Origin of the sequence: Flavobacterium sp. J27, assembly GCF_004303025.1 — a bacterium.
Lineage (GTDB): Bacteria > Bacteroidota > Bacteroidia > Flavobacteriales > Flavobacteriaceae > Flavobacterium.
This window is the reverse complement of record NZ_PJQW01000008.1, coordinates 1-55,238: the sequence shown is the minus strand read 5'-3', so window position 1 is coordinate 55,238 and position 55,238 is coordinate 1. Positions and strand designations below refer to the sequence as shown.

At 30.7% G+C, this 55,238-nt stretch carries 71 protein-coding genes and 4 tRNA genes (1 of these 75 running past the window's edge); 30 read left to right on the top strand and 45 right to left on the bottom strand.

The genetic code is table 11. The features are described from left to right. The 11 genes from CX675_RS12155 to CX675_RS12105 all read right to left on the bottom strand — a co-directional run. Positions 1–62: the 5' end (the start) of a glycoside hydrolase family 108 protein gene (locus CX675_RS12155; protein WP_130735513.1), read on the bottom strand. Its footprint begins 478 nt before the window's first position; the window shows 62 of its 540 coding nt (coding positions 1–62); its start codon is at positions 60–62; its stop codon lies beyond the left edge, outside the window. Between the two features lie 94 nt (positions 63–156). Beyond that, positions 157–522, bottom strand: a complete 366-nt coding sequence (locus CX675_RS12150; protein ID WP_130735512.1) for a carboxypeptidase-like regulatory domain-containing protein — start codon at positions 520–522, stop codon at positions 157–159. After that, positions 522–1,268: a hypothetical protein gene (locus CX675_RS12145; RefSeq protein ID WP_130735511.1), complete on the bottom strand. Its 747-nt coding sequence runs from the start codon at positions 1,266–1,268 to the stop codon at positions 522–524. The genes CX675_RS12150 and CX675_RS12145 overlap by 1 nt, the downstream gene beginning before the upstream one ends. 2 nt (positions 1,269–1,270) lie before the next feature. Beyond that, entirely contained in the window at positions 1,271–1,456 is a 186-nt protein-coding gene (locus CX675_RS12140; protein WP_130735510.1) for a hypothetical protein, read from the bottom strand. A 1-nt stretch (position 1,457) separates the two neighbouring features. Beyond that, entirely contained in the window at positions 1,458–2,333 is an 876-nt protein-coding gene (locus CX675_RS12135) for a hypothetical protein (RefSeq protein ID WP_130735509.1), read from the bottom strand. 10 nt (positions 2,334–2,343) lie between these two features. Further along, positions 2,344–2,613, bottom strand: a complete 270-nt coding sequence (locus CX675_RS12130; RefSeq protein ID WP_130735508.1) for a hypothetical protein — start codon at positions 2,611–2,613, stop codon at positions 2,344–2,346. Positions 2,614–2,615: 2 nt separating this feature from the next. Beyond that, positions 2,616–2,990, bottom strand: coding sequence for a hypothetical protein (locus tag CX675_RS12125; protein WP_130735507.1), 375 nt, complete (start codon positions 2,988–2,990; stop codon positions 2,616–2,618). Between the two features lie 79 nt (positions 2,991–3,069). Next, complete coding sequence (locus CX675_RS12120; RefSeq protein WP_130735506.1) at positions 3,070–3,657, bottom strand: hypothetical protein; 588 nt, start codon at positions 3,655–3,657, stop codon at positions 3,070–3,072. 67 nt (positions 3,658–3,724) lie between these two features. Then, positions 3,725–3,985: a hypothetical protein gene (locus CX675_RS12115; RefSeq protein ID WP_130735505.1), complete on the bottom strand. Its 261-nt coding sequence runs from the start codon at positions 3,983–3,985 to the stop codon at positions 3,725–3,727. Positions 3,986–4,231: 246 nt separating this feature from the next. Beyond that, positions 4,232–5,089, bottom strand: a complete 858-nt coding sequence (locus CX675_RS12110; RefSeq protein ID WP_130735504.1) for a hypothetical protein — start codon at positions 5,087–5,089, stop codon at positions 4,232–4,234. Continuing rightward, on the bottom strand, positions 5,082–6,554 hold the full coding sequence (locus tag CX675_RS12105) for a transglutaminase-like domain-containing protein (protein ID WP_130735503.1): 1,473 nt from the start codon (positions 6,552–6,554) through the stop codon (positions 5,082–5,084). The genes CX675_RS12110 and CX675_RS12105 overlap by 8 nt, the downstream gene beginning before the upstream one ends. Positions 6,555–6,817: 263 nt before the next feature. Here CX675_RS12105 and CX675_RS12100 point away from each other — a divergent pair, with 263 nt between their 5' ends. The 3 genes from CX675_RS12100 to CX675_RS12090 are packed head-to-tail and all read left to right on the top strand — an operon-like array spanning position 6,818 to position 8,797. Continuing rightward, entirely contained in the window at positions 6,818–7,009 is a 192-nt protein-coding gene (locus tag CX675_RS12100) for a hypothetical protein (RefSeq protein ID WP_130735502.1), read from the top strand. 56 nt (positions 7,010–7,065) lie between these two features. After that, entirely contained in the window at positions 7,066–8,130 is a 1,065-nt protein-coding gene (locus CX675_RS12095; RefSeq protein ID WP_130735501.1) for an AAA family ATPase, read from the top strand. 1 nt (position 8,131) lies between these two features. Further along, on the top strand, positions 8,132–8,797 hold the full coding sequence (locus CX675_RS12090; protein ID WP_130735500.1) for a DUF4276 family protein: 666 nt from the start codon (positions 8,132–8,134) through the stop codon (positions 8,795–8,797). 437 nt (positions 8,798–9,234) lie between these two features. Here CX675_RS12090 and CX675_RS12085 read toward each other — a convergent pair whose 3' ends face one another. The 14 genes from CX675_RS12085 to CX675_RS12020 all read right to left on the bottom strand — a co-directional run bounded on the left by CX675_RS12085 (position 9,235) and on the right by CX675_RS12020 (position 15,426). Then, positions 9,235–9,486 (bottom strand): hypothetical protein, encoded by a 252-nt coding sequence (locus CX675_RS12085; protein ID WP_130735499.1) that lies wholly within the window; start codon positions 9,484–9,486, stop codon positions 9,235–9,237. A 140-nt stretch (positions 9,487–9,626) separates the two neighbouring features. Further along, positions 9,627–10,013: a hypothetical protein gene (locus tag CX675_RS12080; protein ID WP_130735498.1), complete on the bottom strand. Its 387-nt coding sequence runs from the start codon at positions 10,011–10,013 to the stop codon at positions 9,627–9,629. Continuing rightward, positions 10,010–10,357: a hypothetical protein gene (locus tag CX675_RS12075; protein WP_130735497.1), complete on the bottom strand. Its 348-nt coding sequence runs from the start codon at positions 10,355–10,357 to the stop codon at positions 10,010–10,012. The genes CX675_RS12080 and CX675_RS12075 overlap by 4 nt, the downstream gene beginning before the upstream one ends. Then, entirely contained in the window at positions 10,354–10,575 is a 222-nt protein-coding gene (locus CX675_RS12070) for a hypothetical protein (protein ID WP_130735496.1), read from the bottom strand. The genes CX675_RS12075 and CX675_RS12070 overlap by 4 nt, the downstream gene beginning before the upstream one ends. 319 nt (positions 10,576–10,894) lie before the next feature. Continuing rightward, positions 10,895–11,221: a hypothetical protein gene (locus CX675_RS12065; protein WP_130735495.1), complete on the bottom strand. Its 327-nt coding sequence runs from the start codon at positions 11,219–11,221 to the stop codon at positions 10,895–10,897. Positions 11,222–11,223: 2 nt separating this feature from the next. Continuing rightward, a complete protein-coding gene (locus CX675_RS12060; RefSeq protein ID WP_130735494.1) occupies positions 11,224–12,723 on the bottom strand; it encodes a hypothetical protein in 1,500 nt (499 codons plus the stop codon). A 253-nt stretch (positions 12,724–12,976) separates the two neighbouring features. After that, complete coding sequence (locus CX675_RS12055; protein ID WP_130735493.1) at positions 12,977–13,174, bottom strand: hypothetical protein; 198 nt, start codon at positions 13,172–13,174, stop codon at positions 12,977–12,979. A 44-nt stretch (positions 13,175–13,218) separates the two neighbouring features. Further along, positions 13,219–13,410 carry a hypothetical protein gene (locus CX675_RS12050; protein ID WP_130735492.1) on the bottom strand — a complete coding sequence of 64 codons (192 nt, stop codon included), beginning with the start codon at positions 13,408–13,410 and terminating at the stop codon, positions 13,219–13,221. 13 nt (positions 13,411–13,423) lie between these two features. After that, positions 13,424–13,636 (bottom strand): hypothetical protein, encoded by a 213-nt coding sequence (locus CX675_RS12045; protein ID WP_130735491.1) that lies wholly within the window; start codon positions 13,634–13,636, stop codon positions 13,424–13,426. A 6-nt stretch (positions 13,637–13,642) separates the two neighbouring features. Further along, on the bottom strand, positions 13,643–13,888 hold the full coding sequence (locus tag CX675_RS12040; RefSeq protein WP_130735490.1) for a hypothetical protein: 246 nt from the start codon (positions 13,886–13,888) through the stop codon (positions 13,643–13,645). A gap of 99 nt (positions 13,889–13,987) precedes the next feature. Next, on the bottom strand, positions 13,988–14,203 hold the full coding sequence (locus CX675_RS12035; RefSeq protein WP_130735489.1) for a hypothetical protein: 216 nt from the start codon (positions 14,201–14,203) through the stop codon (positions 13,988–13,990). Between the two features lie 104 nt (positions 14,204–14,307). Further along, positions 14,308–14,562, bottom strand: coding sequence for a helix-turn-helix domain-containing protein (locus CX675_RS12030; RefSeq protein WP_130735488.1), 255 nt, complete (start codon positions 14,560–14,562; stop codon positions 14,308–14,310). A 226-nt stretch (positions 14,563–14,788) separates the two neighbouring features. Beyond that, the gene (locus CX675_RS12025) at positions 14,789–15,046 is read right to left on the bottom strand and encodes a hypothetical protein (protein ID WP_130735487.1); all 258 of its coding nucleotides are present in this window, start codon (positions 15,044–15,046) and stop codon (positions 14,789–14,791) included. Positions 15,047–15,204: 158 nt separating this feature from the next. After that, the gene (locus tag CX675_RS12020) at positions 15,205–15,426 is read right to left on the bottom strand and encodes a hypothetical protein (RefSeq protein WP_130735486.1); all 222 of its coding nucleotides are present in this window, start codon (positions 15,424–15,426) and stop codon (positions 15,205–15,207) included. Between the two features lie 139 nt (positions 15,427–15,565). On the opposite strand from CX675_RS12020, the gene CX675_RS12015 reads away from it, so the two are divergent. Together CX675_RS12015 and CX675_RS12010 are read left to right on the top strand one after the other, a co-directional pair. Continuing rightward, entirely contained in the window at positions 15,566–16,057 is a 492-nt protein-coding gene (locus tag CX675_RS12015; protein WP_130735485.1) for a helix-turn-helix domain-containing protein, read from the top strand. Between the two features lie 30 nt (positions 16,058–16,087). Beyond that, positions 16,088–17,257, top strand: coding sequence for a hypothetical protein (locus CX675_RS12010; protein WP_130735484.1), 1,170 nt, complete (start codon positions 16,088–16,090; stop codon positions 17,255–17,257). 34 nt (positions 17,258–17,291) lie between these two features. On the opposite strand, the gene CX675_RS12005 is transcribed toward CX675_RS12010, so the two are convergent. Genes CX675_RS12005 through CX675_RS11995 form a run of 3 tightly spaced genes read right to left on the bottom strand, consistent with a single transcriptional unit; the run spans position 17,292 to position 18,108 of the window. Next, positions 17,292–17,498, bottom strand: a complete 207-nt coding sequence (locus CX675_RS12005; RefSeq protein WP_130735483.1) for a hypothetical protein — start codon at positions 17,496–17,498, stop codon at positions 17,292–17,294. 10 nt (positions 17,499–17,508) lie between these two features. Next, on the bottom strand, positions 17,509–17,955 hold the full coding sequence (locus CX675_RS12000; RefSeq protein WP_130735482.1) for a hypothetical protein: 447 nt from the start codon (positions 17,953–17,955) through the stop codon (positions 17,509–17,511). A 3-nt stretch (positions 17,956–17,958) separates the two neighbouring features. Next, the gene (locus tag CX675_RS11995) at positions 17,959–18,108 is read right to left on the bottom strand and encodes a ComC/BlpC family leader-containing pheromone/bacteriocin (protein ID WP_130735481.1); all 150 of its coding nucleotides are present in this window, start codon (positions 18,106–18,108) and stop codon (positions 17,959–17,961) included. Positions 18,109–18,424: 316 nt separating this feature from the next. Between CX675_RS11995 and CX675_RS11990 the strand changes: the two genes are divergently transcribed. The 11 genes from CX675_RS11990 (at position 18,425) to CX675_RS11945 (ending at position 27,717) form a co-directional block, all read left to right on the top strand. Then, positions 18,425–18,910 (top strand): hypothetical protein, encoded by a 486-nt coding sequence (locus CX675_RS11990; RefSeq protein ID WP_130735480.1) that lies wholly within the window; start codon positions 18,425–18,427, stop codon positions 18,908–18,910. Between the two features lie 157 nt (positions 18,911–19,067). Next, complete coding sequence (locus CX675_RS11985) at positions 19,068–19,925, top strand: DUF4238 domain-containing protein (protein ID WP_130735479.1); 858 nt, start codon at positions 19,068–19,070, stop codon at positions 19,923–19,925. A 158-nt stretch (positions 19,926–20,083) separates the two neighbouring features. Beyond that, the gene (locus tag CX675_RS20260) at positions 20,084–20,215 is read left to right on the top strand and encodes a hypothetical protein (RefSeq protein WP_255509226.1); all 132 of its coding nucleotides are present in this window, start codon (positions 20,084–20,086) and stop codon (positions 20,213–20,215) included. Between the two features lie 22 nt (positions 20,216–20,237). Next, positions 20,238–20,987: a hypothetical protein gene (locus CX675_RS11980; protein WP_130735478.1), complete on the top strand. Its 750-nt coding sequence runs from the start codon at positions 20,238–20,240 to the stop codon at positions 20,985–20,987. Positions 20,988–21,012: 25 nt separating this feature from the next. Continuing rightward, a complete protein-coding gene (locus tag CX675_RS11975; protein WP_130735477.1) occupies positions 21,013–21,507 on the top strand; it encodes a dual specificity protein phosphatase in 495 nt (164 codons plus the stop codon). A 63-nt stretch (positions 21,508–21,570) separates the two neighbouring features. Next, positions 21,571–21,942, top strand: a complete 372-nt coding sequence (locus CX675_RS11970; protein WP_130735476.1) for a hypothetical protein — start codon at positions 21,571–21,573, stop codon at positions 21,940–21,942. Positions 21,943–22,092: 150 nt separating this feature from the next. Further along, positions 22,093–22,722: a hypothetical protein gene (locus CX675_RS11965; protein ID WP_130735475.1), complete on the top strand. Its 630-nt coding sequence runs from the start codon at positions 22,093–22,095 to the stop codon at positions 22,720–22,722. A 15-nt stretch (positions 22,723–22,737) separates the two neighbouring features. Continuing rightward, on the top strand, positions 22,738–23,244 hold the full coding sequence (locus tag CX675_RS11960) for a hypothetical protein (protein WP_130735474.1): 507 nt from the start codon (positions 22,738–22,740) through the stop codon (positions 23,242–23,244). 168 nt (positions 23,245–23,412) lie between these two features. Further along, entirely contained in the window at positions 23,413–25,545 is a 2,133-nt protein-coding gene (locus tag CX675_RS11955) for an AAA family ATPase (protein ID WP_130735473.1), read from the top strand. 499 nt (positions 25,546–26,044) lie between these two features. Then, positions 26,045–26,842, top strand: a complete 798-nt coding sequence (locus CX675_RS11950; protein ID WP_130735472.1) for a HipA family kinase — start codon at positions 26,045–26,047, stop codon at positions 26,840–26,842. Continuing rightward, entirely contained in the window at positions 26,839–27,717 is an 879-nt protein-coding gene (locus tag CX675_RS11945; RefSeq protein ID WP_130735471.1) for a DUF3037 domain-containing protein, read from the top strand. The genes CX675_RS11950 and CX675_RS11945 overlap by 4 nt, the downstream gene beginning before the upstream one ends. 51 nt (positions 27,718–27,768) lie before the next feature. Here CX675_RS11945 and CX675_RS11940 read toward each other — a convergent pair whose 3' ends face one another. Continuing rightward, positions 27,769–28,965 carry a phage integrase SAM-like domain-containing protein gene (locus tag CX675_RS11940; RefSeq protein WP_130735470.1) on the bottom strand — a complete coding sequence of 399 codons (1,197 nt, stop codon included), beginning with the start codon at positions 28,963–28,965 and terminating at the stop codon, positions 27,769–27,771. A gap of 619 nt (positions 28,966–29,584) precedes the next feature. On the opposite strand from CX675_RS11940, the gene CX675_RS11935 reads away from it, so the two are divergent. The 6 genes from CX675_RS11935 (at position 29,585) to CX675_RS11910 (ending at position 33,975) form a co-directional block, all read left to right on the top strand. Beyond that, on the top strand, positions 29,585–30,052 hold the full coding sequence (locus CX675_RS11935; protein ID WP_130735469.1) for a DinB family protein: 468 nt from the start codon (positions 29,585–29,587) through the stop codon (positions 30,050–30,052). 172 nt (positions 30,053–30,224) lie between these two features. After that, on the top strand, positions 30,225–30,821 hold the full coding sequence (locus tag CX675_RS11930) for a hypothetical protein (RefSeq protein WP_130735468.1): 597 nt from the start codon (positions 30,225–30,227) through the stop codon (positions 30,819–30,821). A 99-nt stretch (positions 30,822–30,920) separates the two neighbouring features. Then, complete coding sequence (locus tag CX675_RS11925) at positions 30,921–31,397, top strand: hypothetical protein (RefSeq protein ID WP_130735467.1); 477 nt, start codon at positions 30,921–30,923, stop codon at positions 31,395–31,397. A gap of 353 nt (positions 31,398–31,750) precedes the next feature. Continuing rightward, complete coding sequence (locus CX675_RS11920) at positions 31,751–33,091, top strand: serine hydrolase (RefSeq protein WP_130735466.1); 1,341 nt, start codon at positions 31,751–31,753, stop codon at positions 33,089–33,091. 210 nt (positions 33,092–33,301) lie between these two features. Continuing rightward, a complete protein-coding gene (locus tag CX675_RS11915) occupies positions 33,302–33,484 on the top strand; it encodes a hypothetical protein (RefSeq protein WP_240723638.1) in 183 nt (60 codons plus the stop codon). Between the two features lie 101 nt (positions 33,485–33,585). Then, on the top strand, positions 33,586–33,975 hold the full coding sequence (locus tag CX675_RS11910; RefSeq protein WP_130735464.1) for a VOC family protein: 390 nt from the start codon (positions 33,586–33,588) through the stop codon (positions 33,973–33,975). A 310-nt stretch (positions 33,976–34,285) separates the two neighbouring features. Here CX675_RS11910 and CX675_RS11905 read toward each other — a convergent pair whose 3' ends face one another. Continuing rightward, positions 34,286–34,642 carry a helix-turn-helix domain-containing protein gene (locus tag CX675_RS11905; protein ID WP_130735463.1) on the bottom strand — a complete coding sequence of 119 codons (357 nt, stop codon included), beginning with the start codon at positions 34,640–34,642 and terminating at the stop codon, positions 34,286–34,288. A 106-nt stretch (positions 34,643–34,748) separates the two neighbouring features. Between CX675_RS11905 and CX675_RS11900 the strand changes: the two genes are divergently transcribed. Further along, positions 34,749–35,492, top strand: coding sequence for an SDR family oxidoreductase (locus tag CX675_RS11900; protein ID WP_130735462.1), 744 nt, complete (start codon positions 34,749–34,751; stop codon positions 35,490–35,492). A gap of 411 nt (positions 35,493–35,903) precedes the next feature. Here CX675_RS11900 and CX675_RS11895 read toward each other — a convergent pair whose 3' ends face one another. The 12 genes from CX675_RS11895 to CX675_RS11850 form a co-directional block, all read right to left on the bottom strand. Next, entirely contained in the window at positions 35,904–36,908 is a 1,005-nt protein-coding gene (locus CX675_RS11895) for a hypothetical protein (protein ID WP_130735461.1), read from the bottom strand. Positions 36,909–37,008: 100 nt separating this feature from the next. After that, complete coding sequence (locus CX675_RS11890; protein ID WP_130735460.1) at positions 37,009–38,106, bottom strand: slipin family protein; 1,098 nt, start codon at positions 38,104–38,106, stop codon at positions 37,009–37,011. Positions 38,107–38,688: 582 nt separating this feature from the next. Continuing rightward, a complete protein-coding gene (locus CX675_RS11885; RefSeq protein ID WP_130735459.1) occupies positions 38,689–39,093 on the bottom strand; it encodes a hypothetical protein in 405 nt (134 codons plus the stop codon). Positions 39,094–39,163: 70 nt separating this feature from the next. After that, on the bottom strand, positions 39,164–39,481 hold the full coding sequence (locus CX675_RS11880; protein ID WP_130735458.1) for a hypothetical protein: 318 nt from the start codon (positions 39,479–39,481) through the stop codon (positions 39,164–39,166). Positions 39,482–39,644: 163 nt separating this feature from the next. Continuing rightward, positions 39,645–39,718, bottom strand: a tRNA-Leu gene (locus CX675_RS11875). A gap of 40 nt (positions 39,719–39,758) precedes the next feature. Further along, a tRNA-Pro gene (locus CX675_RS19840) sits at positions 39,759–39,831 on the bottom strand. Positions 39,832–39,904: 73 nt separating this feature from the next. Further along, positions 39,905–39,978: transfer RNA gene (locus CX675_RS11870), tRNA-Lys, on the bottom strand. A 5-nt stretch (positions 39,979–39,983) separates the two neighbouring features. Further along, positions 39,984–40,057: transfer RNA gene (locus CX675_RS11865), tRNA-Arg, on the bottom strand. Between the two features lie 1,006 nt (positions 40,058–41,063). Further along, positions 41,064–41,213: a hypothetical protein gene (locus tag CX675_RS19835; RefSeq protein ID WP_157504203.1), complete on the bottom strand. Its 150-nt coding sequence runs from the start codon at positions 41,211–41,213 to the stop codon at positions 41,064–41,066. A 707-nt stretch (positions 41,214–41,920) separates the two neighbouring features. After that, the gene (locus CX675_RS11860) at positions 41,921–42,979 is read right to left on the bottom strand and encodes a DNA polymerase beta superfamily protein (RefSeq protein ID WP_130735457.1); all 1,059 of its coding nucleotides are present in this window, start codon (positions 42,977–42,979) and stop codon (positions 41,921–41,923) included. A gap of 1 nt (position 42,980) precedes the next feature. Next, complete coding sequence (locus CX675_RS11855) at positions 42,981–43,736, bottom strand: DNA polymerase beta superfamily protein (protein ID WP_370277725.1); 756 nt, start codon at positions 43,734–43,736, stop codon at positions 42,981–42,983. Between the two features lie 25 nt (positions 43,737–43,761). Then, positions 43,762–45,183 (bottom strand): RtcB family protein, encoded by a 1,422-nt coding sequence (locus tag CX675_RS11850; protein WP_130735456.1) that lies wholly within the window; start codon positions 45,181–45,183, stop codon positions 43,762–43,764. Positions 45,184–45,336: 153 nt separating this feature from the next. Here CX675_RS11850 and CX675_RS11845 point away from each other — a divergent pair, with 153 nt between their 5' ends. The 4 genes from CX675_RS11845 to CX675_RS11830 all read left to right on the top strand — a co-directional run bounded on the left by CX675_RS11845 (position 45,337) and on the right by CX675_RS11830 (position 50,832). Next, positions 45,337–47,004 carry a tetratricopeptide repeat protein gene (locus CX675_RS11845; RefSeq protein ID WP_165396036.1) on the top strand — a complete coding sequence of 556 codons (1,668 nt, stop codon included), beginning with the start codon at positions 45,337–45,339 and terminating at the stop codon, positions 47,002–47,004. Between the two features lie 130 nt (positions 47,005–47,134). Continuing rightward, positions 47,135–49,387, top strand: a complete 2,253-nt coding sequence (locus CX675_RS11840; protein WP_130735454.1) for an immunoglobulin-like domain-containing protein — start codon at positions 47,135–47,137, stop codon at positions 49,385–49,387. A gap of 121 nt (positions 49,388–49,508) precedes the next feature. After that, the gene (locus CX675_RS11835) at positions 49,509–50,078 is read left to right on the top strand and encodes a hypothetical protein (protein ID WP_130735453.1); all 570 of its coding nucleotides are present in this window, start codon (positions 49,509–49,511) and stop codon (positions 50,076–50,078) included. Further along, complete coding sequence (locus tag CX675_RS11830; RefSeq protein ID WP_130735452.1) at positions 50,038–50,832, top strand: hypothetical protein; 795 nt, start codon at positions 50,038–50,040, stop codon at positions 50,830–50,832. The genes CX675_RS11835 and CX675_RS11830 overlap by 41 nt, the downstream gene beginning before the upstream one ends. Positions 50,833–50,883: 51 nt before the next feature. On the opposite strand, the gene CX675_RS11825 is transcribed toward CX675_RS11830, so the two are convergent. Next, positions 50,884–51,618 (bottom strand): SDR family oxidoreductase, encoded by a 735-nt coding sequence (locus CX675_RS11825; RefSeq protein ID WP_130735451.1) that lies wholly within the window; start codon positions 51,616–51,618, stop codon positions 50,884–50,886. A gap of 102 nt (positions 51,619–51,720) precedes the next feature. On the opposite strand from CX675_RS11825, the gene CX675_RS11820 reads away from it, so the two are divergent. Further along, the gene (locus CX675_RS11820) at positions 51,721–52,065 is read left to right on the top strand and encodes a helix-turn-helix domain-containing protein (RefSeq protein ID WP_130735450.1); all 345 of its coding nucleotides are present in this window, start codon (positions 51,721–51,723) and stop codon (positions 52,063–52,065) included. A 5-nt stretch (positions 52,066–52,070) separates the two neighbouring features. Here CX675_RS11820 and CX675_RS11815 read toward each other — a convergent pair whose 3' ends face one another. Then, positions 52,071–52,328: a hypothetical protein gene (locus tag CX675_RS11815; protein WP_130735449.1), complete on the bottom strand. Its 258-nt coding sequence runs from the start codon at positions 52,326–52,328 to the stop codon at positions 52,071–52,073. Between the two features lie 31 nt (positions 52,329–52,359). Then, positions 52,360–52,695 carry a hypothetical protein gene (locus tag CX675_RS11810; protein WP_130735448.1) on the bottom strand — a complete coding sequence of 112 codons (336 nt, stop codon included), beginning with the start codon at positions 52,693–52,695 and terminating at the stop codon, positions 52,360–52,362. A gap of 281 nt (positions 52,696–52,976) precedes the next feature. On the opposite strand from CX675_RS11810, the gene CX675_RS11805 reads away from it, so the two are divergent. Next, complete coding sequence (locus CX675_RS11805; protein ID WP_130735447.1) at positions 52,977–53,468, top strand: hypothetical protein; 492 nt, start codon at positions 52,977–52,979, stop codon at positions 53,466–53,468. Between the two features lie 89 nt (positions 53,469–53,557). After that, on the top strand, positions 53,558–55,117 hold the full coding sequence (locus CX675_RS11800) for a VWA domain-containing protein (protein WP_240723637.1): 1,560 nt from the start codon (positions 53,558–53,560) through the stop codon (positions 55,115–55,117). The last annotated feature ends 121 nt before the right edge of the window (positions 55,118–55,238 follow it).

The following is a 55,238-nucleotide window of genomic DNA, read 5'->3' as shown; positions in this document are numbered from 1 at the left end:
TGATTCTGATAACCACCTTCTACATTCTGAAGTATTTTTAAAAATTCATTAAAGCTTGCCATAATTGTTTTTCATTTTAATAATTGAAGCCAAGGGCATTGCTGCCCTAGCCTTCAACCTGCTACAAATACATACTAATCAATAAAAGAAGTACTATTATTTTTGAGGTTGGTTTTGCCTAACACTAATTGCAAAAACGGTTGCAACGGTAAGCAGGCATAACCAACAAGGTTTCTTTTTATAGATTCCAGTATATCCTGGTAAGTATTGCATTTCAAGGACAATACTTTTATAGTTCAAATTCGCTACAGTGTCTTTTAATATCTCTTTGCCAGTGTAACTGATCTCTACTGATGTGTTACTTTGGATAATGTCGTTAGAAATACTAAAATCACCATTGGCATTGGTGGTGGTTCCTAAGGGTACACCATTAAAAGTGAGCTTGGGAAAGTAAACGTGTGCCCCTTCAAGTGGTTCTCCCCAATCATCGACTACTCTACCTTGAAATGTGTTTTTTTCCATTATTCTGCTCTTTTAACTTCTTTGTGTGCCACCCAACCATGACCGTAAATAAAATCAGCAGAATAGGCTACATCCACCACATAATAATACTGTCCTGAGGTAACACCTTTGTACACTTTTAGAATTTCACCGATAACTTCGGAATACTTCATAAAGTCACGCTTCTCGCCACTATTTTGATACTCTCCATTTTTTTCAATGGCTTTGTAAATGGTGGTTCCATTGGTATTTAGAACCTGAATGGTGGTTCCAATTGAAAAAGGTGTTTGTGGTTTGATACTCCCATCAGGATTAAACTGCGAATCATACTCGGATTTGGCTCCCAATGAATCAAAGAATTTTTGTAATTCGGTATTATCTAGTTCGCTTAAAATATCGCTCATTAGATTACTATCAAATAGCACTTTATAGGCTTTAATTACGTTTTCTAAAGAAGATACTTTTAAGGCCAAACTATTGAGCTGCGCCTCGTCGGTTCCATCAGGAATGGTAATCGAACCAAAAGGCCAGGCATCAATCTTATCAATGGAAAACATGGATTTGTACATCACCATCGCAGCCTGAACATCGGGCATGTGGGCGTATTTCTCAACAAACTTCTGTTTTTGCCATTCCTTGTATTTCTTCCAACCATAATACCCAGCCACAACAATACCTCCGCCAATTACTAGTGTTTTGGTAGTCCGTAACACATCTTTATTGGTCGCTACTGCTGCAACGGCTAAAGGATTTGATAGCTTTGACATGATTATAAGAAGTTTTTAAGGATTGCAAATTTGGTTGGGGAGCTCAGATACTCTCTTGCCTTTTTATTATCGGACAAAGAAGTAAGTCTCTCGAGTTCGTCTGTGCTGAGTATGTTTAGTTTTTCAATACTCTTTACACGTTTTATTTCATCTATGGAATTCTTTCCCTTTACGGTTACTTGTGCCATCTTAAATATTGTATTTGGTTATTAATTGCTGTAGGTCTAGTTTGAATTGCGGATTATCCATAAAATTCAAAGTCGCTCCTACAAAGTTGACATCCTCATCTTGGACTTGCTCGCCTGAGATATAATCCACAAAATCACGTTTGACTTCAGACAAATTACTTTGCGGACTGTTTAATCCTGTAATCGGTGCTTGTCCGGTTTTCATCGCGGCCATATTAGCAAATACTTCCGGTGCTTTTTCAATGAGTTTTTCAAAGGCTGGAGAATCTAAAAAGGATTTGTTTTCCATCTTAGCCAGAGTAATAGCCATCGTTTTTTCTTGTTCAGAAATAGCCAGTTTACTTTTGAGTTCTCGGTTTTCTATTTCCTGCAAATCAAAATCCTTTTTTATCTTTCGAAGCTCTTCCGACTTTTCCTCAAGGGTTTCTTTCATGGCTTCGTATTTATCAGCCTTACGAACCATTTCTTTAGTCTCAGGTGCGGATAATCCAAAGGGATTGCCTAGTGATCCAAAATCTACAGCTGTAGGATAAGGATACGGATTTACTTGGGGATGTCCTTGTGCTACAGGCATATTACTTATGGGTTGTGTTACCATGGGAAGGGGTTGCGGCTCTGTCTCTTTTTTAAAGTTAATGGTGTAACTCATTCCTGGTACTTTCACATTGGTATTGCCTTGGCGTTTGCGGTGTTCTACCCAAGCACGGGTGTTTTCATCTGGATTTAGACTCAGAATGTATTTCTCTAAATCTTCTCCAGGAATGTCTTTATAATAAATGTTGTGACCAATGCGACTGTCATTTGCCAAATTGGTAATCCAAATAAAATTCTCTGGATTTTCTTTTAAGAATTGTATGGTATTAGGAATGGTACTCATTGTAGCTATATTAATCACATTGGTTTTTAGAGATTTTCACACATCTAAACAAAAGGTTTTTGCCTTGCTCCTCTTTAAAAACAATCTGAAGGTTATTATTAGGGCCAAAGGGTAAGCCTGCGGTATCAATAGGAAAACTCTCTCCTGTTTCTAATTCAGTGCCATCAATGGAAACCGTAGCCTCTCCAAAATTTTGGAAAACAGCATTGATGCATCCTTCTAAAGAAAAGGATTCATTGGTTTCATTAATGGTGGTTCTATAGAAGTTTACCTTTGACATGGTTAGCAGTTTTTAGTAAAGTCGTTTTTTGGAACTACGGCAAAAAGTACTTGCACGGTAACATCGGTTGGTCTAGCAGCTGTGTAAGCGCTTAATCGAACGGTGTACTCATAACCGCCATCAAAATCAACAGGACGCAATGAGTTTAAAAAACCGCCTCCTGGTTGTTGTTTGGAAAAAGAGAGATCAGAAGGGCTTAACACCTCGTTTCCATTATTTAAAATAGAAAGATTAATCAGCTCTTGGGTACTATTCCCAGAAACGACAACACCAATACCAATGACTTTGCCATCTGGCATTTTAATAGAACTCGAATCGATGGTTCCATTGGCAGCTGGCAAGGTGACTTTAATTATTTTTGTTTCAAACTTTTTCATGGATTTTTGAAATTAAAAAGCCTTACCTTACAATAAGGCAAGGCTTTTGGTTTATGGTTGTGGATAAATGGTTTATAGATTAAGCATCAGACTTTTTGGTAGTCTGAACCCCGTTGATGCGTAGATAAACGTAGTGTTTCACCCCTGCATCTAAAGTTACCCCTGGAGGGAATTTAATTTTTGCAGTCACTTCTCTATCATCCGCTAAATAATGTAAGGTTCTTAACTCTTTGTAGGCATCCGAAATTTTAAATCCGTCTTTGTTATTCAAATCCTTTACTGGCATTCGTAAGACTTCTCTACCCTCTTGTTCTAAAATAAAGATGGCATTTTTCAATTCTTTAGGAGCATCAGTCACATAATCGACACTTCCGGCTAAGCCCGAATTGGCATTAGTAGCATAACCAATGGCAATTTCATCAAAGACAAAGGCTCTACCTGTTTTCAAACGGTTTTTATCAAACGAGTTGATTCCGTCAATTCTATCGTCTGTGGCATCTAATAAATCCAAGGTTTGTCCTCCTGAAATTTCTTTTTTCAGTTCTAAAACTTGATCGTTTAACGCAACGTTATTCAATTCTAAATCAGATTGCAATTGCTTTGACAATCTCCCTTTGATGGCAATTAAGAATCCGATGGCTATTACAAAAAATTGTTTGTTATTCATGGTATTGTGGTATTAAATGGTTTTACTTTTTACTTTTTTTGTTTTGTGTTTTTAATTGATTTAAAGATTATACGCCTAGTGGCGCTTTGTTAGCTAATACTGGGGTTACTCGCTCCACGGGAGTATTACCTCCATTCCAAGTGTACGGACTATTCAGCGAGCGATTTAATCTACTGGTTGCTGTAGAAGTATCTGCTGGAGTGCTTGCTGTGGTATTATGTCCTACTACTGCATTAATAAATTTTCCTGAAGTCTTGCTGTTGTCCTGTGGATCAATAGCCGGCACTAACAAATCGGTAACGGCATCTGTGCCTTGTTTGACAGCCATACCGACAAGAGCTGCTTGAGCTACTTCTCCAGCTGTGGTTTTCGCATCAATGCAGGCAGCGCCAACTAAAGCCGCTGCGGCAATCGCTCCTTTCTTGTACGACTTAGTGCTTTCAGGCATAATAGCCGCCACACCGTCTGAAAGCTTTGCGCCTGCAATTCCTGCACCTATTTTAGTAGCGCTATTCACTACTGTTTTTTGTGATGGTTTTTTAAACATGGTTTTGTGGTTTAAATGGTTTTTAAATTATTTTAAGAGTTTGGATAATAATAGGCCAACTCCAAAGCCTATAGCTATTTTTTTAATACTAAACCCTTTGGTCTCTGTGGGTGTCGTATTATTCCCTGTGTTGTTACTTGCTGAAGTATCACTTGGATTGGTATTGTTTGCTGTGTCTAAATCGGTATCATTTCCTATGGTTATTATGGGTTTTAAATTGAAAATTTGGAATTGGGTCGAAAAAGCAACATACACGCGTTTTAATAACGGTTGTAATTCCGTTACGATGGTTCCTGAATTAATCGCAATGGTTACCCCTACTTTTTCATAACTAGCTTGACTTTGCATTTGGGTATCGATGGCTTTTAAAATCGGAACGACCATGATTTCAATCAAAAGATTTCTCAAATCGATAGCCGCTTCAGATAAGCCTTTTACTTCGTTTACTTGATGATAGGTCTTTAATAAAGCCACGCGTTGCAGAATATCATTTAACCCTTCTACTTTCATTTCGCTAAAGGCTTGTCCTTCAAAGAAAATTACTTGCTGGGTGATGTTTTCAATTAAAACCGATAAGTCATTGGCAAACGCATCTAGGATAATAGTTTCGCTTTCCGTGGGTTCGTATTGTCCTCTAGGATCATTTTGTAAATTATTTAAAATAACATCGTAATCATTGGTAGTGCCTTTGTTCCAAAAAGAGCCACCTCCAGAACCAATCTGATCGGCCCAAGCGGCAAAACTGCCTATATCGGTGGAAATACCACCCGAAGCTGTACTTAACGAACTATCTACTAAAGTGGCTACTTTGGTAATTAAGCGTTTTAATTGTCTACCAAACCAACCGTTTAATTGTTCTTGGGGATACCTACTATAATTATACATTGGCCGTGGTTTTTTTACGGTTGTTTAAATAATAGAGAATACCGCCTACTAAGAGCGTACCGCCTACCACTACGCCAGTATTTACTCCTGAGCCTTCAGGTTCATTTGCGCCATTTCCATTATTAGAAAAGTCTTCTGATCCGGAATCGGAATAGTTTCCAGTAGTTCCACCACCACCAACGGTGTTTTGATAGGTTGTTAAAACCGTGTTTAGAGAATTTAGAAATTCGGGTAAATTAAAGCTACTCGGATTGGTAACCGCTTGCACTATATAAGGCGTGAATTCAAATTGTGTAATCTCGGTAACTCCTTCTTTAATGGTGAAACTTCTCACTGGAATGTCTAACTCGCAACCGCTATCGGTATACGCAAAATATAAATAGTAGGGATTGCCCTCAATGTTTCGGTTGTTGTATCGCTTGGTCGATACATTTTCAATAGTGTAATATTGGTTTAACCAGGCTTCATATCCTTTTAAAACGATATCGCGATAAAACTTTAAAAAGTTCACCACCGCATGAATGGATGCATCAGTGCAATCGTTCCAATCTTTTTCCCAAATTTTCTTATCGTAACCGCATAAACCGGCTTTGACAATTCCATAAAACTCTGTATCTAATTGAGAAAGTACATTTACCTCGTTATTGGCAACGGCTGTATTTATTTTTTGAATTAAACCTTTAAAAAAGACAGCGGAATGATCTATGGCAAATTGGGCTTGACCCGAATCAAAGCCAGAACCACCCCAACAATTCATCGGTGTAGAAAAAAGAGAGGTAACGTTGCTAAACATATCGCTTATGCCATGTAATCCGTTGTTGGGATTGTCTTGGCAACTACAATTCAGGCTATCGTAATAGCTGGCATCATAGGTGTTTTCGTAAGGACTCGCTAGTCCTATATGTGTTAATCCTGACATACTTAAATCGTATTTTTCATTAAAATTAACTTCTCTATTTTGGTGTGTTGTAGCATCAATCACATAATAGGTATTCCCTTGTGGCACCACCACGTAAACGTGTGACCATTTGGTCGAACCTTTTAATTTTACTTTTCTAAACGCATGCGGTATTTTTAAATTAAGTAGCAGGCAGCTCGCTAAAATGCTATAGGATTTACAGTCGATGCCTTGCTTTCGATAATACCAAGCGCTACTGGGTGAAAATAATTTTTGAACGTTGGTATCAATGTTATACTGGAAATGAGAATACAACCAAGTATAAATATTTGATACGGTTTGCGCTGTGGATTTTCCTTGTAAAAGTGGGGCCACCTTTTCAAGTTGTTTGTAATACCTGAGCGTCCATTGTTGCATAAATTGTAAGGTATTAAACGTAGTACTATTCTGATTTTTGGAATCAAAATGATAGACACTATTTTGAAATTCGGGCATCAGTTTGTCATACTGAAAACCAGGTTTCAAGGGTCTGTATAATGCGGTATTTACCTCTGTTACTATATCCATAATTTAAAAAGCCTATTACATAACTATTGACTACGTTTGTAATAGGCTTGTTTAATTTAACTAACTTATCTATGTCAACGAATCTGAGTTCAAAAGTATAGTGGTAAAAATTAGGGAAGTCAGGATTAGCTCGTTTTAGGAAGCTTCGGGAAGGATTAGCAAGGATTTTCCAACATTAGTAAGGATTATCTAGGATTTTATGTGATACCGAATTGATTTTTTTAATTATTTTTGAAGTACCATTGAACCACCTCGTTACGACCATGAAAGAAGAATATACATTTAAAAGAAAACAGGAAATTTATAGAGATTTCCCAAAGGTGTCTGAAAAGTTTTTACGATGCCTGATTAACGAAACAATCTCCAAAGTAAGTGGTGTGCCTTTAAAAGAAGCGAAAGACCGAAAAGTCGTATTTCCTAAAGAAGTGGAAGTGATTTATAGGGAGCTTAAATAAATATTAACTAAAAAGTAAACAATTTTTAATAAATTTGAGCAAACTTAAGAACTTAAATGGATTATATAGAAATAAAAGGTTATAAATCAATTAAATCAGAGAAAATTGAATTAAACCAAATAAATATATTGATAGGTGCAAATGGAAGTGGGAAAAGTAATTTTATTTCTTTTTTTGATTTTCTTAATCGTTTATATAATAGAAATTTAAATGAATATATTGCTTTAAATGGTGGAGAAAATAAAATATTACATAAAGGTCAAAAAAATACTGATCTTATTGAATTTAAAGTTGAGTTTGACAATGGCAATAACGGCTACTCTGCTAAACTTAAATTAGGTGTTGAAGGATTGATTTTTACTGATGAGAGATTAATATATCGTAGAGATAGTGGGGCCGATATTAGTCGTTCACAAGAAGAATCTAGACTAAAAATTACTGACAATTTTAGAGCAAAGTATGTAATAAGATACCTAACTGGTTTTAGAAAATATCATTTTCACGATACTAGTGATAAATCTCCCTTTACTCACTTAAGTAATATAGAAAATGACATCTATTATTTATACTTTAATGGCTCAAACTTAGCTGCTTTCTTATATAATATCTATGAAAAACATAAAATTGTTTATAACAATATTATTAAGACAATTCAATCGATAGCTCCATATTTTTCAGATTTTTATTTCAATCCTAATACAGAAAATTTATTAAGATTGCAATGGAAAGATAAATTTAGCGACACTATTTATGGAGCTACAGATTTGTCAGATGGTACAATTCGTTTTATTGCTCTTACTGTTTTATTTTTACAACCTGATTTACCAGACACAATAATTATTGACGAACCTGAACTTGGATTACATCCTGCCGCTATTGCTAAGTTAGCTGGAATGATTAAATCTGTATCGTTAAAAAAAACTCAAGTAATTATTGCAACTCAATCAACTGATTTAATTAGTCATTTTGCTCCTGAGGACATACTCACTGTTGATCAAATTGATGGCTGTTCAAAATTTACAAGATTAAATAGAAATAATTTAGAATCATGGCTTGAAGATTACACTATTGATGATTTATGGAAAAGAAATATTATTAATTCTGGTCAACCAAATATTTAAAATGAAAAGAATTATTATCATTTGCGAAGGTCAAACTGAAATTGAATTTTGTAAAAAAACACTAAGTCCATATTTCATAAGTAAGAATATATATATTCAAGGAACACTTATTAAAAAAAGTCAAGGAGGTATCGTTAAATGGGAAAGTATAAAGAATCAAATATTAAACCATTTAAAGAGTGACAAAAACGTTTTTGTGACCACTTTTATAGATTATTATGGATTATATGCCAGTTACAATTTCCCGAATTGGGAAGATTCTCATAAAATGGCTGATAAAAATTCTATTATAGAATCTCTAGAAGATGCTATGAAAATTGATTTAGGAAGTGATTTTAGTGTAAGATTCATACCATATATACAACTTCATGAATTTGAAGGCTTATTATTTAATGACATTAAAATATTCTATGATAACATTCCTAAAAGTGATTTAGTAGGAATAACCGAACTCGAAGACACCTTTGCAAAATATAATAATCCAGAAATGATTAATAATAGCAAAGAAAATGCTCCTTCAAAAAGACTTACTCGAATTATAAAAGGGTATAATAAAATTGTATATGGAAATATACTAGCAGAAGAAATAGGTTTAACAAATATTCGAAACAAAAGTCCAAGATTTAATAATTGGATTAACATAATAGAAAGCATTTTATTAACCTAAATTATTTTTATAAACTTAATTCTTGTTAAACAAATCATTTACATCTATTATTACAATAAGAATCAATTCAGTTATAACTATTATTAATATTTACATTTTAATATTTCCGCATTCTTTTTAGCCAGTCTTTAAACATACTCCTTATTTCAAGAAATAAAAGATAAAGTTGAAAGCAAAGCATCACCAATAAAATCAAACTCATTACACCAAACAACACCAATAAAAGATACAATAGCCATAAAGGAGCACGTTCCAATATTGGAGAAATAAGAAAAGGGATTATTGATTTTATCGTTATTTTTTGAATGTAATACATCTGTTTTTTTTTAAGTTATTTTTAACGAATTTTAATTTTAAGCCGCTTTTGTAACCTCTCCTTAAATTGATACTATATCGCTATAAAATCGGTTTAAAACGGCTTATTTTAAGTCAAAAAGTTATTTTGAGTAAAAAACGATTTTAAGCCTATTTCGTATTAAACGTGTCGTTTTATACTTGCCATTGCTTAAAACCTCGTTAAAAAGCTTTGTTTTAAGTTCTTCATCATTTAAAAAGTTTGAAAGCTTATTTGCAGATGTTATTTTGGTATTTTTAACGTGATTCTCTTTTGGGTTTTCTAAAACCAAAATGATAAAATTCTTATTGATTTTAGCGTTTAATGGCTTATCTGATTTTAATGCTTTTGCCATGATTTTGGGTTTTAAATTCAACATTATCGATTCTCTTTTGCTTGTCGTTTTTCAACTTCTGATCTATCAAATAAACCGAGACTGAAACAAAAAGTAATATCCAGGCTATTATCACAAAAGTGATTGCAGTTCCTACTATTCTAAAGAATTGTTTTTCTTTCATGAGTACTGCTTTTAGAGATTTTTACTGGCTTTACTTTCTTTAATGAAATTTGGTAGACTTCATTTTTATTTGAATAATGATAGCTCGTTTCACAACATTTGCATTTTACCACTGGTAAATGAATGATACTGATTTCCTCGAAGTCTACGTTTTTGTCAGCATCTATAGCATTCCCACAAACCAAACAATTGATGGTTACAGTGAACGTAACTTTAATTTCCAATAAGCCTTTATTGTCATAAATGCAGATGTCATTTTTAAGAAAGTGTTCTAAGGTTTTGTTGCGTTGTATGACAACGTCTCGATGTTTTTGTTTAGATAGATCTATTTTTTCTTTTCCAACGTAATCAAATGCTCTTTTCATACCGATAAACTTTTTAATTGTTGATCCAAAAACAAAGAGAGCTTCGTTTTAACGTTACGTTCAAACGTTCCGTTATTTTGGTTTTCCCAAAGACACGCTTTAAGCAATACCGCTGCTTCCGATGCTTTTAAGGTAATAGAATAGCCCTTTTTAGGCTGCTGATTTTCTACTTTGCTTCTAAAGTTAAACCACAAGCGCAACGCCAAATCAATGTAGATAATCGCGTTTAGAAAATCGGATTGTGATTTTAAATGAGTAGCTAAGGTGTTTTGGTACTCGTGCAATTCGGTTTGTAAGACCTGAATTTCTTCGTTCGTAATGTATTTGAGTTGTATCGTTGTCATTCGTAGATGTATTTGAGTGAATTACTAGCTACTTCATAAATGTGAATTTTGTTGTACCCTTTGATTTGCTGACCCAATCGTTTTACCATAGCATGAATAATGGTTTCATCGGGTTTGTGGTTGTGCTTAATGGGTGAATACCAAACTTGGTTCTTTTGGCCCGAAGGAAACAAAACCACCATTTTTAACTTACTATCGGTTGCGCTCCAAAAGGCCATTGCGTTTCTTTTTAAGTGTTACTTTCATGGTTTTGTACTTGGCGTTTGCCTGTTCTTGCGTGTGCGCGAAAACGACTACTTTGTTTCTTTCGAAATAAAATTTCTTATTTCCTTTTTTTAGTAATTGCTTTTCCTTTCGCTGGTAAAGCCATTGTCTTACTTTGGGAAGTAGAATACTTCTAACGAATAAGGATGCGAGGTACAAAGTAGCTGCATAGCAAATGATGTTGAGTGTTTTCATGTGGTTAAATGGTTTTAATTGTTAATAATAATTTTTGAATATGATATAGTCTACGCTTTAATAGCTAATAGAAATCGACTATTCTATTCTAAATTTTTCAAAGTCAGAAATTAAATTTTTAAAATTCCTATTTCTCAAAACTTCAATGCATTCATCGTAACTTTCATAAAATTTAAAGTACTTATATATATCTTGTTCATTTGCTAAAAAGCCCATTCCTCCAATAATGGCGTCTTTAATTTCAATAAAATAACTTCCAGAATATTTAACCGACATGTAATAATAAATTAAAAACTTATTGTTTTTCATCATAATATTTACTCTATTGAAATCATTTACAGAACCTATATTATAATCAATAGCAATTGGTTGGAAATCCACATTAGACTGGATTAGTTTATTCATGGTTAAATGGTTTTAATTGTTTTTATAGAATAATTCAATAATTTCTCCGTAAACTTAGTTTGGTATTGCTCGGGAAGGTTGTTTTTGATGTAATCAAACGTATCGTTTAACGATAGGCGATTATTCATAAATCTTCGGATAACCAAATCGAATTTCTTGGCGTAATTAATGCGTTCTTTACGTTTCTTTGCGTTTAAAATGATGACATTTTCGGTATTCATGCGGTCTTGAATATCCTTTTTGTGCTTCAAAAAGGCTTTTTTGGTGTAGGCAAAACCAACTTCTTTCGGGGTGGTTCTGGTAGGATCTAGGTATTGATGCGGGAACAACGGTCGTACACCTGTTTTGGTAAACCATTTGTTGGCATGATTAATTCTCCAGCGGTATTCTTGTTGTTTATCGACCATTAAATCCTTGTGATACAAATGGCCGTTTGGATTTAAAAATTGGTACTGAAGCAATAAATCATAGGCTTTGAGCCACGAACCAAAATAGGGTTTGCTGTTACTGTTTTTGTACAGTTTGGCCAAGCTTTTCAATTGTTCTTGAATGTGCAGCTCTTTGAACTCTTCTCGCGAAATGGTTCCTTGCTTGGCTTCCAGATGCAAGCACCGAATATCGATAGGAATCCAATTGTTATACACGCCTTGGGCCAAGTTGTTGCAAAATGTGAGCTTGTCTTCGATGAGTTTCTCGAGATTTTCCGAAACTTTAACAGTTTTCGCGGCCGCCCGTGTTTGAAAATCGTTTAACTGTGAAGTGGTGTTACTGTAAAAAGCAAATGAAGGATCAGGCGAAGCCGTTCCTTTCTCCAGAGAATTGTTGTTAACATTCTCTTTTATCTTAGTATTATCTACTTGTGTTACAGTAACCTCTTTGGTATTGCCAAAACTTTTAGCGGTTCTCGTGGTAACTAACTGATTTTCAAGCGTGGTTAATTTTTCGGTTTTGAGGTCTAAAACGACCAAAATTTCGGGGTTTAAATGCACTTTTACGCCTCTTTTATGACCGCAAAAAGTGTAGTCAAAAAAGACTCCTGCATCAATTAAATGCTTTCTGTGGTTCTTAATGGTTTCATTGGTAACAGGAATACTTTTTATACCGTTTCGCTCTAATTGCGCAATCTTAACGGAGTTAATCTCTAGCATTTTTAACGGTCTTTCGTCCATAATGCCTAAATCTTGAACAACTTTGGTATGTTGTTTTAATTGCTGGGCGTATTCGTGTAAAATGTTTTGGAACACTAGTTCTGTAGGGTATTTGATAATGTGCAGCTTTTTTTTGGGTAACACAATGCCTTTTTCTTCCATAAAGACCTCTACTTCTTTGTTGTAATTGGTTGCCGAATAGGTTTTGTATTTCTTTAGAAAAACGGTTTTGAGGGTTTGTTGGGCTTCATTGAGTGTTATTGTCTTACATTCTTCGTTATGCTTGGCAATGGCTTGGTTTTCTTTTTTACGTTTGGCATTAATAGCATCGACATACACGCGAAACTTATCCATAGTAGCTGCAAAGGCTTCGTGTTCTATAATGGGCCAAATTGCCTTTAATGGTCGTTCGTTAAACGCGGAGGCAACGTATATTTTCTTTTTTTCTAACGTGGGTTGAACGTCTTTCAACGATTCGATAACGTCTCGTTGAATGACGTTAACTGGAACGTTATTTTGCGAAACGGGTGTTATTTTACCAAAAATATTGATATGGAATAACTCTCCAGCTCGCGAGGGATTACTATTCTGATTCGAGGATTTCATATCAATTTTTGTTTTTGTTATTGATATAAATCGTAAATGAAGTGAGTATGACTAGAAAGACTTCAAAACCTAAGAAAATAAGATGTATTTCTTCGTTGGTTATTTTATCTAAAGCTATTCCGGAACAATACAGGGCTAAAAGTAAAATCACTAGGTATGCTAAGCTAAGCATAACAATGGTAAGCGGTGAAATTTTCATGGTATGTGTGGTTTAAATGGTTTTTGGTAACTAAAAATTAAAAGTTATACATTATAAATTCGCTTTTGCTTGATTCTATTAAGGCAATAAATGATGATTGTAATACAAATCCATAGAAATATAAATTGTTGTAATACACTCCATTTAGCAGGGTTTTGATACTTATCATTTAGTACATAAGGACTAAAAACAGTTACTATTGCCAATAGTAATCCTGTAAAAATTGATTTCATCATGACTTTATTGTTTTTATAAAATTTCGGGTTGGTGAACCGGAATGTTATAGGTGTATTTCATTTGTGTTTTCTGAACTTCTTTGCGTTGTTCTTTTAAATACAAATTGAGTTGTCTTACCGCGTCAATTTCGTGATCTTGTTCTAAAAGTTCGTGCAAGCTCTCGATAGCTGTGGTGTATCGTGCTTCTTTTTCGATTAGGTCTTGAAAGGTTTCTGCTTTACTCATGGTGATCTATTTTTTTAAGATTAAATGATGCAAATTAGGTTCTAGGTACTCTTTGGGAAAGCTAATAATTGATTGTTTGAGGTATTCTGCTGTAAACATGAGTACGTTTCCTTTATACTCATATAAAATTTTGGAATACTCTAAAGGGTTTGTAAGACAATTATTCAAACCTCTGATAAACGCTTCTATTTCTGATTTAGCAATTTTTAAAGTGACTATATTGACTCCGTTAATGATTACAATTTTCTTCATAAGGTTTTAATTTTTAACCTATCAGAAGAGAGCGGTGTTAACCCAAAAGTCCGCTCTCAACGTCAAGGGAGTACACGTATTTTACGTGAAGTGGTATTTTTATGGTTGAATGGTTGAGAGTAGTTCTGCAATAACTTTGGTTTTGTACGGAATAGGATTATACTTTTTTAAATATTCGTTTAAACCTATGGTTTGGGCCACCAAAAACTCACGTTTAACGTCGTCCATCATTTTCTTTTTCCTGTAAATGTCTTGCGTAACTTTACTTAGCTCTTGAAAAGCATTTGTTGCTTCGATTGTGTTATTATGTATCATAATTTTACTAATTTTGTGCCGTTAAGCTGTGGTGGCCTAACATTCTACACCGTTCATGGTGTGGTTAAATGGTTGAGAGTGGAGTGGTTTCCACTCTCATTTTTTTATTTAATAAGTTTTAAGTTCTCTAAAAGCTCGCTCTTTTTATAGCGACGTTCATTTGCTATTGCATAGGCTTTTATTTTCCCATCTTTTTGCCATTTTATAATAGTTTGCACCGAAACCTTATAAAAATCGGCTACCTCTTTTTGGGTAAGAAGTTCCTCTTCTTCCTTTGGTTTAATAAATTCAATTACTTCATTTTTAATTAAATGAGAAAGCTCGCTCGGTGTAATATTTATAAATTGTATTGCTTCCATAGTAATTATTTTTTAAGGTTTTGAACAAACATTTTACATGCTTTAATTCGATTGTATTATTCTTATTTTTTTTAACTCTTTTAAAAAACACACTCCCGTTTTTTTGACTAGGTAACCACTCCTAGTCGACATTTAACCTAAAATCATATGAACAAATTCAAAACTTTTATACTGCTTGTTAAGCGTGAAGTGTTGGGAGTGTGTATATTCTTATTTCTATATCTTTCTAATCTAGTAAGGTTTTTTGTTTGTACTGCCTTACTTTTAATTTTAGTTCACTTTCTTCTTTCCCTTCTTGTTTACCAAAATCGTACGTTAAACGATGTAATACACCGGCTATTTTAGAAACTTTATCATGGTAATCGCATGGCTCTATAAGAATTTCTCTAATTTCTTTTGTAGCCGTATGGTATAATCCTTTAGTTTCTCTTTCAGAGTTTAACAAGTTGATTAACTCGTCTTCATTATTGCTTTGAACACTCATATTTTTTATTTTTCATCTTTGGTAAAAAACACAACCCATTTAGTTATTCACGGATTAATGCTGTAACATTAATCCTATTGTTAAACCATTTAAACCACATTGACCATGGACAAACTACAATTTGTAAAATGTTCAAGTGCTGTTATTTAAGGTTCATTTTATGAGTTGTGTTTATTATTTATTTCTACTTCTTCCTCGTTTGGCACAGTTTTAGTTTTGGTTCTTGGATAAATAATTTTATCTATTGCATGAGTACTTAAGCCAAACTCCGTAGCAGTTACTGAAAGAGCCTTATTCCCTCTTCCAGTAATTTTTTTTACTTCCTCATATCGAGATTTTATTTTCTCGTTCCTCATCTTTTGATATTCTGCTACAGTCATTATTTTTTCGTACTTTGATACGACAAACCTATGAATATTTTTCTAATTGTTCGGATAATTTTCTAATTAATTTTAGGATATTTTTCTAATAATTATTTAAAATACTGATAATCAATGTTTTGTAAATTAAAAAATTTGTATGAAAAACTACATTTCGGAAAATATTTCTTATTTAGTGAATAAAGTAAGAAGCTCGCAAGATGAATTTGGGGCTATGTTTGATTTAAAAAAGAGCTCTGTAAGTTCATATGTTTCAAAGAAAGCTCTTCCTAAAATAGATACTATTCAAAGAATTTGTGAATACTTCAATATTACAATAGATGAATTCATCAATACTGATTTATCGGACAAAAAAAATGCTTTAGCTGGGCCAAAAACAACCACTAAAGCAGATACAAATACAGAAAACATTGCTAAAGAAATTCAGTTAAGAGACGAACTTATTGCAATGTATAAAGACAAAATTGAAGCTTTAACCAAAGAAATTAAACACGATGAAGCTTTGGCTCGCATTGAACAAAAAGTAGATCAATCGAACATCATTTTTAAAGAGCTGGAAGAACACTTCGAATACTTAAATTTAAAAGAGAATTTAGAAAAAGCGAAGAGTTTGAAAGGTCAAAAGAAGTAATTTTTGTTAGTTAAATTCAATAAAGTCAAAATGAAAGAAAACAAAAGAAGGATTGTGCATTGGGATTTTGTTACTAAAATTATTTTAGTAATTTCTTTTTTAACTATTATATTTTCTTTCATATCTCCTCTTATACTTACGTTACCAGCACATTCAGAAAAATTCAACTTTACAAATACTGGCCCAATTGGAGATACCATTGGTGGAATTATGAATCCATTTATCGCCTTAGCAGGTGTTTTTCTTACATTTTTAGCTTTCTATATGCAAATTAAAGCAAATGAAATTCAAATAGATCAGTTTCAAAAAGGAATAAAAAGAGAAAGAAATTTAAGAATTTTGAATGAAAAAAAAGATCTTTACAATAGATTAAGCTTATTAAAAATTGATTTAAAAGAGATTCAATCTGATATAAAATTTAAAGCAGAAAGACTTAAAAATTATTTTGAAAAAGAAAAAGAGTTTCCTTTTCAGACAAATATCTTAAAACGGACTTCCACTAAAAATTACACTAGAATATTAGAATTTGATAGACTCGGAATTTATAATGGCTTTGGTTTCTTTTTAAGTCATAAAAAAAATTGGATTGAGAATTTTAGTAGACTTTATGATGTTTTAGATTTCCTAACAGAGTACTTTCATGAGCTTTACAACACATATAATTATCATTCAGAAGATATATTTAAAAAAAAGAAATCTGTTATAGAAAATCTAACAACGCTTATGGATAACTTAACAGAATTTATGACTGCTTTTCATATGGAAAGATTTGGTGGCTTCTCAGATTCTGATTTCAATGAAGCTGATTTAGCGAAAAATACAATAGAAAAGTATCACGAAATAATCAATGAAAATTATGATGAGAATAACAACCTCATTAAAGAAACAGATTTAGAAAAAATTAATACAGAAGTTTTAAAAAAATTCATCACTGAGGCTAATATGTTAAGAAACAAAAAAATGATTTTTGACCCAAGATTAGACCCTATACTTAGATTAGCAATGAGTATTACAAATGAAATGAATTTGATAAGACAAAATGCCCTTAACTTTGCAGCTTCTATAGAAAATGAATACAATAATTTAGTAATTGATGAAAAAGATAATAAAAGCTATCTAACAATAATCAATGAAATTCAAAGTATTTTAGAGGAAGAATTAAGTAAAATCAATTTAGAAGAGGAAGAAATAGACAACTAAAAAACGTGCTTGTCATTTATATATTCAAAGACTATTAATTAATTATTTTCCAGAAAAAGTCTCGCAAAGCATTATCTTTCTTAATGCTTTTTATTTTTTTCATTTCCTTTTCCACGTTTAGAATAATAGCTTCATACTCCTGATCTGTCAACAAACCGCGTTCGAGCTTGTCGATAGCTTCAGAAACTATAAAGTTAAGTTCTTTATATGTAGAAATTGGTTTATTATTCTTTAAACTCATTAATTCTAATCTACTTTTTCTTGATTTTTAAAACAGTTAAATCAAAGATATTTTCAAGCAATTTTAATTTAGCATTCTTGTTTTCGGTTTCTATTTTTTCTTTGTTTACAATCATAGATATTAAAGAAACTATGATTAACAATGCTAAAGAGAACCCAAGCACATAAAGGTTAAAATAAGATTTGTTGTCGTAATCGTTTGAGAAAAAAATCCAGTAAAGAGATAGAGAAATTAAATAGATTGGGGCTAAATAACTTATTCTATAAGGTTTAAATTGTGCAGCAATAATAAGTAGTAATTGGCTTACCATCATAGATAACCAAAATACAAAGTTTGAAGTAGAGTTAAATCCGTAAATATTTTTAAATTCAATATGGTAATGACTTACATATAAGTCACTTAATAGAATCATTCCTGATACAAGTACCAGGAATGAAGCAATTATTCTTTTTGTCATTTTTTAACCGTTCCCATTTGTTTTAGGTCTTCCGCCACCTCTATCGATATCTTCTTCAACATCGGTCGTTGTTGTGGTATCATCACCGCCTTTGATTGTTTTTAAATGTTTGTTGGTTAGCTTTTGAAATTGAAAAAATTCCATTTTTTTCATAATAAAATTGTTTTAAATTAATAATACTATAAAAGTACTTAATTCTTAAAACAAGAAACAAACAGGAACAAAGTAAAAGAATTTATTTGTTAAAATGCTTACAGGATTTTTATAGATTTTGTTAAAATATACGTATAAATACGTACAAAAAACAGGTAAAAATACGTATTTATACGTATAGGAATTTTAAAAGTGATGGGGTATATTTGAGAAGTGAACATCGTTTATAAATCTAAAAAATATAGATTAATGATTGTTTTTATAGTTTATATACAATTTACGAGCAGTTTTGCAAAACATAATGTTTAAACAATCTATGACAATAAAACCGACAGTAAAATTAGATTTAATATTAAAAAAAATATCAGAAGCTCCTGAATTCATTGCTTCAAAAGATTTATTCGAAAATGTCAAAAACGTAATAGAAGGAAGAGAACTTACACCCATTGTAGATAAATTATTTATTGATGGTTATATTGACAAGAAAGTTTTAGATAAATATAATGAATCACAATTAACACCTCCATATTATTGTAGAATAACTTATTCAGGACTAATATTTTTAGAACGTGGTGGTTATGTTGAAGAAAATAATAAAATTAGATTAAAAAATATTTGGACAAAAACAAAAACTCTAGCAAACATTTTTTATTCAATACTTATTTTATTAATAGCAGCTGCAGGGGTATACTTTACAATAGAATCAAAAGAAAAAGATAAAATTATTAAACAAAAAAACATGCAAATCAAAAATTTAACTATAAAGCTAGAAAAAAAAGCAATTATTAATAAAAATAAATAATTAATGATTGCCTATTAATTAAGTTTATAAAAATTTTATTGATGTCTTAATTTCAAATATATTGATTAATAAATTAAAACATTTATAAATTAAAAAGTTTATTTAATTTTTGGTATTAATTAACAAGTAACTAACTATTGAAAAAATATTATTACTTATGAATAACATTTCTTGGAGACATCATTATTTACCTGTTTTTTACCTTAAAGGCTTTACAAATGATTCAGGTCTTTTAAAAATATTTAATGTCGAGGAAAAACGTTTTTTAAAAAATGGAAAAGAATTTTCACCAGAATCTTTCTTTTTTGAAAAGAATTCAAACACTGTAATTTTTGGAAGTAAAAAAAGTGATTTTATAGAGAAATGTTATGCAGAGTTTGACAATGAAATGGCAACTTTAATTGAAAAAATTCGTCTTTCAGATTATAGCACTAATTATGGAGTAACCGATGATGATATGCCTAGAATGAATCATTTTGTAAGTTTAATGTATTGGCGTTTGCCAAATAAAAGAGAAGAGTTAAAAAAAATTATTATTGATAACGATATAGAAACATTAGGATTAGAGCTAAAAAATAAAGAAGGGGTTATCAATAATGAAATAAAAGAAAAATTCAAAAATTCAGAACCATTCCATATTTCTTATAGATATTATAATTCTTTAATGGATTCACTACGAGGGTTTGAATGTAGAACACCTTATTCAATAATTGAAAGCCACAAGAATTTACCGTCTGTATGTTCAGATAATCCAGTAATTTTTGAAAATGATAATCCAAAAGTCTACGCTGATAATTATCTATTCCCATTGTCAGGTAAAAGATTGTTTATAAAAGCAAACCGTAGAAATGAATTTCCTCCATATTTAAGAATGCTTGTTGATGCAGTTGTATATAAACAAGCTCAAAAATATGTTAGTTGTACAGATGAGTCATATCTGAATGTTTTAGATACTTTATTTGAAAGGCAAAACCTAAAAGAATTAAAAGCAGAAATATTTCGAATAATAAAATAACCTATGTTTATTAATATAGATGACACAAATAGATAACGCAGATTTGTAATCCGTGCAATAGATTAAATTAATATAAATTAAAAACTCATTACGGAAAACCGTAATTAAATAGAAAGTATATACTGTATTTTAGCGTAAAACAATTAAAAATATAGATTATGTCACTTAAACCAGGACCAAAAAGAATAGCAAAGTCTACAGGAGAACCAGACAAACGACAAAGAGACAATAAAGACACTCCAGGAAACACTCCATCATTAAAACCACCTAAGAGACAGGAGAATAAATAACCTTAGTAAACAACCAATTATTATGACGAAAAAACTACTTTTTATTTTATCTGTTTTAATATTAATTTCTTGTGGAAAAAGCAAAGAAGAATTAGAGTTAGAAAAAGCTAAAATTGATTTAGAAAAAACAAAACTAGAATTGCTGAAAGAGAAAAAAGAGCATGAAAACAATGAAAAGAAAAATGAATTAAACAAAATTCATGAGCAAAAATTACAAGTTGGTTTAAACAAACGTAGACAAAAATTAAACGAATATTTAGACAACGCAAAAAACGAACTTAAAAAAGCGAAAGAACATTTAAATTCAGTAAATAGTTTTAAACTAGGACGTTTAAAATCTACTAAAGAAAAACAAGTATTTGAAGCCTCAAAAAAAATCTACGATATTGAAAAATCAATTGATGGATTAGAAAATGCATTATCGGAATTGGAACTAAGACAAACTTTTGCTTTTCAAGATAACCCAAAAAGTTTAATTGAATATTTATTCAAAAGTTTTAAAAACAAAGACTTTAAGAATATTAAATTTTTAGTTGATCCTTATGCTGAAAACTCTAATAAAGTTGAATATATATATTTATTAAAATATTTTCCAGGAACTGAACAAGATAAATTTCTTAATGAAGTTTCTAATTGCAGAGTTATGGGAGCTCCTATAATAGATAATGATAAAGCAGCAATTGAATTTGCTTATGGTGAGAGCTCTAATAAGCTTGCTAAAATGACATTTATCAAAAGAATGGATAAGTGGTATATTTTTGGAAATGAATAATTTTAGAATATTTATACTAGCTTAAATGATAGAAATTGACAAAAATTTGTTTGTAGGGAATTTAACCGATTATGAAAATTATCAGTTTGATAATGATTATTGTTTTGTACAAGCTTGCAAAGAGCCTTGCCATAGAAAAGCATTAGGTTATACTGGAAGAAGTGTATCAGAAAATCATGCAGAATATCTAATTGCCTATCGAGAAAGAAAAATCATTTTAAATATGATTGACCCTCCAACCGCAAAATATTTTGAAAACAAAATGTTTGAAAGCTCATTAGCTTTTATTGATAAAAATTTAGAGGTTGGAAAAAAAGTATTAATTCATTGTAATAAAGGAATTTCGAGATCACCAAGTATTGGGCTGTTATATTTAGCAATTAATGGGAAGATACGAAATGAAAGTTTCACTTTAGCCGAAGAAGATTTCAAAAAAATATATCCAAATTATGAACCGAGTGGAATTAAAGAATTTTTAAATTTAAACTGGCAACATTATTTTAAAAATTATAAAAAATAAAAAAGGGAATGCTGTTAACAGTCATTTTTTTCAATATAGCAATCTAAATCCATAAAAAATAACATGAATAGTATAGAATTACAAAATAAATATTACGATAGTATCGTAAAACACTATTCCCTTCATTGTGAAAACAATGGAAATTATGATAGTTTTAAATATTTAATCAATAATGAATTCTGTTTTCAAAAAATAGATAATTTAATCATAAATAATCAACTAGTTACGTGGTGTTATCATGATTGCATTTCAGAGTATTGGAATACAGAATTCATTATTGATTTACTATTAAAAGTAAATATTGAAGATTTAGCTTTAAATAAATCTAATTCAGAGGATATCGAAAAGAACTCAAGTGAATATTATTATTTTGAAAATTACAACGATTTTCTAATTGCAAAAGATAAGTTTTTAATTACTTTTAATAATCATTAGTAAACTAAGAACATCCATTTCCTTTTATCTTGGGTTGATGATTTATAAAATAAAAATAATATTGAAAAACGCTATTTATAGCGCCTATACACCCAATATTAGGTAGATTGGCGCTATGTAGTAGCGCATATATATTAGTTATGCACAATTATGAAAAACATACTACAAATCATATTTTTAATCACATTGATTTCATCGTGTACGACAAGTGGAAAAGTTACTAAAGCACCTTTAACTAGAGTAATAATTGAAGAAAATGAAGCTGATAAAACATTAAGTCTAACTTTCCAATTTATTGCAGCAATTGGTAGCTTAGCAACTGTTGGCTCTTTTATATTTCTTTTTAGAAGAGATAAAGATAAGCAAAGCCAAATAGACAAACTAACAAATCTGGTTTCAGCATTAAAAGACCTAAAAGACATTGAAAATAAAAAATTGAATCTTTCGATTAGACCAGATATAAAATTGAATAGTAGCGGATATAATGGAACAGATGGAGAATTAACAATAGATATTGAAAATATTGGACATAAAGCAACTTTAATCAAATTCGATTTAAAATCTGATGATTTAATTCTGCATAATGAACATCTTCCTTTTGTTATGGAAAACAATACTACGAGAAAAATATTTGCTAGAACAAACGGTGTAAAACATATAAAAGATTGTGAATACGAAATTCAGATTCATCATCTCGATAGACTTGGAAATTTGCATATTTCGATTATACACGGTATTGGCATAAGAAATACATTAAAAGAAACAAAATATAACTGTTAATAAATATATCAAAAAATGAAATTACTGAATAACCAATGGTTTGTTGGAATAACTTGTTCAATTATTGCATCCGTAATTTGGTCAATCGGAAATGAATACATCAAAATTGACATTTTAAATAAACTATTTGAATACAAAATTCAATTCTATTTATGGGAATTATTAATGTACATTTTTATTATTGCCGCAATAGTATTATTTGTGATCAAAATAATGAAAAATTTAAAATTCTTAAATTATAAAAATGATAACTGGTCTAATATTAACTGGATATGGGAATGGAAAAAAAATGAAAAAGGTCTATATGAAGTTAGTAATTTGAATATGTTATGTCCTAAATGTAACGATGGAGTTTTTACTGTCGCAACAATGTATTCAAAAAATTATGATTGTGTAAAATGTGGTTTTTCTATTCCAATCAATTCCTTTAAAAAACCTTTTTTATCTCAAATACAAGACGAAATATTTAATGAAGTAAAAAAGAAATTCCCTAAAGAAATTAAATTTATTGAAAATAAATAACTGTGCATAACAAGCGTTTGGCGAGATTGCGAATTTTGTGGTAAATTCACGTTTACGTTTCGCAAGAAATTTTATCTTTAACAGAAAATAATCGGTTCCGTAGCTCGCAACCTCGCCAAGCGCAGGAATGTTGGGCACAATTAAAAGGAACAGGATAAAACACTAAATATGGAAACAAAACTTGACAGATTTAAAGTCTACAATTTTCGGTCAATCGAAGAAAGTGATTGGATTGAAGCTTCCGATAATTCGTGCTTGGTTGGAACAAATGAAGCAGGAAAAACCAACTTATTGATTGCACTTTGGAAACTAAACCCAGTAAACAATGAACCAATTATTCCATTAGACGACTTTCCAAGACACCTTTACAGTAATTATAAAGCTGACAACCATAGTGAAGACGTTTTTATAGCGGCTGACTTCCTCTTAAAAGAGAAATTTCAAGAAGAAATTGCTAGAGAACTCAAATGTGACACCGAACAAATTAAGAGAGTCCTAGTTGAGCGAAGATATGATGGGAAATACTATATCAAATTTCCATATTCCAAAGTTGAAAGTTACGAGACTGAAACGGTTCGAGAATTATTCGAAAGCTTTGAATCTCACTTGTATGGTTCAGAAACGTTTCTGAAAGAATCGACTGATTTACAAGACAGTATCAAAGCTTTTCTTAAAAGCAAAATAGAAAAGTTCCCAAAGGACTTATTCTCAAAAACTCACACTTTAGAACTGAATGAATCAATTAAGAGTTTCATTCAAGAAAATTTTGGTAAAAAGAAAAATCTACCTGAAATATTTGAACTTAGTTTAATTAAAAAGCTGCAAAAAATGATTGACGCTTTTGATGGAAAACCTATTCAAAGCACTTCCGAGATAAACCAAAAAGTACTCAAGGAGATACCAAAATTTGTTTACTATTCAGACTATGGAAACTTAGATAGTGAAATCTATTTACCAAGAGTTATAGAGGATTTTGGAAGAGATGACCTGTCAGAATCGGCACGAGCGAAAGCAAGAACTCTTGACGTTCTTTTTAAATATGTGAAGTTGTCACCAACGGAGATATATGAACTTGGAAATGAAAGTAATACTATTGTTGAAAAGGTAAATCAGTATAATCAAGTTGTCAGTACAGAAGAAAAAGAATTAACCGAAGACGAAATAAGGGAATGGGCAGATAAAAAAAGGGAAAGAGGAATTTTGTTACGCTCAGCTGCGACACAATTAACACAAAAATTCAAAAAATGGTGGTTGCAAGGCGACTATATTTTTGATTTTCAAGCGGATGGTCGTCATTTCAGAATTAACGTCTCCGACAGTTTGCGACCTGAACCAATTGAGCTTGAGGGAAGAAGTCGTGGGCTACAATGGTTCTTTAGTTTTTTCTTAGTCTTTCTAGTAGAGACCAAAGAAGGACATTCTAATACGATTCTACTTCTAGACGAACCAGGATTATCATTACACCCAATTGCACAATACGATTTGGCTAAGTTCTTCAGAAAACTATCGGAAGACAATCAATTAATATACACCTCTCACTCTCCATTTTTAGTTGATATGGAGAATCTTGGCAACGTGAAGGCTGTATTTGTCGATACAAAAACAGGAAGGACAAAAGTTTCTTCTAATTTGAGATATAATGAAGAAGATGCCGAGAAATCTATTTTTCCAGTTCACGCGGCTCTTGGACTTACTGTTTCTGACACATTACTACTAGGTTGTTTACCAATTTTGGTCGAAGGTCCAAGTGACCAGATTTATCTGAGCTTGATTAAAAGACACTTAATTGGAAAAGGTGAATTAAAAAACACAAAAGAGATTGTATTCATACCTACAGGAGGTGTTCGTGGAATGGGGCCGGTAACTAAACTTGTTTCCTCTAGAGATGATAGTTTGCCTTATGTTTTACTTGATTCTGATAGTGTTGGTAAGGATTATCAAAAACAACTCACCAAGGGCAGATACAGAGACGAAAAAGATAAAGTATTGGGTGTTGCAGACTTTTTAGGAGATAAGGATTATGAAATAGAAGACTTAATACCTGTGACTAGTTTGATTCCAATTATTGACAGACAATATAGGTCTGACCAGTATTTTGAAGATTATTACAAAAAAGACGAGCCAATAGTTGACCAAATTGAAGCTTGGGCTACAAAAAACAACATTGAACTTGGGAAAGGCTGGAAAGTAGAGATTGCGAGAATTGCCCAAAATCGTTTTGATAAAGTAATGGAGAATGCCTCTAAGGAAATGGAAGACAATTGGAAGAAATTATTTGATAAACTAACTACAGAAAAATAAATAACTGTGCCCAACATTGGCTATACGTAATTCGGTATAAAGTGCTGATAGGAATGTGATTACATTAAATAAAATTTTAGGTATGCGGAAAGTGGAGTAACTTGAAATCCCGACCGAACGCAAAGCCCGAAAACGTTAAGAAACAATTTTAAACAATTCTAAAAGAGACTTTCCAGAGAAATCTGTCTAACTAAGATTAAATTTGGAAATATAAAAACAAAAAACTTCGTATAAACACCCAATATCAGGTAGATTGGCTCTACGTAGTAGCGCCTATATATTAGTTGGCAATAATAATAGAAGAATCATGAAGGTAATAAATTTAACAATTTTAATAATTAAAATATTAAAATATTAACTTAGATTATTTATTATAAAAAAAAATACGATAATTAATTATTAATCAAATAGTTTACTTAAATAATTAAAAAACTTGAATAAATTAAATATCTTACTAAACTGCTATATTAACTTTGTCATAATTACATAATATAAATCAATGCAGGAATTAAAAATAAATAATTTTGAAACTGTTATAAAAGGGGGGAGTTCAAAACCTATCTTAATTAATGCTTTTAATCATGAAGGAATTGAAAAAGCATATGTAATGAAGACTTATAAAAGTAAATTTGTTAAAGAGAACTTTTCTATAGCAAAGGAAATATTAGTAACTGAACTCGCTAAAGAATTTGACTTGCCTGTTCCAGAATATGGAATAATTAAGATTGACAATAAAGATCTAAAAGGACTTTATAATGATGAAGAAATTAAATTGCTAGATAAAGGGTATAAATTTTGTACTGAATATCATGAAGGATATGTAATCATGAGCTCTTTAGCTTCATCTAAATTTTTAAAACAATTTGAAGTTGAAAATTTATTTGCCTTTGATAATTTGATTATGAACGTAGATAGAGGAGGTTTTAGAAATAAACCTAATCTATTATTGAATGATGATGAAATTATGTTAATTGATCATGAACAAACACTAGCTTTTATAAATTCATTTGATAATAATAACATTAATTTTTTTAATACTTTCAATAACTTTTATTATAAAAATCACATATTTTGGGCAAATTTAAAAAGTATAAGAAATGATAAAAAAGAACATCTTTTTGAAGAATTCATAGAGATACTGAGGATGTTTAATATTGAAAAATTAAATTTAATTTTTGAAAAAATGGATTTTTATGGTATTGAATATGGTGAAAAAAATATTATTTTTGCGTACCTTTATTGGGCTAAACAAAATTGTAGTCATATTAATAAAGTATTAATTGACAGGTTGAAATGAAAAATAAAAAATATACATACAGTATTTTAAAGTACCAGCATTCTGCATTATTAGGAGAAAGCTTAAATATTGGTGTGCTTATTTATTTCCCTTTTATAGATAAATTTATTTTCAAATACTCAAAAAATTTATCTAGAGTAAAAGCAATCTATGATATAGTCTCTGAAAAAACTATTAAGCACTATTTAATTCAAATTGATAATTGTATAGAAAAATTAAATAGGAACGAATTACTCGATTTTGATATAGAAAAATTTGAATATTTTGATTTATTTATTGATAAATTTATATTACCCAGAGATGGAAGCGTTTTACAATTTTCTAAGAGTAAGCAATCGTTATTGAATAATGATAATATCGATTTTACCATTTCATATTTAATAAATAAGTTTTTGCTTGAGAAAGAAAGGCAAAATTCAGTTGCTTCAATTACTAAGGAACCTTTGTTGACAAGAAAATTTTATGGTTACCTCTCTAATTTAGATTTTGAGAAAATCAATATTAATAGCGATAAGTTTTATAAGAATTACAAAGTAGTAAATGAAACTGGAAATGAATTTAATTTTGATTATGCTTGGCAAAATGGAACGCTTAATCTTGTTAAACCTCTTAGTTTTGATTTAAAAGAGCCAAAAAGTATTGCAGAAAAAGCATATAAAAATTTTGGTTTGTTTACTGATCTTAAAAATGAAGCTGAAACTAATAATTTGAAATATGATTTATTAATTGGAAAGCCTGAATCAAAAGAATTATTTAGAGAATTTGACCATGCTTTAAATTTGCTTAACACACTTGATAAAGTAGATATAATTTTAGAGGATGATATTGAAAAGTACTCAAAAAAAGCGATTAAAGCATTAACTTTTGAATTGTAATTATATTCATAAGAAAACTTAATAAAATTGGCTAATTATTTTCAGATAATCCTAAAAATAATTAGCCAATTCCAATGCCTGGTCTGAACTACTTTTACCAATATAATTCAAAAACATCTTTTCCGTACTGTGTCCAGTAGCAGAAATAAGTAATGAAGTAGGTATGGTACCATAAAAATTAGTTGCAAAAGAACGGCGGCCAATATGTGAGGTAACCAATTCATATTTTTTATATTCTTTAAAGACTTTACGATTAGTTTCTTGATCATTCTTACCACCAAAAACTTCATCTAAAAGTCCGGACTTTTTACAAATAGATTTTATTAAAACATTATACTTAGGGTCGGTCATTTTTTTAGGAAAATGGCCTTCTCTTCTGTTTAAGATTGCAGTAACTTTTGGATGCAAAGGTAAAGTCATCTTTTTACCTGTTTTTTGCTGTGTAAATTCAATTAATTGCTTTCCTGAAACAGTTCTTACCATTTCTTTTTTAAAACGCATGAAATCGGAGATTCTTTGGCCAGTATAACAACTAATCAATAACCAATCTCTAGCATCTTGCTGCTCCTCTATTTTAAAATCGGTATTTTCAATTTTTTCTAAATCCTCAAAAGTGAGATAAACACTAATCGCTTTTTCTTGTTTGGTTTTAATTTCATCCAATTCAGAACTTATCACCAAACCTCGCTTCCTTGCATGAAGACAAATAGCTTTTATTTCCTTAAGATTATTAGCAATTGTGTTTTTACTATATCCTTTTTCAATATTGTAATTTTCAAACTCTTTTTTAAACTTTACATTGACATCTTTTAAGAGATAGCTTTTCTTTTTCTCTTTCTCTAGGCTCTTTAATTTATTTTGAACAACTTTTATTTTTAGAACTGTTCTATGATTCAAATCATTTTTTCTTTCTTCTAAATAAAAGTCAAAATAGGCAACTAATAGTTTTGGGATTTCATCATTCGAAGGGTTAATGAAATTTTTAAGCCACTGTAAATTTATTTCATCGTCTAAGTTATTATTGTAATAATTTAGTAACTTCGTTTTAAGTTCTTGCAGTTCAAAATCTAGATTTTTTAAATCAACATCCTTTAAATTCTTTGGACGTTGTTTTGATTCACTCCAATCTAATGGATTAATAATTAAATTCGTTTTTGTTTTAACATCAACTTTTCGACCATCAATTAATCGAATGTAAATATTAGCAGGATTACTTTTAGATTGAAGTAAGAATTTAATTGTCGCCATGTTTATTTAAAAAAGTAAACATAATAAAAAAAGCCGACATTTAGCCGACAATCGCTTTAATATTATAGAATCAAAAAGAATTAAAAATACTAATATTCTATATTTTACAAGGCTTTTAAAGCCTTCTCTTCTACCCTATTATATCTAATTATGATAATTCGAGTTCTGTCGAGGTCACGAATAAATACTTTAAAAGAAGAAAAAACAGCAAATTAACTTGCTGTTTTTTTGTTTTTATAAGAATTTTCAAAGCGAAGCTTTAAGGAGAGACGAAGTCAATCCTGAGGTCACAAGCAAAAACCCTTAACTCTTGAATATCAAGACTTAAGGGTTTTTTAATTTTTAATTTAGCCGACATTTAGCCGAAAATTATTCTGTTTTTGTCTTTTTCAAAGAATAATATGCATTAGATAGCCTTCCATCCTATTCTATAAAAATTATCCACTTGTTTTATAAAAAACTGGTGTGGTACTTCTTTATGTCTTTTAAACAGGATTCTTAATTTCCATTCGTTAACCAAATCGAATATCTTTACTTGCATTTATCCTAAATTACAGATAAATTTGGTACTTCAACTTAATTATAGTTCATTGCTAACACCTCTAAAATTATCCATAAAATGAACCAAACCGATCTTATTATTTTAAACTTTACAGAAATTAGAAGAAAAAGTGTTAAGCTATGGAAAGCGCTTCCCGAAGAATTTTACCATTGGAAACCAGATGAAAAAGCTATGACGGCTATTGAAATGATTAGACATGTACTAGAAGCAGATTATGGATGGAATATCATTATTAATCGTAGTGACATGTCAAATTATAAAACTCCTTGGAATGGAATACCTTTTATGAGCGTCGATGAAGAAATCAAATTTGCGGAACCTATTCGTGAGAATTTCTTAAAAAGTGTTAGCCTATTTTCAGAAAATGAATTAGAACACACTCAAATAGTACATCCAGGAAACGGAGAGTTGAAACCTTTGGGGCAATATTTACTTCGTATTGGATATCACGAGTCGGTTCATGCTGGTCATTTCTTATCTTATTTAAGAGCCATGGGTATCGATAGACCTCAAATTTGGGATTAATCAATTTAAACTAACTCCTACTAAAAAATTGTATCCTTCAATTTTCCCAGTAGGATAGATTGATAGTATGTTTTCTTATATTTATGCTAAATTACGAAAACGTGTTACATCAATATGATTATACTTCATTGTTAATGCAACTAAAATTATCAAAAACATAACATCTTAATAATTGAAAAATATAATTGTATTTCTCTTTATAATTTCTATTTGGAGTTGTAAAACTTCTAAACCCATTTCACGTTGGGATTTAATTTTCAAAGGCCCCATTTCAAGTAATCAAAATCCAAAACTTGTTAGTAATGAAAATAGAACCAGTAAAGATAGTTTGAACTTTGTTGTTATTCATGGAAAATACATTTCTGGCTCAAAACATGTAGCAATTTTACAAGATAAAAACACAAAACTTTACCATTGGAAAGAATTCCATCCAAATGGAAAGCTAAAAGAAAAAGGATTGATAACGAAAGACAATATATTTTGTGTAGGAACATGGGAATATTACAATGAAAATGGAAAAATTGATAGTATTGTAGATTTTGACAAAAAAATTAAAGTTTCTTATTTCAAAGCGATAAAAATTGCGCATCAAAATGGTTACAAATTACCTGAATTAGAAGTTGACATAGAAAAAATTGAAAATAAAACTTATTGGCAAATTAGAAAATGGAACATGAAAAATGGAAGTGGAAATTCAACTACTTTACTAATTGATACTGAAAGCGGAAAAATTAGAAAACCAAAATACGAAGAGACATTACACTATTAAAAAGGTTGAGTTACGAATTTCCTAAAAAAGACCCTATTCTTGTAATCTTTAGGAACTAGCTTGAGAAAATTTCACCCTAACAATAGAAAAACTAAATCTATGAAAAAAATAGCTATATTTTTATACTTATCAATTACTGCTTATGGACAAGACAACCATTTAACCGTTAAAGAAATTGATAGTATCGTTCAACAAATTGATTCAACTTGTATTAGAGCTGGTGTAGAGGATTATACAATTAATGAAAAAGGAAGCCGAAAAAAAATCGGGAGTGGTGCAGATTGGTATTATACTGACATTACCCAAACAAAATTATTAAAAGTTATTTCAGAATTTTCAAGTAAATCTCAAAATATAGAAAGCTATTATTTTCATCAAGATTCTTTAATTTATCTAAAGTTATCCAATATATCATCTAATAAAGACAAGAAAGAAATAAACTGGAAAGGACAGTATTATTTTCAAAACAACAAATTAATTTTCAAACAAGACAATCCAAAAAGTATTTTTAAACCCCAATTATATCTAAAAAAAGCTATCTCTTTTTTTGGTACAGAAAAGATTTGGAGAAAATAGTATAATTATTAAAAAAATACCGCTAAATAGCCGTTATAAGTAATGATTTGATTAAGATTTTCTCATTATTTTCGATCTTTCCTCCACTTTTATATCTTTTTTCTTTACCATAAGTTGTAGTCCTCTAATTTCAAATTAAAAAAACTTTACCATATACATCGTTTACACTTAAATTGATAAGAACAATTTTATTGTGCTTGTAAACAGCCCTATCACATCATGTAAAACAAGCATCTTACTCTTTAATTTCTAACAAGCGTGTGTTAATTAAAAGTTAAACAATAGTGTTACTATGTATTACAAAGTACCTTTTTATACTTTTGTGCATTATCAATCAATCAATCAATCAAAAAATGAAAAAAAATTTTTTAGTATTAATTTCGGTTTTATTAATTTTTTCGTGTAAAGAGAAGGAAAAAAATACGTCTTTAAATCAGAAAAGAAACAAAGATTTTACTTTAAAAGTAGATAGCCTCTTAACTATCTATGAAAAAAATGGAGAATTTATGGGAAGTTTAGAATTGTCTTGTAAAGGAAAATCTATTTATTCAAAAACCATAGGATACAGCGACATTGAATCTAAAAAGAAAGCAAATTCGAAAACAAAATATAGAATTGGTTCTGTATCAAAAATAGTTACTGCTGTACTAACTTTTAAAGCTATTGAAGAAAATAAATTATCTCTTAATGAAACTATTGAGAAATACTTTCCAAACATAAAAAATGCTAGCAAGATTACTATTGCCAATTTACTTCAACATAGAAGTGGCATTCATGATTATACAAGAGATGAAAAATTCTTTGAGTATAGAACAAAACAAAAATCTCCCAAAGATATGCTTTCAATAATATCAAATTATGAAAGCGATTTTGAACCTAACGCACAAGGAAAGTATAGTAATTCTAATTATTTCATATTATCACAAATTATTGAGAAAAAATATAACCAACCTTTTGAAAAAGTTTTACAAGAGAAAATCACTTTACCATTAGGATTAGAAGATACATATTCTGGAAAACAAATAAATATACATAACAACGAATCTAATTCTTATGACTTTTCTAAAAAACATCCCAAATTCATTGAAACTGACATGTCTTTAACTATTGGAAGTGGTGCTATTGTTTCCACTCCAAAAGATGTAAACAAATTTATAACCGCATTATTTACAGGTAAACTACTTTCTACAGAAAATTTATCTTTAATGAAAACCATAGAAGACAATTATGGAATGGGGCTTTTACAATATAAAATTAATGACCGAAATGGATTTGGACATAGAGGTCATTTAGATGAGTTTAGATCTACTTCAATTTATTTCCCAAAAGAAAATCTAGCTTTTACGCTACTTTCAAATGGCACTCAAGTTGATATTAATAATGTATATATCGAAATACTAAAATTATACTTTAATGACGCAGTAATAGAATTGTCAGAAACCGAAGTTGAAAAATTTGTTGGAACTTATGTTTATGAAAAAGACAAAAAAGATGAAGTAGTTTTTATTCAAGATAAAACTACTTTGGTTCATATCATAAAAGGAGAGTTTAAAGAACCTCTTATTTTCAAGGGAAATAACCGATTTGTTATGGAACAAATATATGGAGAATCTATATCATTTATATTTTCCTCTGATGGCAATCATTTAACATTTGAACAAGGTAATTTTAAAGGCAAATACATAAAAAAATAACTGCATACAATACCAAATATAGTTCATTGCTTCTGACTTTCCTAATCAGAAAGTCAGAAGCAAATTTGTTATCTTAAGTTTATATTTTATAATTTTAGCCGCCTTTTTTATAACGAAACCATAACCAAAATCGTTGGCAGCAAATTAAAATACTCAGATGTAACAAACAAATTGGAATTTTCCCAAAAATATCGTGCTGATTTTTTGAGTATGATAACTAATTTAAATGAATCTGATTTAGAAAATGTTAAAATTGAGAGAAATGAAGTTGGACAAAGTAAAAAATTAGGCGATTATCTAAACCGAATTGCATACCACGAATCGGCTCATACAGGACAAATGCTAAATTATCTAAGAACCTTTGGAATTGAACGACCACAAATTTGGGACTAAAAAAGCGAATGGAAAACGATGTATCAGTGTAATCATTTCTGAGAGAAAAATAAATTTAAAATTATGTATTTTTACTAAACAATAAAATTAAAAACTGAACAATGAACGACATCAAATTTAATGGAGGAATTAATATTGCAATAAAAATCCCGAAATCTAAATACGAGGAAACTGTAAAATTTTATAGAGAAATTCTAAAGTTTGAAGTAACCGAAAAAGAAATAAATAACCCAACAGTTTCTAAAACACACGAAGTAAAATTTGGAAATAATATAATTTGGTTAGATTGCGTGGATAATTATACACATTCGGAAACTTGGCTGGAACTAAAAACACCAAATGTGGAAAAAGCTACAGAATATTTAAAATCTAATGGAATTGAAACTTGTGATGAACTAGAGGAAATACCAAAAGAAAACCACTGGATAATGGACCCTGCAGGAACAGTATTTATAGTTGGAAAAGAAAATTCGGTATATTCACTCGATTAAAAAAAGATAGTAATAAAACGATACCAAATTTAGTGTCCAACAAATTACCACAACAAAAATTCATAATGATGGACAAACTGAGGAAGAAAAAATCAAAAACGTTAGAGTAGTTATCGACACAACAAATAGTAAATTATGAAAAAACGTTAACTATTCATTGACCATCGCTCATCATTAGATTAATATAAAAATAAATAAAAACAATCCTAAAGTTTGACACTTAAAAGAGCTAAAAAATACAAACCAATACGTATTTAAAATAGTTCACTAATTTCTATAAAAAATATATAAACTGTCCTTTCAATAACTGTTACTTTTCAATAATCTTTTTGCGGTGAGCTATTCCCCAATCTGTAAGATTGTTTATTATAGTCCTCAATGTCAAACCGTGCTCCGTAAGTTGATATTGAACAGTTACAGGCTGCGTGTCTAAAACAGTGCGTATTATTAACTTGTTTATTTCAAGTTCTTTTAATTCTTTACTCAACATCCTGTTAGAAATTCCATCTATATCATTCAAAATATCGGAAAAACGCCTTTTGTTATAAAAACAAATAGATGATATAATGGAAATTTTCCATTTCCCGCTCAATACGTCCATAGAATCTTGAACAGCTCTCATTTCTTTCTTGTGCTCCTGTTGGAAATTTTTTGTCTCACAATCCATAATGTTACTTTGTTACACCAGTGTTACTGTTATTTTAAGTTACAAAGTTACTAATAATAACCTATAAGTTCTAACTTTGTATCATCAAATTAAAAATAATTTTAAAATGGATTTTACAAATAAAAACGTAGTCATAACAGGTGGTAGTACAGGAATTGGATTTGCTACTGCAAAAGCTTTTATCAACGCAGGAGCTAATGTTTGGATAACTGGAAGAAGTGCTGGAAATCTACAAAAAGCATTAACTGAAATTAATAGCCCTAAATTAAAAACAGTAGTTTCTGACACTTCTACTTTAGAAGGAATTGCTGTTTTAGAAAAAAAGTTTGCTGAAAGCGGAAATAAACTCGATGTTCTTTTTCTAAATGCAGGAATAGCCACATTTGCACCAATAGAACTAGCAACCGAAGCAGATTTTGATGCACAATTTAATACTAATGTAAAAGGTTCGTTCTTCACCTTACAAAAAATGATTCCACATTTAGCAAATGGTTCATCTGTTTTGTTTACATCGTCTACAAATGCAACTGCATCATCAATAAATGCAAGTATCTATTCGGCAACCAAAGGTGCTTTGAATAAAATTGCCCAAATCGCAGCAAACGAATTAGCAGATAGAAAAATTAGGGTAAACATTGTTAGCCCAGGCCCAACGGCAACACCTGGTTTAGAAAACGCTGTTACACCTGAAGCAAAAGAGTATTTAGAAACTATTGTTCCATTACAACGATTGGGAAATCCAGACGAAATTGCAAATACCGTTTTGTTCTTGGCTTCCGATAAGGCAAGCTTTATTACAGGTACAGAACTAGTAGTAGACGGTGGTGTAATTAACCATTTAATGAAGTAAGAAACAAACAAAAATTAGTTTAAAAAGCCACAATTATACTTTTAAATAGTTGTGGCTTTTTTATTTTTAGAACAATAGCGTTTAACAGATAAATAAAATTAATACAGAATAGTCAGTAGTGCTTTTCTTCTACTATCTGGTTTTTACTTATAACCATTTTTGTATATTTGGTATGCATCAAAAAACTTATTTAAAACGAAACTGATGCAACAATAGTCTTACTGACCTAGTAATAGACGGAAATTTTTTTTTGTAATTACAGAAGGCGGAAATCGAAAATATAAAAGCCACTTTATAGACAAAGGAAGTTTTATGCTTCAACAATATACTCTTAAAAACATTATTTATAAATATACCCACCCCGAACTAGAATCATTGTATATTATTTTGATTTTCTCAAATTTTAACGCACTATATCGCATCAACTAGTTTTTCGTGCAATAAATTTACCTTTTCTTCAATTTCAACCATTTTATTAATTTTTGCATCAAATTCTATTTGAATTTTTGGATTTGAAAAGATAACAAAATTAACATCATTAGGCTTCCATTTGTTCTCTTTTATCAATTGAAATATTCCTTTCATTTCATTACCATATTCTATGTGACTATCAATGTAAGGTATAAAAAGGATACTTTGTTTTTTCACTTTTTTCTTAACTCCATCAATAATTCCTTTTGCTTTGCTATTGTTTCTATCAATATCTTTATCTTTAATAATCGCATTTAATTTCGATAATCTTTTTTTAAAAAAGTCCTTATATCGTTCTGAAGCCTTAACATATTCTTCCGCAATTTGTAAACGGTTTTCAATTTTATTACTCTTTTGTATACTATCAAAATTAAAAAAAGCCTCATTATCAATTTTATAAAAAGCGGCGTTCCATAAATTAGCTTCTGTTAACGATTCTTGAAGAAATTCTTTTAATCCTACAAAAAGTGCTCTCTCCTCTCCTTCAGTGTTTTCTATAAACTTATCGATATTTTTTTCAAAAGTTGTGGCAAATGAATGTAAGGCCTCATCACTATTAATCGAATCGTTTTTTACGTTATTTTTATATTCATGTAGCGCTTCTTTAATTTCTGTAGTATCAAGATTACTCCTTTTATTACTATTTTGAACTCTAATTTGATTAATTTGTCCAATTAAAATTATAATGATAAGTACATTAAAAGTAGTACTCCCTCCTTTTTCTTTTCTTCCTAAAAGATACCAAAACAAAAGACCAAATGCACTTGCAAATATAAAATAGGCAAAGAAAATCCCAATGACAAAACCAACCATCTCAGCCGAAAAACTATTCGATATGGCATACATAACTACAGTAATTAAGCTAGCTATTAAATATAAAATCCAATTGCCTACAGTAATTTTGTAGGGATACTTTTTTATTTTTACTTCTTCAAATTCACTCATACTATCTGTTTTTTATAATTGGGCGAAAATAATACTATTTTTTTAATCATAAAAAAGCCTATAAATTTTCATTCATAAGCCTTTCCCAAATTAAACTAAATTACTTCACAAAAATTTCACGTAATTGTCCGATAACGTTGCCTCCTCCAGAAATGGTAATTTCTCCAATCTTATCTGCAATCTTTTCTACATATTCCATTTCTTTCAATTTCCACAACATCTCATTTTCTTCCATTAATTTTGCAGTATTCAACATATTACGCATTGCAGCAGTTTCTTCACGACGCATAATACTATTCGCTTGCGCTTTTTTCTCTGCTACCAAAACCTGGTTCATAATTTCTTTCATATCACCTGGTAAAATCACATCACGAATTCCTGCTTCTTGAATCACAACACCTAAAGCAGCTGCTTTGTTGCGTGTGTCTTCCAAAATGATTTCAGTAATGCTCTCTTTTTTGTTTAACAATTCATCCAAAGTAAATCCGCCTACAAAAGCACGCAACGCTAACTGCATCAATACATACAATTGTTTTTCATACTCTTTGTTGTCGATAACCGCTTTAATAATATTGGTTACTTTGAAATTCACAAAGAAGTTGATACGCAAAGCCGCTTTGTCTTTGGTCAACAATTCCTGACCAGAAATTTCCATTTGCTTTTGACGCATATCTACATAAACTATTTCTACTGGAATAGCATTGTTCCAAAAGTAGTAAGTCCCTGCGGTTAACTCTTTGTTGAAAATACCATTGATAAACAATAATCCTTTCTCATAGCTTGCCACTTGAAATTTACGAGTGTATACTTTCAATTTGATGTTCTCTAATAAACCTCTTTCAATTTTCTCCGTAACCTCAACTTTTGTTAAATCTACCTTTATGAATTCATTCTTCAAGTAGCCTTTCCAGAACGCATATCGACCGGTTTGCAATACTTCTTTAAATCTACCATTGGTAAAGTACAACGCTATTTCGGTATCGCCTACTTCTACAATCTCTAACATGGAAGCCAATTCTTGGTTCTCTAACAAAATATTCAATTCAATTGGCGCTACAAAAGAATGTTTCATCTCAAAGATTGTTACTTCTTTCATTCCCCAAATCCAGTATTTTCCTTCTTTTAAAATTTGCACCAACTTACCGCGTTCAAATACCAAACCTACTTGGTAAGCATTAATAGTAATTAATCGAATCATTTCTTTATATTTTTAAATTTTAAATTGCTTTTAAAAAGAAAATTTTTGGTTTTTATCCTTCACCCAAAACGGAATAAGGTTAGTAAACAGAAGCATTCTCATGGTGTACTGTTTTATGGTATCGGTTTATAAAAAACCAATCGTCACACAGCAAAGCAAAAGAACGGTTTTGAAAACGAAGCCCTGTTCAGGTTTCTTCGTAAGTGTTTCACTTTTTCGAAAAATAGCGAAACTGATAAAAACCAAAATATTTTCAATGGTGTACCTTTTTAAGAGTCGTACGTCTCTTCCTTACTACAGATTTACAGTCTGTTTGGTGACAACCGCTGTCAAATGCAAGCATAATTGCATGTAGGATTCGAACCTACGTTCCCTTTCTATTGTTCTAACCAAGCTGAACTATTTCGATTGCTCGAAAGTGGGATTCGAACCCACGACCCATAGATTAATGGTGGATTATTTTTTGGAAAACAACCCAAAACCTCCAAGCCAAGTTGCATAATACGACTTCATACACCTTTGTGCAAAACGCATCACATTAGTGCTATACAGAAACACCCAACAGGACTTGCTTGATATTTTTTATTTTAAAGTGACGTATTTAAATTTCATCTCTTCAAAAATTCCTTTATCATTTATACTTTTCACAATCGTATTTTTTAGACTAATTTCTATATAATAGGAAGTATAACAATCTGAAAACTCTGTTGCAACTTCATGATTATTCAAACAAAGTTTATTGTAACCATTTGTGCCATCACTTCCACAACATCCATGAAATCTATAGGAATCTAAATGATTTTTTAATAGCTCTTGATTTCTATTAATCAAAATAGACAACACTGAATTATATTTTTGAAAAACAAATCTTCCTTCTGGAATAGCTTCTGCTTCATCTGGAAAAGTAATTTTATCTTCTTCCATTTCAAGTAATTCTTCCGTTAGTCTTATTTTACACTTTCTACAATATATTTTAATTGTTCTCATTTTGACTTTTCATTTTCGTTTTTCAAAGATTCAAAACAGTGTGCGCAATTATTTTTCGTCATAAAAAAACTTATAATCCCATGCGTTTTTGATGTTCTTTATCGCGTACATCGATGGCTCCAAACGGACTACCTTTGAAATAGCCAATATTCACAAATCCGTTTTCTTCTGTTATAAGAGATTCTTTCTTGGTTATGGCTCCGGTATACTTGGAACCATACTGACCTGTTAATTTTTTAGTCACCACATCTACATCACCCCATTGTGGCGTTTTACCTGTATAAATTGGTTCTACAAAATAGATGATTCCAGTAATTCTCGACTTCATCAAAAATCTACCCGTCTCATCCGTATTGGTCAAAAATCGTTTTAAAATGTCTTGTCTCATCTTCTTTTGTTTTAAATTAAACTTTATTTTAGTGGAACAGATTCGGATCGAACGAATCCCTCTAGGTTTAGCTCCATGCTCTTATTTTATATTTTGGTCTCGCTGAATGAATAAATTCATTTCAAACTAGCGTGCCACACCAAGTACACCACTGTTCCATTTGTACAGGAAGAGAGACTTGAACTCTCAAAATTCAGATTCTAAGTCTGACGCGTCTACCAATTTCGCCATTCCTGCTAGTGTAGAAGTATCTTTTTTTTACTTCTTACTTTTTTTGTCTGGGAAGCAGGACTCGAACCTGCAACCTCTCGCATCCAAAGCGAGTAAACAACCCATCGTTATCTTCCCAGTGCTAACTCAAATTCATTTTTTGAGAGACAGTCAAAAAAATCCTTTGAGTAGGTTCCTTTCTAAGAACACTTGTAATTCCGTCAGGATTCGAACCTGAGACCCATCGCTTAAAAGGCGATTGCTCTAACCAACTGAGCTACGAAATTAGATGTAATGCCAGAAGGATTTGAACCTTCAACCTTTCGCTTCGTAGGCGAATGCTCTTTCCAGTTGAGCTATGACATTCTTTTTTATAGTATAATCTTCATCCTTTTGAGAGTGAAGTGTACCGATTATTTTTTCCCTAATAAGGTTTTCGATACTTTTTTTATAAAATTGCTGTTCGCATTTGATAAAAAACACTCGAACTGACGAACTGCGATTTACTATGTACTAATTACTAGTTACTAGCATACATAAAAAAAGCACCTCTTTTGAAGGTGCTCTATAATAATGGTATAGCAAATAGATTACTATTCCGTATAAGGAGGCACCCATAATTTATCAAAATAAAAACGCGGTAGACCAAGCGCTTTTGAAGCTGCTTTTGCAGATAGTATTTGTACTGGTCGTTGTTTTAAATCTCGTTTCATTTTTATTGTATATTATATGAATTCTAAATTATTTGAAATTCTTAATTTCTAATTGCTTTTATTATTGTTATTGCAATTGCTATTGTTTCTTGTAATTTTCTGAGGCAAAGATAAAGTGAAAAAAACCGAACTTCCAAATATTTTTTAAATTTATTTTATTGATTTTCAATTAGTTATATGTAAATTTAAGCAATACAATCCTGATCCGTTTTACAACTGATAGTTTTATTTTTTCAAATGACTGTCTCTCATTTGTTTACTCATTTTCGATTATTTCAGCTCGGGTTTACTTCGCATCCACTATTTTTTTAAAAATTTTTCTCATTTTTATGATTATTACTGTTTTTACTTCGTTTTTGAACATAAAAAAAGCGTCCTTTTGGATAAAAGGACGCTTTGAAATATGATATAATCGTTACTTTAACACATACATAATGATACAAAACATCCTGTTCGATTAAAAGGATAATCTCCTTTTAAGCGAAAAACTGACTTTGCTAGTGCAACAGTATGTATGTTCTGTGTTCTCATTTCGAGGGCAAATATAGGATTTATTTTGAAATATTAGTCTTTTTTAAAACCCTATTTATTTAGGTGTAAAAAACAGCTGTAAGGTAAAAAACGGTATCAATAAAGAATAAATTGTCTTTAAAAGTCTTTTAGGAGCGTTGTTTCTTCACTTTTGATTTGCTTGCTTGACTTAATCGTTTCGCTTGAGCTCTTGCTTCTTCTAAGGTAATTGGAGATTGTTTGGATAGTATTTCCATACCCAACTTGGCTCTTTCCTGAAATGATATTTTGTAGTTCATGCTTCATAGAATTAGTGGAACAAATATACTGATTTTATTCTTTCAAATCTTAGTATCAATTTTGGAACCTAAACCCATTATTATACAACAATCTATTAGAAAAATCCATCCCTTACAATTTTAACTCGAGAACCTAAACTTTTAGGTAAGACACTTAAAATTTTATGTCTGGGACTTAAAATTTTACGTAGGCAGACGTAAAATTTTACCTTAGAGACTTAAAATTTTAGGTTGGTGCGTTAAAATTTTATGTAAGGAACATAAAATTTTATGTTTAGCGCACGACTGGTAAGGGTTTTTGTTTTTTGGGAGGAAGATTTTGGGCGTTAACTTGTTACCCTGTAAGGGTCTCATAAGTTGCTCCACCCTATTTTTTAATTGCTGATGGGATATCTAAAACTTTTATATATCCATTTTAACCCAATACCCTAAAATTTTACGTTACAGACCGAAACGTTTGGGTTAGGAACCCAAAATTTTAGGTTAGGAAGCCAAAGTTTTACGTCTGCCTACGTAAAATTTTACGTGCCGGGACGTAAAATTTTACGCTAGAGACCCAAAATTTTACGTTGTGAGACGTAAACGTTTAGGTCTAGCGCACGGCTGGTAAGGGTTTTTGTTTTTAGGAGGTGGGGTTTGAGTATAAAAAAACGCCCTTTTGGGTAAAAGGACGTTTTTGAAAGAGTGAACTATTAAATCTATACTAATTAAGTATATAACTCTTTTCGTATTTCAATTAGTTTTCTAATTATTCTATCACTTTCTGGTGTTTCTGGCAGACTTGTTACTTCATACAAAACATTAATTTTACGAATTAAGTCTTCTGCTTTTTGTAACAAAGCATCATATTCTATTTTACCAGATTTAATTGAAAGTAATTCTTCTCTATTAGGCACTCGAATGTCTAAACTTCCCTTTGAAAGTATTTGTTCCGCAGTTTGTAATAAACGAATTGTATGCATCATGTTCTTACTATCATAGTTTTTACCATGAAGCTGATTCGTATTGTAACGTTCTTCATTTCGTTTTTTAATCCAACCCCAATATTCAGAATATTCTTTACAGTATTTTGAATACCCTTCTAAATTACAACTCAAATACTCCATTGGTTCAGCTCCTTTTTCAATAGAAGATACTGATACTTCATTAGATAATTCATTTTTAACAATACCCCTATATCCCAATATTTGATGATAATCATAAAAGAGTGCATATATACCTTTTGCATTGGGAACCTTAATTAATCCACATTGTTCTTGAGAAAGACCATACTCCTCTAGCCATTTTGTAAGTGGAACTGAATCATAGCCCTTTAAAATAGCACAAAAATCTAATAAAGTTTTACGTTCCTTTGCCATTGGATTTACAATCTTCTTTTTCAAACCACGTGCTTTTTTTATTTGTGTCATAGCATAACCTGCAAAACTATCTTTACACAACTTAGACAGAAAATCTTCAATTTGAAATTGATTCATAATTGGATGTTTATATAAAATACAGTCTTCAGGAGTAGCAAGAAGTTCCAAAATATTTGGATTATTCTTAAGTAACAAATCTACAAATCTCCCCAATTCATAATATACAATATCATTGGTTGCATTACTAACTTGAGGAATATAGTCTAACCCAAAGAATTTTTCTTTTGGTAAATAATATATCCCCTTAATATCAGTATCTGAAGTTGGTGTGTCTAAACCAAAAGCTTTGCTGCCTGAAATCACTTCAAACAGTATTAACTTACCCGATTTTAAATCTTCAATTCTCATTTCATTTATTTAGAATTATTTTTTTGAAAATTTCATCAAGTTTGAAATTATCTCTTTTACTATTCGCTAAACTAGTAGCATTTTCAATATTAAAAGTTAATGTCTCTTTTATAAAATTTGTTATAATCTCTTCTTTAGGGTGCAGGTAACTTTCATCTTGGCTTGCTTTAATATCCATTAACATCATTACTTTCTCCTTTATGTTTTTTGGTGCTATATCCAACAACTCCATAAAAGCTACAGGCGGAAAACTATTCATTTTAACAATCCATTGCCCAGCTAATACAGTTCGTAACGCATAAAAATAACTTTTCAATTTGACTTGATCTTTTTCACAAACTTCAATAAAGTTTTTAGTTGTACCTATATAATGATACATGCAAGAAACTGGTGAAAAACATTCATTGGCTACTTTTCGTAATTCATCTATAAAATTTTTATTTTCAAAATATACTATTGGACTATATATCCATTCTAGAAAAGGTGCATTTGATTTCGCCAATAACAACAATGCTTTCCGTAAATCCCAACCTGATCCATCTAAATCTTCATCAGTCATGAACTCAATTACATCAGTTTGTTCCCAAATTGATAAATAATAATTCAAATCGTGTTTGTAAATAAATCGGATATCATAATCACTGTCTGGAGAGGCAAATCCCCAAGCCCTACTTCCCGATTCTACTGCGTATAAAATTTCTACTCCTTTTTCAAGTTCTATTTCTTTTATTTTTTTTAGTATTAATTCTTTCATCATTAAATTTCTATAAATTTAAACTCATCTAATCCTCCCTACTCCCATCATCTGCCATTCGTACCATTTTAGGAGTAAACTTGGCAACGACATCGACTAAGGCTTCTTGGCTTGCCATTACTTGGTTGATGTCTTTGTATGCCATTGGGGCTTCGTCTAAACCCGCACCAATTAAGGTAACACCATGATCTTTTAATATCGCTTGCATCTCCTTTTTAGTAATGTTTTTTATCGCCTGTGTTCGACTCATTTGTCTTCCTGCACCATGCGATGCCGAATGCAAAGCCTCCGCTTCTCCTTTTCCACGTACTAAAAATCCGGGTGCGGTCATACTTCCTGGAATAATTCCCATCACGCCTTTGGCTGCTGGTGTGGCTCCTTTTCGGTGCACAATCACTTCTTCTCCATTATGAATTTCTTTCCAAGCAAAATTATGGTGGTTTTCCACTTTGGCTAATACGGTGGCTCCTAACGCTTGAGCCATTTTGTTATGAATCACTTCATGACAAGCGGAAGCATAATCGCCTGCTAAATTCATGGCAATCCAATATTCCTGACCTAATTCGGTATCCAAACCTAAATAGGCTAAGTTTTTCGCTTTTTCAGGAAGTTTGCAATGTTCTTTGGCCAACTTTGTATACTGTCCGGCAATGGTAGCACCAAAACCTCTCGAACCCGAATGCGTTAACAAGGCCACATAGTTTCCTTTTGGAATATTCAACACGGCATCGTCTTTTTCAAATTGGATGATTCCAAACTCTACAAAGTGATTACCTCCACCCGAACTTCCTAATTGCGACCACGCTTTGTCTTTCAATTGTTGGATAAATTTACTGTTCGCAAACTCTTTTCGTTCCATCACTTCATGATCGGCTTTGTACTGCCCGTGAAATCCATGACCGGCACCAAACTTAGTATGCTTAACCAATTCACTTTTGAATTTGGCTTCGTTTTCGTAATAAAATAATTCTGGAATATCATATACTGATAACGCCATTCTACAACCAATATCGACACCTACTCCATACGGAATTACAGCATTATTTGTGGCCAACACACCACCAATTGGCAATCCATATCCTTGATGTGCATCGGGCATTAAAGCCCCTGCAACAGTCACCGGCAATTGCATGGCTACTTCCATTTGTTGTCTGGCTCCTGCTTCAATATGATCGGCTCCATACATCGCAAATGCAGCTGGAGTATCGTTTAAAGCAATGAAATCTTCTGGTTTTTCATTGGCTTTTTCAATAATAGCTTGTGCCAATGCGCCAAATAAAGCATTATCCAAATAGGTTTCAGGTTGCGCTAAGACTTTAGTATAGTTATCCAGCATTTCTTCTTTGGTAAAACCCGTTCTTTTTCGGTTGCATTTTAAAGCAATACCGATTAAGCTTCCTTCTGCATACCCTAAGGCTAATAAATCGTTTCCGTTGATGGCTGTGTTCATAACTGTAAATTTAATTTATTTTTTGGGTAACCGAAGGCATTCCATTTTGGAACCCTTTAGCATCCCCTCTAATTTGATAGGACAAAGATTTTATATCCATACGCAATTATTTCGCGTAGTATTAAAAAAGTGTATTTTTGCAAAAAACATCGAGTGGATTCAAATTGGAAATTTTCTTTATTCCTAGGCAAGCTGGTATTCCTTTTACTGGTCTTTTCGTCTGTTGTTGTGGCGCAAACGAAAGATTATGTGTCGGTTGAATTGCTTTCTAATATTGAACAAGAAAAATCCGACTCCTTACGCATTCACTATAAAATAGAATTGGCCAAACACCTTTTGAATAAGGATATTGATACTTCTAGAATTATTTTAGACGATGTATTGCATGCTTTAGATAAAATTTCTCACCCTTCGTTGTATTTGAAAAGCAACAAAGCAGATGCTTTGAATTATTTGGGAATTATCAATGCCAAACAAGGTTTGTCGGAAGAAGCTTTAGCCACTTATTTACAAGCGTTAGAACTGAGTGAATCAATTAAAGATTCTTCCATGATTGGTTTAACCATTCATAATTTAGGCATGTTTTATCGCAGACAACATGAGTATAAAAAAGCCATAGATTATTTGCAAAAAGCGATTCGTATTCGTCAAAAAATTAATGAAAAAGCCAGTGAAATAGGTATGTCTTACAATATGCTTGGTGTTACCTATTTTTATACCAAACAATACGATTCGGCTTTAATTAACTATAAAAAAGCGGAAACCTTATACACAACCAAACTCGACAAATCTAAGGTAAAAGGCAATTTGGCATTATTGTATTATACGATTAAGGACTATGACAAATCTATTTTGGTTTTTAAAGAAAACATCAAAACCTTTACAGAGCTTCAAATTATCAATGAGTTGAGTATTAGCTATAAAAATTTAGCCACTTGTTACCACGATATGGGTTTGTATGACCAAACGATTGTTCAGCTAGATAGTGCGATTGCCAATGCAAAAAAGGTAAAGCACAAAGATTTGCTGCAAAAAGAATATTTTAATCGAAGTTTGGCGTACCAAAGTAAAGGCAATTATAAAAAAGCTTTAGAAGATTATAGTTTGTACAAAGCCTATAACGATTCTTTGAATAATACTGAAGAAGCGAAACGGATTACGGCTTTAGAATTGAATTATACCTTTCAAAAAGAGAAATTACAAGCTAGTTTGAACTTACAAAATGAAAGAGCTAAAAAGCAATTGTATTTGATTTTGTTCTTGCTTTCGGTAGTTTCAGCTGTAACGATATTTGTATTGGTACGAAAAAATTTGAAATACCAATTGGCGCTTTCGAAAAGAAAATTAGAAGAAGAAAATTTACAACGAAAAAATACCGAGCAAATCTTACAATTGAAAGAAGCCGAACTCAAAACGGAGTTTTTGAATAATAAAATTAAGCAGGAAGTTCAGGAATATTTTGAAAAGGAAGTAAAAGCTATTTTACATTTAAATGAAGAAGAAAAAACCAAAGCATTAAAATCGTTATTGCTTTCGTTAAAATCTAAAAACTCAGATTATGGTCCTTCCCAAAATTTAACCGAATATATTGACCAAGTGAGTCATGATTTTAAAATTAAAATAAATACCTATTTTCCTTTTTTCAATGAGAAAGAAAAAAAAGTATTGTATTTAATGAAATTAGGTTTGTCTACCAATGAAATAAAAGATTTGCAAAATACCAGTTTAGCATCAATAAAATCGATTCGATATCGCATTAGAAAAAAGCTAGAAATTGATTCGGAAGCAGACATTATTGCTTACATCGAAAATTATAGTTAATCTACTTAACACCTTTATTTTTAAGGCTTGCTACCCATTTGCTACCCTACTTTTCTTTTACCTCCATCAAGAAATGTTTTCCTTTGTAGGATAAAATTTTACAAATAAAAACATAAACAAACATTTCACGATGAAAAGATTATTACATGTAACTGCCCTCTTTTTTTCCTTGACTATGTTCAGTCAGTACACTGCTATTCCCGACGCTAATTTTGAACAAGCTTTAATTGATTTAGGAATTGATACAGAAGGTACACTAGATGGTTTAGTCTTAACTGCTGATGTAGCTTCGGTAACTACCATAGATTTAGATGATAGAAACATTTCCGATTTAACAGGAATTGAAAGTTTTTCAGCTTTAGAATATTTACGTGTTAGAGGTAATAGTCTAACAGAAATAGATCTTTCTAATAATGTAAACCTATCCACTTTTTATGGGGGTTACAACAATCTTACTTCCGTAGATTTATCAGCAAATAGTAATTTAGCCCGAGTTGCTTTTGAAGGTAATCCCTTAACCGATTTGACATTATCAGATATAGCTACTGCACTTTACGAAGTCAATCTTTCCAGTACTTTACTTACAAGTTATGATCTTGGGATCTATCCGAACTTAGCGTTTATAACTATTAATAACAATCCAGTAATGGAAAGAATTTCTGTAAAAAACGGTAACAATTCTTTAATTGTAGGTTTTCAATCTTCTAACACACCATTATTAACGTGTATTGAAGTGGATGATGTTTCGTATAGTCAAACCAACTGGACCAATATAGATCCTAACAATTCCTTCAGTACCAATTGTCATTTTGATGACACCTATGTACCCGATGATAATTTTGAGCAAAGACTAATCGATTTAGGTTATGATACGGTTTTAGACGATTATGTTACTACAGCCAATATTTCAGGAATTACAAATTTAAATGTAACTTATAAAAACATTGCTGATTTAACAGGTATAGAAGACTTTGCGTCTTTAGAAGTTTTGAATTGTAGAGGCAACCAACTTACCACTTTAGATGTATCTAATAATACCGCATTATTTAGTCTACTTTGTGGTGCCAATGCACTTACTACTTTAGATTTATCTGCGAATACCAATTTAATTAGTTTAGCGGCAGAAATTTGTGATTTAACTAGTATTACTTTACCATTAAGCATTCAATTTATGAATCTTGATGGCAATGAATTTACCGAATTGGATTTTAGTGGTTTACCTAATTTAACATACCTATTGGTTAAAAACAATCCGTATTTGTATGCTTTAAATGTAAAAAATGGCAACAATACCAATTTTACAGATTTCCAAGCGACTTTAACACCACTTTTATACTGTATTGAAGTAGATGACCCTTCTTATAGTACGACTAACTGGACCACTGTTACCGCTCAAGTTGCTTTTAGAACCGAATGTACTGCTCCAGTAATTACCTTAACAGGTGCTAATCCGCAAGAAATTGAATTAGGTGCTGGTTATACCGAACTAGGCGCCACTACAGATGATGGTTCTAGTGTAATTATTGATGCATCCGAATTTGTAGATGCAGTGGGTAGTTATACTATTTACTACAATGCTACTGATGCTGCAGGAAATGAAGCAGAACAAATGATTCGTACCGTAAATGTAGTAGACACCACACCACCTACTGCAAGTTGCGTTGGTGAAACTTGGTTCAACTTAGACGAATATGGAACGTATACTATCGACACTGCTGATATCAATGATGGTTCTGATGATCTTTCGGGTATTCAATCTATCAGTATCGATCAAGATAATTTTAACTGTTCTGATGTTGGTTCTCCAATAACTATTACTTTAACAGTAATAGACAATAACAATTTATCTTCAACTTGTACTACCACAATTCATGTATCTGACAATTTACCACCTGTTTTTGACACCAATACCTTACCAGTCGACATGACTGTAGGCTATAATAATGCTAGCAATAACGGTTATATTTTACCAGATTTTACTACTTCTGTAGTGGTTACTGACAATTGTGCTACATCGCTTACAATAGATCAATATCCTTCACCTGGACAAACCTTAACAAACGGATTGCATACCATTACTTTAGAAGTATTTGATGAGTATACTAATTTCAATTTTTATGAATTTGTAATTACAGTAGATAGTACTTTGGATAACCCAACTCATAACATTGAAGGATTATCTGTATTTCCAGTACCAACACATGATGTGGTTAATTTGAATGTTTTAGTAGATCATGTAAGTGTAATGAACTTAACAGGACAAGAAGTAATTCGGTTAACACAAACGAGTTCGATTGATTTATCTGAAATGGCTAATGGCATTTACTTTGCTCAAATTACCAAAGATGGAACACAAGAAGTAGTACGCTTAATCAAAAAGTAGTTTTAGTTTAATTTATAGAACCCACTTTTTTTATAATTTGGTTGCTTTTAAGATGGAAAAGTCTGTATTTTTTACAGACTTTTTTGTTTTTAGTTTATTTTAGTGATTGAAATTAGTTGCCATGAAAAATATATTCTTATTACTTAGTATACTTCTATTTGTTTCTTGTGGAAACAAGGAAAAAAAGACTCCTTATGTATTTAGTGATGAAGAGGCCTATGCGGTAATCAATACTTTTATTGCCGACCAAAAAGACAAACCCATTCTTTGGAACAATAGACAATTATTGAGTCCTCCTGATGATTACAAAACCCTAAGTTTTAAAGAAGTGCAATCAATACCTTCTTATAATCTATCTTTTCCTCTTTTTACAAAAGCATATTGGAAAATGGAACAATTAAAAAATACAATTTTATTTGATAGTAAAGAATATGATTATTTTTTTGTTAATCAAAATAATGATGAGAAAGCCACAAACCAGCGCATTACAGAATGGCAAAACAGATTTAAAGACAACTATTTATACAACGTTTCCTATCCAATGTATAATAAAAAAGCCAAAATAGCTATTATAGCAGTTTATTATTATAAAATTCCTTTATCTTGTTATACAAATTTACATCAAACGCATTTTTATAAAAAAACAGCACATGGATGGACTAAAAATTTTACTGACTACGATAACAATTAGTTTGCTTTCTTGCCAAAGCAAAGAAGAAAAATTAATTGGGCATTGGCATGAATTTGAAAAAGGAAGTGATGATTTTATATGTTGTCATACCATCACTGATAGTATGTATACGATTACGATGAATGTATTTGATTTTATGGCAGATTCCATTTTAAAAAGAGGGATTGATATCCAAAAAAACGAGGTGTTTACACCGCAAAAGAAAGGTGCTTTTGGTTATGACATAAACGATTTTTTTACTTCTGACTTTAGTGTAAAAGAAAATAAAGTATTCATTGAAGATTTCATCTATTGGGTAAAACAAAAAGACGACACTTCCACTTTTATATCGCATTTTTCTTTAGGTCTTTTAGTTGATATTCATCCTTTTGAAACAAATCAGACAAAATTTAATTTTGACTTAAAACAAAATTCAAATGTGATTTTTATTGCCATTGGTAAACTTAAAAAATCAACTTTACAGCATTCCAACAAGTATAATTTGGATGATTATTACCTTCAGTTAAATGATAAAATTTCTGACATAAAAGACTTAAAAGAATTTATTTTTTATGAGTTATTAGAAAGAAACGAAGGTTCTCAAACTACCTTATTAATAAATGCAGATAAAAATGTGCCTAAAGCATTTTTATCAAAATTTGAAACTGAAATTCTAAATAATGGTTACCAAAAAAATCAGATATATTATCTAACCATAAACCCTACTAAAAAAGTGTATGGGTATAATCGTATTAGAACATCTATAATTAAATAAACAATTGTTTTAGTTAAACCTCTCAAATTAATACACTTGAGAGGTAATCAATTACAATGTTGTACCTCCGTCAACTATAATTTTCTCATTTCGAAGCACTGAGGAAGCCTCAGAAATCAAAAATCCTACAATAGGCGCAATATCTTCTGGTAAAACTACTCTTCCAATAGGTGAAGTAGTAGCAAAATGTTGCAATAAGTTATTTATTGCTTCCTCTGTCATTCCCGATTTTTGCTGAATAGGTGTACGGGTCACTCCTGGACTAACAATATTTACTCTTATTTTTCTAGAAGCTAATTCTAAATTTAAAACTTGGGCTAACGATTCTAATGCAGCTTTACTTGCAGTATAAACACTCGTATTTGGAAAGGCTTTAAATACAGCAATCGAAGTATTCAATACAATACTTGATCCAGTAGTCAGTAGTGGTAAAAACTTTTGAATAGTAAAGAATGCCCCTTTAAAATTGATATTCATCGTTTCATCAAACATAGATTCGGTTGTGTTTTCAAAAGAAACCGATTTAAAAATTCCAGCATTTATAAATAATCCGTCTATATTATTGTGATTTTTTTGAACTTCATATACTAAATTCTCTATTTCATTTAATTTACTCGTGTCAGAAATATATCCGTAGGCTTTATTTTCCAATTCTTGTATTGCAAAATCCAGACTTTCTTTGTTTCTTCCTGTAATAATAACTTCATAATTTTTTTCAATTAAATATTTTGCACAAGCTAATCCAATACCACTTGTACCACCAGTAATCAGAATCTTTTTATTCATTTTTTATTTATTTTCAAACAAAACTAAATTATTACTAACTTTGAAACAAGAACTTACTAAATAGTAAGTAACTTACTTTAAACTCGGAAAAACCTTATTTCTATGCAAACTGAAGAAAAAAAAATTGAAAAAAAATATACTCATGCTACAGAATGTCCAATCACCATTTTTATGGAAGAAATTGGTGGAAAATGGAAACCTGTTATAATATGGTTATTATTGAAAAATAAAACTATGAGATTCAACGAATTAGACAAGAATATTAAAGGAATTAGTCAAAGAATGCTATCGCAACAGTTAAAAGATTTGGAGCAATTAGAAATTATAATTAGAAAATCTTACCCAGTAATTCCACCAAAAGTAGAATACAGTTTAACCGAAAAAGGTAAATCTCTAGCACCATTGTTAAAAGCTATAAAATCTTGGACATATAGTAATATTATGTAACTATTTTATTTTCCAAATACTTCTCGTTTAAAACTCTCAACTTCCATTTTTTTTTTCTTTTCTGCTTTTACAATTTTAATAATTTCTGTTTCAACAATTCTATTTTCCGTTTTACCATTTAAGATGTCTTGTATTGACTTAGGCGAAAATGATTTTCCTCTAGCATTAAAAATCTTTTTCTCATTTAAAACAGGAATGATTCTTTTACTAGGTTGCTTCCCTAAATAATTAACAATTATTTGCTTTTCAAAAGGTTTAATCATAATTATCCACTAATAAGATTCTGTAAAAAAATTAAGCTTTTTTTACAGAATTCTTCAATTTATCTTCAATAGAAGCAACACTCATTTTAAAATAATGTGATCCTCCAATTTTATAAAAGCGTTCAAAATCGAAAAAAAGTGTGGTTAAAAAATGAAAACAAGCTAATTGATTTAAATTATGTTCGACATTCTCGATTAATTTTGGAATAGCTTCCATACAAAACCTACCTATAAAACCAAAATACTCTTTTTTAAACTGTTTTAGATAACAATCTATGTTTTCTAAAATTTCAATCTGAATAAACAAAAAGTCTTCTATGGTATTTGCACCATGCAAAATTTTACCAATTTCATGATTTGTGTACATCTAGTAGTTATTTAGCATTAGTTATTTTAATATAATATGTACGAAAAATGGTAGGATTTGGTTTTAAAAAAAAACGAAAAAAATTCTTATTCAACTAATTATAAAATTATTTATAATAATTAACAGGTTTTTGCATTATCTACTGAATATAATTTAATAGAATACAGTATTTTTTACTATATTCGCTTTCCCTATCAATTCGTTTTTGAGTGGTTTTTTATTCGTTTTACTATAGCTAATATACAAACAAGTTTTTATTTTACAAACATATTTTAATAAAAATGCAAGATTTCTTCAAAAGATTATTACAAGTTGTTAATTATCAAGGATTTAAAAACATTAATGATTTTGCATTAAATGGTTTAAAATATGATAGCTCAAGTAAATTAAATAGATTAAGAGACGAAAAGAATAAACCTTCTGTTGAAATATTATTAGATATTGCACACAACTTCCCTAAGGTAAATATCCATTGGTTAATAACAGGCAAAGGGAGTATGCTTCTAACTAAAGATGACAATCTAATCCATTTTATTCAAGAACCAGAAGAAAAATATTATACTGAAAACAAGGAGCAAATAGCACAACGTTTTGCTACTTTAAAAGAGAACATTCTTTTAAAAGAGGACATCATTAAAACTTTAAAAGAAAAAATTGAAGTTCAAGAAAAGCAACTTGTTCCTTTGGAAGATATTATTGAAAAATTAGAAAACCGCATCCATTCTTTAGAGCAATTTACAGTTATTGCAAAAGAAAAATTGGATATAAAATAATACAAATATTAACGACAAGAATGAAGATTTTTTGATTAATTTGGCATAGCTTTTGTGGAATGGAAGTATCACTTTTAATGCACAAAAAAATGAAAAAAAACATCTATTATTTTTGTTTCGTCTTCCCTTTTATTTTTACCAATTGTAAAGAATCCCATGAAAACAAAAATCATGAATACGATTCGGTTGAAGCCTCTGTTGCTTATGAACCTTATGTTGAAGAGTTTAATGAAACTTTTGAAAACAACGACGAAAGTTATGCTGAAGTGGAAGAAAATCCTTTTCAATCTACAAAAGGAAGTCCGCTTTCCACCTTTTCAATAGATGTTGATAATGCTTCCTATACCAATATAAGACGCTTTATTAATAATGGACAAAAAGTACCTAAAGAGGCTGTAAGAGTGGAAGAAATGATTAACTTCTTTAAGTACAATTATCCAGAACCATCAGACAATACTCCATTTTCTATCAATACAGAATATAGTGATAGCCCATGGAATAAAAATCATAAACTATTAAAAATTGGGTTACAGGGAAAAAATATTCCTACCACTAATTTACCAAACTCTAACTTTGTATTTTTAATTGATGTTTCTGGTTCAATGCATGATGTAAATAAACTTCCACTTTTGAAAGAATCTATAAAGATTTTAGTGAAACAACTTCGCAAAGAAGACAAAGTTTCTATCGTGGTATATGCTGGTGCGGCTGGAGTTGTTTTACCTCCAACTTCTGGTGATGAAAAAGAAACTATAATAGATGCATTTGAAAATTTATCTGCTGGAGGCAGCACCGCTGGTGGAGCAGGAATAGAATTAGCCTATAGATTAGCAGAACAAAATTTTATTACAGGAGGAAACAACCGAGTTATTATTGCTACTGATGGTGATTTTAATGTAGGTACATCTTCAGATACTAAAATTACCAAATTAATCGAAGAAAAAAGAAAAACAGGTGTATTTTTAACTGTTTTAGGCTTTGGAATGGGGAATTACAAAGACAGTAAAATGGAAATTTTAGCAGATAAAGGCAATGGAAATTATGCATATATAGACAACATTCAAGAAGCCAATCGCTTTTTAGGAAAAGAGTTTAAAGGTGCTATGTATGCTATTGCAAAAGATGTAAAAATTCAGATTGAATTTAATCCGAAAAATGTACAAGCCTATAGATTGATTGGATACGAAAATCGAAAATTAAATAACGAAGATTTTAAAAATGATGCGATTGATGCTGGAGAACTAGGAAGTGGACACACTGTTACAGCTTTATATGAAATTATTCCAAATGGTATTGAAAGCAATTATACAATCTCAAAATTAAAATACACTAAAAATACAGTAGAGGAAGAAAAATCTCAATATAGCAATGAGTTAGCAACAGTAAAATTCAGATATAAAAAACCAGATGAAGATACCAGTAAAGAAATAGTAAAAACAATTCAAAACAATCGTATTGATCTTGAAAAAAGCACTTCTGACTTTAAATTTTGTGCTTCTGTTGCTTGGTTTGGATTAAAATTAAAAGAGTCAAAATATATTAGCAATACAGCTACTGAAGATATTAAAAAATTAGCAAAAATAGGTCTTACCAATGATGAGGAAGGATACAAATCTGAATTTATAAGACTAATGGAAACCGTAAACTAAAAATAAAAAAGCCTGAAAATAAAATTTCAGGCTTTTTTATTTAAAATGTCCCGTCCTGAAATAAGTTGACACAAAATCGACTTATTATGAATAGACTAGCAAACAAAGAAGAAAAGCGCAC

Excerpts from the sequence above, each read along its gene's own strand:
- CX675_RS11895 (WP_130735461.1), bottom strand. The coding sequence starts at position 36,908 with ATGAGTGAATTTGAAGAAGTAAAAATAAAAAAGTATCCCTACAAAATT.
- CX675_RS12055 (WP_130735493.1), bottom strand. The coding sequence starts at position 13,174 with ATGAAAATTTCACCGCTTACCATTGTTATGCTTAGCTTAGCATACCTA.
- CX675_RS11910 (WP_130735464.1), top strand. The coding sequence starts at position 33,586 with ATGAACGACATCAAATTTAATGGAGGAATTAATATTGCAATAAAAATC.
- CX675_RS11920 (WP_130735466.1), top strand. The coding sequence starts at position 31,751 with ATGAAAAAAAATTTTTTAGTATTAATTTCGGTTTTATTAATTTTTTCG.
- CX675_RS12005 (WP_130735483.1), bottom strand. The coding sequence starts at position 17,498 with ATGAGTTTAAAGAATAATAAACCAATTTCTACATATAAAGAACTTAAC.
- CX675_RS12135 (WP_130735509.1), bottom strand. The coding sequence starts at position 2,333 with ATGAGTACCATTCCTAATACCATACAATTCTTAAAAGAAAATCCAGAG.
- CX675_RS12015 (WP_130735485.1), top strand. The coding sequence starts at position 15,566 with ATGAAAAACTACATTTCGGAAAATATTTCTTATTTAGTGAATAAAGTA.
- CX675_RS11985 (WP_130735479.1), top strand. The coding sequence starts at position 19,068 with ATGAATAACATTTCTTGGAGACATCATTATTTACCTGTTTTTTACCTT.
- CX675_RS11810 (WP_130735448.1), bottom strand. The coding sequence starts at position 52,695 with ATGTACACAAATCATGAAATTGGTAAAATTTTGCATGGTGCAAATACC.
- CX675_RS11915 (WP_240723638.1), top strand. The coding sequence starts at position 33,302 with ATGATAACTAATTTAAATGAATCTGATTTAGAAAATGTTAAAATTGAG.
- CX675_RS11935 (WP_130735469.1), top strand. The coding sequence starts at position 29,585 with ATGAACCAAACCGATCTTATTATTTTAAACTTTACAGAAATTAGAAGA.
- CX675_RS11965 (WP_130735475.1), top strand. The coding sequence starts at position 22,093 with ATGAAAAACATACTACAAATCATATTTTTAATCACATTGATTTCATCG.
- CX675_RS11885 (WP_130735459.1), bottom strand. The coding sequence starts at position 39,093 with ATGAGAACAATTAAAATATATTGTAGAAAGTGTAAAATAAGACTAACG.
- CX675_RS12105 (WP_130735503.1), bottom strand. The coding sequence starts at position 6,554 with ATGGATATAGTAACAGAGGTAAATACCGCATTATACAGACCCTTGAAA.
- CX675_RS11830 (WP_130735452.1), top strand. The coding sequence starts at position 50,038 with ATGGATGGACTAAAAATTTTACTGACTACGATAACAATTAGTTTGCTT.
- CX675_RS12145 (WP_130735511.1), bottom strand. The coding sequence starts at position 1,268 with ATGTCAAAGCTATCAAATCCTTTAGCCGTTGCAGCAGTAGCGACCAAT.
- CX675_RS12065 (WP_130735495.1), bottom strand. The coding sequence starts at position 11,221 with ATGAATAAACTAATCCAGTCTAATGTGGATTTCCAACCAATTGCTATT.
- CX675_RS11975 (WP_130735477.1), top strand. The coding sequence starts at position 21,013 with ATGATAGAAATTGACAAAAATTTGTTTGTAGGGAATTTAACCGATTAT.
- CX675_RS11860 (WP_130735457.1), bottom strand. The coding sequence starts at position 42,979 with ATGAGAATTGAAGATTTAAAATCGGGTAAGTTAATACTGTTTGAAGTG.
- CX675_RS11825 (WP_130735451.1), bottom strand. The coding sequence starts at position 51,618 with ATGAATAAAAAGATTCTGATTACTGGTGGTACAAGTGGTATTGGATTA.
- CX675_RS11855 (WP_370277725.1), bottom strand. The coding sequence starts at position 43,736 with ATGATGAAAGAATTAATACTAAAAAAAATAAAAGAAATAGAACTTGAA.
- CX675_RS12140 (WP_130735510.1), bottom strand. The coding sequence starts at position 1,456 with ATGGCACAAGTAACCGTAAAGGGAAAGAATTCCATAGATGAAATAAAA.
- CX675_RS12035 (WP_130735489.1), bottom strand. The coding sequence starts at position 14,203 with ATGATACATAATAACACAATCGAAGCAACAAATGCTTTTCAAGAGCTA.
- CX675_RS12045 (WP_130735491.1), bottom strand. The coding sequence starts at position 13,636 with ATGAGTAAAGCAGAAACCTTTCAAGACCTAATCGAAAAAGAAGCACGA.
- CX675_RS11995 (WP_130735481.1), bottom strand. The coding sequence starts at position 18,108 with ATGAAAAAAATGGAATTTTTTCAATTTCAAAAGCTAACCAACAAACAT.
- CX675_RS12115 (WP_130735505.1), bottom strand. The coding sequence starts at position 3,985 with ATGGCTGTCAAACAAGGCACAGATGCCGTTACCGATTTGTTAGTGCCG.
- CX675_RS12120 (WP_130735506.1), bottom strand. The coding sequence starts at position 3,657 with ATGAATAACAAACAATTTTTTGTAATAGCCATCGGATTCTTAATTGCC.
- CX675_RS12030 (WP_130735488.1), bottom strand. The coding sequence starts at position 14,562 with ATGGAAGCAATACAATTTATAAATATTACACCGAGCGAGCTTTCTCAT.
- CX675_RS12000 (WP_130735482.1), bottom strand. The coding sequence starts at position 17,955 with ATGACAAAAAGAATAATTGCTTCATTCCTGGTACTTGTATCAGGAATG.
- CX675_RS12110 (WP_130735504.1), bottom strand. The coding sequence starts at position 5,089 with ATGTATAATTATAGTAGGTATCCCCAAGAACAATTAAACGGTTGGTTT.
- CX675_RS11960 (WP_130735474.1), top strand. The coding sequence starts at position 22,738 with ATGAAATTACTGAATAACCAATGGTTTGTTGGAATAACTTGTTCAATT.
- CX675_RS11970 (WP_130735476.1), top strand. The coding sequence starts at position 21,571 with ATGAATAGTATAGAATTACAAAATAAATATTACGATAGTATCGTAAAA.
- CX675_RS11905 (WP_130735463.1), bottom strand. The coding sequence starts at position 34,642 with ATGGATTGTGAGACAAAAAATTTCCAACAGGAGCACAAGAAAGAAATG.
- CX675_RS11990 (WP_130735480.1), top strand. The coding sequence starts at position 18,425 with ATGACAATAAAACCGACAGTAAAATTAGATTTAATATTAAAAAAAATA.
- CX675_RS11805 (WP_130735447.1), top strand. The coding sequence starts at position 52,977 with ATGCAAGATTTCTTCAAAAGATTATTACAAGTTGTTAATTATCAAGGA.
- CX675_RS11835 (WP_130735453.1), top strand. The coding sequence starts at position 49,509 with ATGAAAAATATATTCTTATTACTTAGTATACTTCTATTTGTTTCTTGT.
- CX675_RS12070 (WP_130735496.1), bottom strand. The coding sequence starts at position 10,575 with ATGGCCTTTTGGAGCGCAACCGATAGTAAGTTAAAAATGGTGGTTTTG.
- CX675_RS12095 (WP_130735501.1), top strand. The coding sequence starts at position 7,066 with ATGGATTATATAGAAATAAAAGGTTATAAATCAATTAAATCAGAGAAA.
- CX675_RS11980 (WP_130735478.1), top strand. The coding sequence starts at position 20,238 with ATGACGAAAAAACTACTTTTTATTTTATCTGTTTTAATATTAATTTCT.
- CX675_RS11890 (WP_130735460.1), bottom strand. The coding sequence starts at position 38,106 with ATGATTCGATTAATTACTATTAATGCTTACCAAGTAGGTTTGGTATTT.
- CX675_RS11925 (WP_130735467.1), top strand. The coding sequence starts at position 30,921 with ATGAAAAAAATAGCTATATTTTTATACTTATCAATTACTGCTTATGGA.
- CX675_RS11950 (WP_130735472.1), top strand. The coding sequence starts at position 26,045 with ATGCAGGAATTAAAAATAAATAATTTTGAAACTGTTATAAAAGGGGGG.
- CX675_RS19835 (WP_157504203.1), bottom strand. The coding sequence starts at position 41,213 with ATGAACTACAAAATATCATTTCAGGAAAGAGCCAAGTTGGGTATGGAA.
- CX675_RS12040 (WP_130735490.1), bottom strand. The coding sequence starts at position 13,888 with ATGAAGAAAATTGTAATCATTAACGGAGTCAATATAGTCACTTTAAAA.
- CX675_RS12125 (WP_130735507.1), bottom strand. The coding sequence starts at position 2,990 with ATGAAAAAGTTTGAAACAAAAATAATTAAAGTCACCTTGCCAGCTGCC.
- CX675_RS12050 (WP_130735492.1), bottom strand. The coding sequence starts at position 13,410 with ATGATGAAATCAATTTTTACAGGATTACTATTGGCAATAGTAACTGTT.
- CX675_RS11820 (WP_130735450.1), top strand. The coding sequence starts at position 51,721 with ATGCAAACTGAAGAAAAAAAAATTGAAAAAAAATATACTCATGCTACA.
- CX675_RS12060 (WP_130735494.1), bottom strand. The coding sequence starts at position 12,723 with ATGGATAAGTTTCGCGTGTATGTCGATGCTATTAATGCCAAACGTAAA.
- CX675_RS12020 (WP_130735486.1), bottom strand. The coding sequence starts at position 15,426 with ATGACTGTAGCAGAATATCAAAAGATGAGGAACGAGAAAATAAAATCT.
- CX675_RS12075 (WP_130735497.1), bottom strand. The coding sequence starts at position 10,357 with ATGACAACGATACAACTCAAATACATTACGAACGAAGAAATTCAGGTC.
- CX675_RS11955 (WP_130735473.1), top strand. The coding sequence starts at position 23,413 with ATGGAAACAAAACTTGACAGATTTAAAGTCTACAATTTTCGGTCAATC.
- CX675_RS11800 (WP_240723637.1), top strand. The coding sequence starts at position 53,558 with ATGAAAAAAAACATCTATTATTTTTGTTTCGTCTTCCCTTTTATTTTT.
- CX675_RS11880 (WP_130735458.1), bottom strand. The coding sequence starts at position 39,481 with ATGAGACAAGACATTTTAAAACGATTTTTGACCAATACGGATGAGACG.
- CX675_RS11940 (WP_130735470.1), bottom strand. The coding sequence starts at position 28,965 with ATGGCGACAATTAAATTCTTACTTCAATCTAAAAGTAATCCTGCTAAT.
- CX675_RS12080 (WP_130735498.1), bottom strand. The coding sequence starts at position 10,013 with ATGAAAAGAGCATTTGATTACGTTGGAAAAGAAAAAATAGATCTATCT.
- CX675_RS12150 (WP_130735512.1), bottom strand. The coding sequence starts at position 522 with ATGGAAAAAAACACATTTCAAGGTAGAGTAGTCGATGATTGGGGAGAA.
- CX675_RS11815 (WP_130735449.1), bottom strand. The coding sequence starts at position 52,328 with ATGATTAAACCTTTTGAAAAGCAAATAATTGTTAATTATTTAGGGAAG.
- CX675_RS11840 (WP_130735454.1), top strand. The coding sequence starts at position 47,135 with ATGAAAAGATTATTACATGTAACTGCCCTCTTTTTTTCCTTGACTATG.
- CX675_RS12025 (WP_130735487.1), bottom strand. The coding sequence starts at position 15,046 with ATGAGTGTTCAAAGCAATAATGAAGACGAGTTAATCAACTTGTTAAAC.
- CX675_RS12085 (WP_130735499.1), bottom strand. The coding sequence starts at position 9,486 with ATGGCAAAAGCATTAAAATCAGATAAGCCATTAAACGCTAAAATCAAT.
- CX675_RS11945 (WP_130735471.1), top strand. The coding sequence starts at position 26,839 with ATGAAAAATAAAAAATATACATACAGTATTTTAAAGTACCAGCATTCT.
- CX675_RS12130 (WP_130735508.1), bottom strand. The coding sequence starts at position 2,613 with ATGTCAAAGGTAAACTTCTATAGAACCACCATTAATGAAACCAATGAA.
- CX675_RS12100 (WP_130735502.1), top strand. The coding sequence starts at position 6,818 with ATGAAAGAAGAATATACATTTAAAAGAAAACAGGAAATTTATAGAGAT.
- CX675_RS12010 (WP_130735484.1), top strand. The coding sequence starts at position 16,088 with ATGAAAGAAAACAAAAGAAGGATTGTGCATTGGGATTTTGTTACTAAA.
- CX675_RS11850 (WP_130735456.1), bottom strand. The coding sequence starts at position 45,183 with ATGAACACAGCCATCAACGGAAACGATTTATTAGCCTTAGGGTATGCA.
- CX675_RS11900 (WP_130735462.1), top strand. The coding sequence starts at position 34,749 with ATGGATTTTACAAATAAAAACGTAGTCATAACAGGTGGTAGTACAGGA.
- CX675_RS12090 (WP_130735500.1), top strand. The coding sequence starts at position 8,132 with ATGAAAAGAATTATTATCATTTGCGAAGGTCAAACTGAAATTGAATTT.
- CX675_RS20260 (WP_255509226.1), top strand. The coding sequence starts at position 20,084 with ATGTCACTTAAACCAGGACCAAAAAGAATAGCAAAGTCTACAGGAGAA.